At 28.7% G+C, this 41,560-nt stretch carries 34 protein-coding genes and 1 riboswitch; of the genes, 8 read left to right on the top strand and 26 right to left on the bottom strand.

Annotated features, from left to right (window positions below):
• Window positions 1-1,117, bottom strand: a 1,117-nt coding sequence (locus tag NNC19_RS09350; protein ID WP_310938373.1) for an IS1182 family transposase, incomplete at its 3' end; no start/stop codon positions are given.
• 33 nt (window positions 1,118-1,150) lie between these two features.
• A complete protein-coding gene (locus NNC19_RS23505) occupies window positions 1,151-1,228 on the bottom strand; it encodes a hypothetical protein (protein WP_396136407.1) in 78 nt (25 codons plus the stop codon).
• Window positions 1,229-1,279: 51 nt separating this feature from the next.
• Here NNC19_RS23505 and NNC19_RS09345 point away from each other — a divergent pair, with 51 nt between their 5' ends.
• Together NNC19_RS09345 and NNC19_RS09340 are read left to right on the top strand one after the other, a co-directional pair.
• The gene (locus NNC19_RS09345; protein WP_310938371.1) at window positions 1,280-1,600 is read left to right on the top strand and encodes a hypothetical protein; all 321 of its coding nucleotides are present in this window, start codon (window positions 1,280-1,282) and stop codon (window positions 1,598-1,600) included.
• Between the two features lie 69 nt (window positions 1,601-1,669).
• Window positions 1,670-1,972: a bacteriocin immunity protein gene (locus tag NNC19_RS09340; RefSeq protein ID WP_396136406.1), complete on the top strand. Its 303-nt coding sequence runs from the start codon at window positions 1,670-1,672 to the stop codon at window positions 1,970-1,972.
• Window positions 1,973-2,091: 119 nt separating this feature from the next.
• Here NNC19_RS09340 and NNC19_RS09335 read toward each other — a convergent pair whose 3' ends face one another.
• The 5 genes from NNC19_RS09335 to NNC19_RS09315 all read right to left on the bottom strand — a co-directional run bounded on the left by NNC19_RS09335 (window position 2,092) and on the right by NNC19_RS09315 (window position 8,802).
• A complete protein-coding gene (locus NNC19_RS09335) occupies window positions 2,092-4,641 on the bottom strand; it encodes a LuxR C-terminal-related transcriptional regulator (RefSeq protein WP_310938370.1) in 2,550 nt (849 codons plus the stop codon).
• Between the two features lie 49 nt (window positions 4,642-4,690).
• Window positions 4,691-5,650 carry an ABC transporter permease gene (locus NNC19_RS09330; RefSeq protein ID WP_310938369.1) on the bottom strand — a complete coding sequence of 320 codons (960 nt, stop codon included), beginning with the start codon at window positions 5,648-5,650 and terminating at the stop codon, window positions 4,691-4,693.
• A gap of 12 nt (window positions 5,651-5,662) precedes the next feature.
• Window positions 5,663-6,406: an ABC transporter permease gene (locus tag NNC19_RS09325; RefSeq protein WP_310938368.1), complete on the bottom strand. Its 744-nt coding sequence runs from the start codon at window positions 6,404-6,406 to the stop codon at window positions 5,663-5,665.
• Window positions 6,407-6,418: 12 nt separating this feature from the next.
• Window positions 6,419-7,363 carry an ABC transporter ATP-binding protein gene (locus tag NNC19_RS09320; RefSeq protein ID WP_310938367.1) on the bottom strand — a complete coding sequence of 315 codons (945 nt, stop codon included), beginning with the start codon at window positions 7,361-7,363 and terminating at the stop codon, window positions 6,419-6,421.
• A gap of 173 nt (window positions 7,364-7,536) precedes the next feature.
• The gene (locus NNC19_RS09315) at window positions 7,537-8,802 is read right to left on the bottom strand and encodes a cation:dicarboxylate symporter family transporter (protein ID WP_310938366.1); all 1,266 of its coding nucleotides are present in this window, start codon (window positions 8,800-8,802) and stop codon (window positions 7,537-7,539) included.
• Window positions 8,803-9,487: 685 nt separating this feature from the next.
• Here NNC19_RS09315 and NNC19_RS09310 point away from each other — a divergent pair.
• The 3 genes from NNC19_RS09310 to NNC19_RS09300 all read left to right on the top strand — a co-directional run bounded on the left by NNC19_RS09310 (window position 9,488) and on the right by NNC19_RS09300 (window position 13,625).
• Window positions 9,488-10,693 carry an SGNH/GDSL hydrolase family protein gene (locus NNC19_RS09310; protein ID WP_310938365.1) on the top strand — a complete coding sequence of 402 codons (1,206 nt, stop codon included), beginning with the start codon at window positions 9,488-9,490 and terminating at the stop codon, window positions 10,691-10,693.
• A complete protein-coding gene (locus tag NNC19_RS09305) occupies window positions 10,690-11,874 on the top strand; it encodes a GDSL-type esterase/lipase family protein (protein WP_310938364.1) in 1,185 nt (394 codons plus the stop codon). Before NNC19_RS09310 ends, NNC19_RS09305 begins: the two co-directional genes overlap by 4 nt.
• A gap of 353 nt (window positions 11,875-12,227) precedes the next feature.
• Entirely contained in the window at window positions 12,228-13,625 is a 1,398-nt protein-coding gene (locus tag NNC19_RS09300; protein WP_310938363.1) for a cellulase family glycosylhydrolase, read from the top strand.
• Window positions 13,626-13,817: 192 nt separating this feature from the next.
• Here the strand turns inward: NNC19_RS09300 and NNC19_RS09295 are convergent, their stop codons facing one another.
• From NNC19_RS09295 to NNC19_RS09240, 12 genes are all read right to left on the bottom strand, one after another.
• Window positions 13,818-14,495: a hypothetical protein gene (locus tag NNC19_RS09295; RefSeq protein ID WP_310938362.1), complete on the bottom strand. Its 678-nt coding sequence runs from the start codon at window positions 14,493-14,495 to the stop codon at window positions 13,818-13,820.
• Window positions 14,496-14,851: 356 nt separating this feature from the next.
• Window positions 14,852-15,286, bottom strand: coding sequence for an MOSC domain-containing protein (locus NNC19_RS09290; protein WP_310938361.1), 435 nt, complete (start codon window positions 15,284-15,286; stop codon window positions 14,852-14,854).
• A 2-nt stretch (window positions 15,287-15,288) separates the two neighbouring features.
• A complete protein-coding gene (gene moaC / locus NNC19_RS09285) occupies window positions 15,289-15,759 on the bottom strand; it encodes a cyclic pyranopterin monophosphate synthase MoaC (protein ID WP_310938360.1) in 471 nt (156 codons plus the stop codon).
• A 4-nt stretch (window positions 15,760-15,763) separates the two neighbouring features.
• The gene (gene moaA, locus NNC19_RS09280; RefSeq protein WP_310938359.1) at window positions 15,764-16,720 is read right to left on the bottom strand and encodes a GTP 3',8-cyclase MoaA; all 957 of its coding nucleotides are present in this window, start codon (window positions 16,718-16,720) and stop codon (window positions 15,764-15,766) included.
• On the bottom strand, window positions 16,713-17,333 hold the full coding sequence (locus NNC19_RS09275) for a molybdenum cofactor guanylyltransferase (RefSeq protein WP_310938358.1): 621 nt from the start codon (window positions 17,331-17,333) through the stop codon (window positions 16,713-16,715). The genes moaA and NNC19_RS09275 overlap by 8 nt, the downstream gene beginning before the upstream one ends.
• A gap of 3 nt (window positions 17,334-17,336) precedes the next feature.
• A complete protein-coding gene (locus NNC19_RS09270; protein WP_310938357.1) occupies window positions 17,337-17,906 on the bottom strand; it encodes a 4Fe-4S dicluster domain-containing protein in 570 nt (189 codons plus the stop codon).
• Window positions 17,907-19,292, bottom strand: a complete 1,386-nt coding sequence (locus tag NNC19_RS09265) for a [FeFe] hydrogenase, group A (RefSeq protein ID WP_310938356.1) — start codon at window positions 19,290-19,292, stop codon at window positions 17,907-17,909. It abuts the gene before it with no gap.
• A gap of 17 nt (window positions 19,293-19,309) precedes the next feature.
• Window positions 19,310-19,831 (bottom strand): 4Fe-4S dicluster domain-containing protein, encoded by a 522-nt coding sequence (locus NNC19_RS09260; RefSeq protein WP_310938355.1) that lies wholly within the window; start codon window positions 19,829-19,831, stop codon window positions 19,310-19,312.
• Between the two features lie 18 nt (window positions 19,832-19,849).
• Window positions 19,850-21,175 carry a formate dehydrogenase accessory sulfurtransferase FdhD gene (fdhD, locus tag NNC19_RS09255; RefSeq protein WP_310938354.1) on the bottom strand — a complete coding sequence of 442 codons (1,326 nt, stop codon included), beginning with the start codon at window positions 21,173-21,175 and terminating at the stop codon, window positions 19,850-19,852.
• On the bottom strand, window positions 21,153-22,361 hold the full coding sequence (gene glp / locus NNC19_RS09250) for a gephyrin-like molybdotransferase Glp (protein ID WP_310938353.1): 1,209 nt from the start codon (window positions 22,359-22,361) through the stop codon (window positions 21,153-21,155). Before glp ends, fdhD begins: the two co-directional genes overlap by 23 nt.
• 27 nt (window positions 22,362-22,388) lie before the next feature.
• Window positions 22,389-24,524 carry a formate dehydrogenase subunit alpha gene (fdhF, locus tag NNC19_RS09245; RefSeq protein WP_310938352.1) on the bottom strand — a complete coding sequence of 712 codons (2,136 nt, stop codon included), beginning with the start codon at window positions 24,522-24,524 and terminating at the stop codon, window positions 22,389-22,391.
• A gap of 151 nt (window positions 24,525-24,675) precedes the next feature.
• Window positions 24,676-25,026: a Na-translocating system protein MpsC family protein gene (locus NNC19_RS09240; RefSeq protein WP_310938351.1), complete on the bottom strand. Its 351-nt coding sequence runs from the start codon at window positions 25,024-25,026 to the stop codon at window positions 24,676-24,678.
• A gap of 259 nt (window positions 25,027-25,285) precedes the next feature.
• Here NNC19_RS09240 and NNC19_RS09235 point away from each other — a divergent pair, with 259 nt between their 5' ends.
• Together NNC19_RS09235 and NNC19_RS09230 are read left to right on the top strand one after the other, a co-directional pair.
• On the top strand, window positions 25,286-25,774 hold the full coding sequence (locus NNC19_RS09235; protein ID WP_310938350.1) for a MogA/MoaB family molybdenum cofactor biosynthesis protein: 489 nt from the start codon (window positions 25,286-25,288) through the stop codon (window positions 25,772-25,774).
• A 136-nt stretch (window positions 25,775-25,910) separates the two neighbouring features.
• Window positions 25,911-26,666 carry a SagB/ThcOx family dehydrogenase gene (locus NNC19_RS09230; protein WP_310938349.1) on the top strand — a complete coding sequence of 252 codons (756 nt, stop codon included), beginning with the start codon at window positions 25,911-25,913 and terminating at the stop codon, window positions 26,664-26,666.
• Window positions 26,667-26,757: 91 nt separating this feature from the next.
• Here the strand turns inward: NNC19_RS09230 and lon are convergent, their stop codons facing one another.
• The 7 genes from lon to NNC19_RS09195 form a co-directional block, all read right to left on the bottom strand.
• Window positions 26,758-29,145, bottom strand: coding sequence for an endopeptidase La (gene lon / locus NNC19_RS09225; RefSeq protein ID WP_310938348.1), 2,388 nt, complete (start codon window positions 29,143-29,145; stop codon window positions 26,758-26,760).
• Window positions 29,146-29,279: 134 nt separating this feature from the next.
• Window positions 29,280-29,846 carry a TetR/AcrR family transcriptional regulator gene (locus NNC19_RS09220; RefSeq protein ID WP_310938347.1) on the bottom strand — a complete coding sequence of 189 codons (567 nt, stop codon included), beginning with the start codon at window positions 29,844-29,846 and terminating at the stop codon, window positions 29,280-29,282.
• Window positions 29,847-29,990: 144 nt separating this feature from the next.
• On the bottom strand, window positions 29,991-31,100 hold the full coding sequence (locus NNC19_RS09215) for an alginate O-acetyltransferase AlgX-related protein (protein WP_310938346.1): 1,110 nt from the start codon (window positions 31,098-31,100) through the stop codon (window positions 29,991-29,993).
• 11 nt (window positions 31,101-31,111) lie between these two features.
• Window positions 31,112-32,368, bottom strand: a complete 1,257-nt coding sequence (locus NNC19_RS09210; protein ID WP_310938345.1) for an MBOAT family O-acyltransferase — start codon at window positions 32,366-32,368, stop codon at window positions 31,112-31,114.
• Between the two features lie 338 nt (window positions 32,369-32,706).
• A complete protein-coding gene (locus NNC19_RS09205) occupies window positions 32,707-33,375 on the bottom strand; it encodes a DUF4272 domain-containing protein (RefSeq protein WP_310938344.1) in 669 nt (222 codons plus the stop codon).
• Window positions 33,376-33,518: 143 nt separating this feature from the next.
• Window positions 33,519-34,484, bottom strand: coding sequence for a tRNA-dihydrouridine synthase family protein (locus NNC19_RS09200; RefSeq protein WP_310938343.1), 966 nt, complete (start codon window positions 34,482-34,484; stop codon window positions 33,519-33,521).
• A 305-nt stretch (window positions 34,485-34,789) separates the two neighbouring features.
• Window positions 34,790-36,160: an amino acid permease gene (locus tag NNC19_RS09195; protein WP_310938342.1), complete on the bottom strand. Its 1,371-nt coding sequence runs from the start codon at window positions 36,158-36,160 to the stop codon at window positions 34,790-34,792.
• Window positions 36,161-36,300: 140 nt separating this feature from the next.
• Window positions 36,301-36,401, bottom strand: a riboswitch (glycine riboswitch).
• Between the two features lie 350 nt (window positions 36,402-36,751).
• Between NNC19_RS09195 and NNC19_RS09190 the strand changes: the two genes are divergently transcribed.
• Window positions 36,752-41,560, top strand: a 4,809-nt coding sequence (locus NNC19_RS09190) for an OmpL47-type beta-barrel domain-containing protein (protein WP_310938341.1), incomplete at its 3' end; no start/stop codon positions are given.

Raw genomic sequence — 41,560 nt, 5'->3', positions numbered from 1 at the left:
TTGTCTTTACTTTATAAAAACATATAAATTTGATTAAATCCAAAGAATTTCTGTGGATAAAAGGAGTTTTATTTCTCCTTTTCCACAGCCTATTTGCTAATTTCTTTAAATTCATGCATGAAAAAGTTAACGTGACTGCCATTTTTACTTGAGCCAAGCCTCTTAAGTTAGTATATCTCATTCCGTGTTTTTCCTTTGCATCTGCAAAGATACGTTCACTTGTTTCTTTTCTTCTCTTATAAACACATTTTACATAGTTATCATGTCTTAAATATTCTGCTTCTTCAAGAAAGTGTTCCCAAACATGTCTGCTTATAACTTTTTGTTTATTCTTACTGTTTGTAAATTTTAATATATTAGGACAATTACTACAATCGTTTGGATTTGATTTATATTGTTTATAACCATCTTTGCTAGTTGTTGAATACTTTAGTACTTTTTCATTGGGACATATATAAATATCATTTAACTCATCATAAACATAGTCATATTTTTTGAAAAATCCATCTTTAGTCATAGGACGTTTATAAGGCATTGATGGCAATACATTTGATTCAAGAATAAGTTTTGCAATATATGGTGTTTTATACCCAGCATCAATCGCAGTTATCATTAATTCATCTTCATATCTTTTATTTACCTTTTCAAACACATCTTCAAAAGCTGCGCTGTCGTGAATATTGCCAGATGTTACTCCAAATTCTAAAATAAAATTAGCGTCATCACACACAGTGTGTGCCAAATATGCAAAACACTTTTCTTTTTCATTCTTATAAAACATACCACTATTTTTATCAGTAGTGCTTTGAACTGTTGTTTTTACTTCAGTTTTTGAATTTTCTTTTGGTGGTTTCTTATTATGTTTTTTTCTATCTTCTTCAATTTCTTTATCCAATGAAGTTTTATACTTTTTAGCTTCAACTTCTACATCTACCTTAACAAACTTTTTCTTGTTTGCTGATGCTTTTATATGAGTTGAGTCTATATAAATTTGTTCTGCAGCTATAAAACCTTCTTTCTCTGCTATTTCTAATATTTTAATAAATATCTTTGAGAATAAATCTGTATCTTTAAATCTTCTTTCATAATTTTTACTGAATGTAGAGAAATGAGGGATAGACTCACTGATAGAGTACCCAATAAACCATCTTTAAGCTATATTCACCTGAATTTCAGATATAGTTTGTCTCATAGATGGAATTCCGAATAAGTATTGAATCAATACTATTTTTATAAAAATAACATGTTTAGAAAATACTTATAACAAGAGGTGAATTATATGCAAACAAAGAAATTTTTAATTTTTCTATTTATTTTTCTATTTATGTTTGGTGAAGTTTCTAAAGCAAATCAAGTACCAATAGCAAATACTTTTAAACAAGGTATTTATGCCGTTTCGCCTGAACATGAAGGGGTTTATCGTAATATTAAACTTGTGACACCAAATAAATCTGCTACTGTTACAATACTTGATTCTACTAATACTCAAATATTGTTTGTAAAACTTAATAATATAAATGAGTATTTAAAAGTTGGACCTATAAAAAAAGGAGAAACTTTAATTATAGGTGGTGAAGGAGAAGTATCTATAACACATTAAAATTAAGGAGTTGTTGCAATACGCAATAGCTCCTTTTAGAACTTCGTAAAAATACCATTTATTAAATTAATGAACTTATCTAAAGATTTAGTACATTCTTTATATAATAGTATTTCACAATCAAAAAAAAATAATTTTGATGATATTGAAGAAGTATTATTAAAAGTTTATGTAAAGCTAGATTTATCTGATGAAAAAAATATTTCTTTGATAAATAGATTAATTAACTATATATATTTTACAGCTTATACAGAAAAGCTAAATTTTTCATCTAATGAAGAGAATATTATAAAGGAGTTATCAAAAATAGGTAAATATGCTGGTTTAAATGGTGTATATTGCTCAGATTATGGAGATAAATCTCAATTTTAAATGAACTTGGTGATAATGAAATATTACTCTATAAAAACGAAATGTAAAAAAGGAAGTAAAAAAACATCATAACAATAAGTTATGGTGTTCTTTCCAACCATTTTTTAATAAGATTTTTTTTATAGTTTAAGTATTTTCATACCTTCATTTACCGCTTCTACTCTATTTTTAACCCCAAGTTTAGAATATATATTAATTATATGAGTTTTAACAGTTGAAACAGATATATAAAGACGCTCTCCAATTTCCTTATTAGTTAACCCGCCTACTAAAGCATTAAGCACTTCCATCTCTCTTGGACTTAATATGCTATTATCCTCATCAGACATTATCTCATATAATTTTTTTATAAACTCTTTATTATCTTTATCTACTAATAACTGTGACTCAAATTTTTTTATTATTTCTTTTAAATACTTTCTATTCATATAATACGGAAATAAAATTTCCTCGTCCCTTGAATAAAATATAGCTTCTTTTATACTATTTACACATTCTCTTAAATCTTGAACATTTAACTCTTCTAACACTATAGCTTTCCATAATAAAGAATATATTAAATTATATCCAGCTCCATTTTTTCTGCTAACAAAGACCACTTTATTAAAAACTTCTAAACTCTCATCTAGTTTACCAAGTTTAAAAAGAGCTATTCCATAAGGTATTCTTATAATACCTGTATAAATTGAATTCTTATACACTTCTTCACAAACAGATATAAAGTCCTCATACTCTTCCTTTTCCACTCTATCTTCTGAAGATAATAATCGAATTCTAAGTGCTGACATTTGAAGATATGCATAGCTTCCTTTATCATCTTTATCAAAATGATCTAATAAATTTTCACATTCATCTATATCCCCTTGAATATATTTCACTTCAGCTAAATTATATTCAATACTTTGCACTAATGAACTGAAGACAGCCTTTCCTGATAAATCATTAGCCATATCTTGAGCCTCTACTAAAAGAGCTTCAGCCTCTTTAACCCTAAGCTCCTTTATATAAACTCCAGGTAGACCAACATTATAAAAAATAGAAAAGCAAGTTTTATAGTTTTTAGAATTAATAACCTCATTCAATTCTTTATAACCCAATTCACTTTCCTTTAATTTTCCAACCTCTTCTAACATAGAAATTTTATTATATCTACAAATAATATCAATATAACTATTTTTTAAATTCTTATTGTTTTCTTTAGTTAATTCAATCATTTCTAAAGCTTTAGTAAGCTCTCCCCAAAAACCTAATATCCATGATGCTAAAACATAATAAATAGTTCTAGTTAAAACATTTAAATTTTCATCAATCTTTTTAGGCAGTTGAAAATAAATATTCTCAATAGATGCATTGTCCATTATTATTTTGAACACTTTCATGCACTTTAAAACTTCTTCATTTATATCTCCATTTATTGAATTAATTATTGTAATACACTTCTCATAGTCTAAGTTTAAATAATTGAAGAACATAGTAACTAAAGCTAAATCAATACTTTTACTATAATACTCTAAAGGAAAATCATTTAAAATTTTTGTAGCTATAATATTTTGAGCATTCCTCTCTATTATTTCTAGTGCCTCATCATACCTATTCCAATTTACAAAGATGCTTATTGCTTCATCATAATTTTCATCTCTAATTAAATATGATGTAATACTATCTATTGTTTGATTTTTTATTTTCTCTTCATTCCTATTAAAAAGTTGTAATAGATATTGCCTTAAAATATTATGATATCTAAATACCTTTTTTTCCTCATCTATTGTAATAATCATCATATTTTTTTCTATTAACTTTTCTATTATTTCAAAACCATCATTATTCCCTATTTCTTTATACACTTCAGGATTTACATAGCTTAATGGAGAAGTTTTAACTAAAAAATCTATTTCCTCTTCAGATAAACTATTAATTATCTCATTATGCATATAGTCTATAAAAAGCTTATTATTTTTAGGTATATTTCTTATATTTTTATTACTATTTGTCACTGTTAGAAATAGTTTAATTGCCCCTATCCATCCTTCGGAATTTAAATATATATCTTCAATTAATTCATCACTAACATTTCCGCTATTTTTTATAAATTCCTCTGTTTCTTGTAATGTAAGATATAAATCTTCTGCCTTAATCTCCATTACTCCACATTTCATAAGAATATTTCCTAGGTAAATTGGAATATCTCGTCTTGAAATTATAATGAAATGTATATTTTCTGACGAGTTAACTATAAAATATTCAACAGTTTCTAATAGGAATTTGTCTTCTAAATAATGAAAGTCGTCTAATACAATAAACAGTTCTTCATTTCTAAGAAGCTCATTTATTAAGGATGCTATTAATTCAAAAATCTCCTCTTTTTTCACTAATGGATTTAACATATCTATATAAAATTTGAAATCTTCCACATTTTCTTTTAACCCATATAATACATAAGTCCAAAAATAAGATAAGTCATCACTATTTTCATCTAATGAAAGCCACATATATTGTTTTTTTTGTACATACTCAGAAATAAGAGTACTTTTCCCAACGGCAGCTCCACCACTAATTATTGTTAATTTATTTTCTGATATTTCATTTATTTTATCCTGTAACTTTTCATTTCTAGAAATTGAATTCTTATTTTTTGGCCTTATTAATCTTGTATAAAGAATATTTTTCATAAATATCACCCTTAACTTTTACTTCTTTCAATAGTATTTTACCATACTTTTACATGTAACTATATTTTCTCATTTTAAATCTATTTATTAAAAATGAACCAACTATCATTATGAATGCAACCAATATGACACAGAATAAATTTCCATAACTTATAACTCCATGATTCTCTAATGAAACTGTAAAATTTAAAATATGCTTTTGTGGCAAAAGATCTCCTATTCTATTTATTAAATTATTGTTAGTCATAGTAAAAAAACTTCCTGCTATTAATGCAGTTATAATATTTATCATAGTACCTAACATACTGGCACTTTCCTCTCCCTTTACTAGTGAAGATATTAATAATCCAAAAGCAGATGATACTAATGATAAAATTAATACTATAAAACTCAACTCTAATACATTTACTGTTGTATTTAGATTAAATATTAGTTTACATAATATTGTTATTATAACTGTTGGAGTAAAAATCATAATAAATACTGAAATAAAATGACTAGTTACATACTGTCCATAGGATATATTGCTACTTATAATTCTTTTTGACATTCCCTTCTTATCATCAAAGAAGAATTTATACAGCATAACTCCATTCATCATTACAAACATGGTTAGAAATCCTATTATATTTGCTGCTACGCCTCTCTTTTCTCCATCTTTAATAGTAACTTTTTCACCATTTAACATCCTTTCTAACTTTTCTTTATATTCAGCCCCTTTAATAGTATCCACATTAGCTTTTCCATCTTGAAAACTTATAACAGCATCATATTTATTCTTTACAAGTTCTGAAATAGGTACTTCATTTTCAAGCTTAATAATATTAATTTCATCATTCTTTAAATCAATACTTTTATCTCCTACTACTCCAATATTAAACTTAGTAGCAAAACTACTTGAAAAATAAATTGCTACTAATATAACTATAGGAGTTATAACGCAAGGCATTATAAGATAAGTCTTGCTATTTATCATTCTATATAATATTCCCTTTATAAGTCTTAACATCTTTTTACCTCCTTAAATATAGTCTTCTGGTTTGTATTTAACTTGCATAACCATTAATAATAATGCAGAAAGTGCTATTAACACTAAAACTATTACACTATAATTCTGAAAATTGTTATCATATATAACATTAAAAGTTGTATCTAGCATCCACTTTAATGGGGATAAATTTGCAATTTTACTTACCACTTTCCCTAAACTATCCACTGGAAAAAACATACCTGAAAGCAATGCAAAAACACTTGTTACAGCAGAAAGAATTGTATTAGTTAACTCTTCTTCTTTTATAATTACACAAACTGCCCCACCAAGTGTAACTGTAAATAGTAAAAATGCTCCAAATAGCACAAGTACATATATGAAATTTCCTCCACCAAAATTAACCCATTTGAAATAGTTCATTAATATCATATCTATTAAAAAACTAATTTCCATAAAAAGATATGAGGCTATTATTTTAGACATATAAATTGAAATTTTAGAAACTGGAGCATATGCTATTCTCATATTCCCCTGTTTTAGTTTTTTTTCCATAAATGTGTTAGGTGCTATAGTTACTGATGCAATTATCATATACATCATCATAGTTACACCATAATAATCATAGGATGAAACCCCATCTCCTCCATATAGACTTGAAAATATAAAACCAAAGACCCCAATTAAAAGCCATGGGAAAAAAACACAGGATGTAACTACAACCGGTGTAGTAATTAAGTTTTTAAAATCTTGCTTTATAAGTTTCCACAAAACCATATTCCTTCACCTCTAATCCCTTAATTTCTTTCCAGTAAGTTTTAGAAATACCATCTCTAGATTTCCTTCTTCACTGGTTATATGATTTATTTTTATATTTCTATCTATCAATCTCAAAATTATCTTATCTAGATTTTCTATTTCTTTAATTGTAGTTATACTTAAACCTCTTTCATCAACTTCAACCTTTTGAATTCCTTCAATCTCATATAAAAAATCATATTTGAACTTCTCTTTATAACTACAGTCTATAGATATTTTATATACTCTAGTATTTTTATAATTCTCCATAAGCTCAGCTATTGTTCCCTCCGCTATCTTGGTCCCACTATCCATTATTATTACCCTATCTGCTATCTCTTCAACTTCTTCCATATAATGAGTTGTATATATAATTGTTGTTCCATTTTTTCTTAACAATCTAATTGACTCAAGTATATGATTTCTGGATTGTGGATCTATCCCAACTGTAGGTTCATCTAATATTAAAATTTTAGGTTTATGAGCTATTGCACAGGCTATATTAAGTCTTCTCTTCATCCCTCCTGAAAAAGTTACTGGCTTATTATCCTTTTTATCTTCTAATCCTACTAATTTTAATGCTTCTAATACAGAATTTTTTAATTCTTTACCCTTTAATCCATATAGAGATGTAAAAAATTCAACATTCCTATATGCAGATATTTCTTCAAATATGGCAAGTTCTTGAGGCACTATCCCAAGTTGTGCTTTAATCCACTTCTTATTATCTTTTATATCTTTATCAAAAAATTTAATTTTACCTTCATCATGCTTTAATATAGTTGAAAGTATATTTATTGTAGTGCTTTTTCCAGCTCCATTAGGACCTAAAAAGCCTAATATTTCTCCTTTGTATAAATTAAAGCTTAGTCCATTTACAGCTTTATTTTCTTTGTAATACTTTTTTAAATCTTTAACTTCTATTATTGATTTCATAATCATCACCTCTGATACCAATAATACTCTCTAGTCCTAATCACTGTAATCAACCAAAAGGTTGATTTAATAGATTATTATTGCTAAATTATAAAACTAACATAACAAAAAAGCTCATAAGTAACATAGTTACCTACAAGCTTTTTTACGTTTATATTAATTTTCTATGTAATTTATGCTGCTTTTTGTATAGATTCAAAATATTCATTTCCTGCTTCAGCATCATATTTACCTTCCCATTTTGAAATAACTATAACAGCTAGAGAGTTTCCAACTACATTAACAGCAGTTCTTATCATATCAAGAATACGATCAATTCCAGCAATAAATGCTACTCCTTCTACAGGAATTCCTACTGAGCCTAATGTAGCTAATAATACAACGAAAGATACCCCAGGTACTCCTGCAATACCTTTTGAAGTAACCATTAATACAAGTACTAAATTAATTTGTGTCATAAGAGGTAAATCAATTCCATATATTTGTGCAATAAATAATGCTGCAATGGCTTGATATAAAGTGGATCCATCTAAATTAAATGAATACCCAGTAGGTATAACAAATGATGTAATGGCCTTTGGACATCCAAACTTCTCCATCTTCTCCATAAGTTTTGGTAAAACAGCTTCAGAACTTGCTGTAGTATAAGCAAGTATAAGTTCATCTCTTAAAATCTTTATAAGTTTTAAGATACTTGTATTACACATTTTAGCTATAGATCCCAATACAACAAATATAAATAAAATCATAGCACCATGAACAGTGATAACTAACTTTCCTAATGGAATCAAGGAAGCTAGTCCAAATTTAGAAACTGTTACCCCTATTAATCCAAATACTCCAAGTGGTGCAACTTTCATAATTTGATTAGTAACCCAAAACATGGCATCAGCTGTACCTTGACAAATTGCAAGGACAGGTTTTCCTTTCTCTCCAATTGCAGCAACACCTAATCCAAACATAACTGAAAAGAATATAATTGGAAGTAAATCACCCTTAGCTAAAGACTCAACAATATTTGTAGGTACAATATTTAAAATTGTGTCTGCAAAACCATGGTGAGTTGTAGTTTCAGCTGTAGCCATATAGCTATCAATACTAGTTGTTGAAAGTTCATTAATGTTTACTCCAGTTCCCGGATGAAATAAATTACCAAATAAAAGACCTATTACAATGGCAACTGTAGTTACCATTTCAAAATAAAGTAATGTTTTCCCTCCTATTTTACCTAATTGCTTAATGTCCCCTACTCCAGCAACCCCAACAACAAGTGATGAAAATACAATTGGAATAACTATCATTTTAATTAATCTTATAAATATATCTCCTAATGGCTGCAAATATGTTACAGCTGTTGGATTTCCATAAAAAATAGCTCCTACAATAATTCCTAATACAAGTCCAATAAGAATTTGAACTGCTAATCCTATTTTTTTCATATAATAGCCCCTTTCTGTAAGTAAATTTAATATAAAAAATAAACATATTTTTCTATTGAATAAGATTATTTTCTGGAACATGCCTAAATTGCATAAGTATCATTGTATACTTGCAAAATCACATATAAAATTCCTATTCTTAGCATGTATTATAACATTAAATTTTACCGTTTATGCTTTTGTTTTAAAATTCTGAATAATTAGACTTTTTTGCCATATTTTCCATAAGATATTATTAAGATATATCCTCTACCAATTATTTTATAATCTTAAAATGTAAAGTAACAAATTTTACTAAATATACCTTACAATTTAGAAATTAATATTGTAAATTTCACCATATTAACATAAAATGTTAATATAGTAACATATAGTACAAATATGCATATTATAAAATCCATAATTAAACATAGAATATTCCCACCAATTAACACAAAAATAGTATAATCTCCAAATTGTAAAATCATAATATTAAATTTATCAACTTAATAAAATGCTATAAAAGTAGTCTTTATCATTTTTTGAAATCGACTACATTAAATATTCTCATCATGTCTTGCATAATAGATTAACTAATCTATATCTATGTAAAGGAATCTTTTTACTGGAAAGGAAGTGAATTATATAAATAAAATTTAACCTATTCAATAGTTCAATTTTTAAAGTAAAAAAGGGGGATACTACTATGAAAAAATTTAAATCACTTTGCTTTTTTTTGTGTTTTGCTTTTATATTTACTCTTACTAATATCATGTTACCATCCAATACTGTAAAGGCTATGGCAGCTTCTAAATCTTATTGGATTTTTGATTTTGGCTCTGATTCAAGCTCTGTAGGAAATAATTACACTAAGGTAACTCCAAATACACTATACGATCCTTCTACAGGGTATGGCTTTGAGGAAACTTCTGGATTGCAAGCTGTAGATCGTGGTGCTCCTGACTATATTCGTGAAGACTTTATAACCAGCAATAAAAAGGCTACCTTTAAAGCAGATGTACCTAATGGACGTTATACAGTAAGAATAATTTCTGGTGATAATGAATCTGCAACAACTCTAAAGAAAGTTAAAGCAGAAAATATTACAGCTATTACAAATGCTAAAACTAAAGCTGGAGAATTTATTGAGAAACTCTTTACTGTTAACGTTTGTGATAATCAATTAACTCTAAATTTTTCATCTGATTTGATTCACATTAATGCAATTGAAATTAATTCTGCTGCTAATACCTCTACTCCAACTGTATATATTGCTGGTGATTCAACAGTTATGAGCTATAAAGACAGCTATGCTCCTCAACAAGGTTGGGGAAAATCAATTTCTCAATATTTTAATACAAATAATATTAATTTTATAAATAAAGCTATTGGTGGAAGAAGTTCCAAATCTTTTGCGGTCCAAGGACGTTTAGATGAAATTATTTCTATGCTTCATCCTAAAGACTATTTATTTATCCAAATGGGACATAATGATTCTGATTCAAGTCATCCTGATAGATATACTAATATAGACACTTATAAAATGTACCTCAAAAAGTATATAGATGGAGCTCACGCTAAAGGTGCAACACCTATTTTAATAACTCCTGTAGCTAGACTTCATTATTCTGATGGTAAATTCATAAATGATTTTCCAACATATTGCAATGCTATGAAAGAAGTTGCTAAGAAAACTAATACAAAATGTATTGATTTAATGTCAAAGTCTCTTGCTTGCTGGACTTCTTTAGGATATGATTCAGTCTATCCATTCTATTTGGTTTCTTCAAATGGAACTGATTACACTCATTTTACTGAAGCTGGTGCAAATAAAGTTGCAGGATTAATAACTCAAGGAATTAAAGAACTTAAACTTCCAATTTCTAAATACTTAAAGGAGGATATCCAATGAAAAGAAGTGTATTTTCAAAAATATTAGCATCTATTTGCTTAACAACTATGTTATTATGTAATATACCAAGTATGTCCACACAAGCAAAAGAATACAATTGTATAAAATCACATAACAATGAATATAAGTTTGATTTTGGAAATGGAGAAACTATAAAAGGATATACTAAAGTAAGTGCATCAACTTCATATAATAAGAAAGCAGGTTATGGTTTTAATACTCCTGAAAATATGAAAGATGTAGCTGCCTCTGGTACTGGTGTTTCAAGTGATGCAGTTCAATTTTTAACTTATGGCACAAAAAGTTCAAATACATTTAATGTAGACCTTCCTAATGGACTTTATGAAGTTAAAGTAACTTTAGGCGATACATTTAGAGCAAGTGTAGCTGCTGAAGGTGTTTATCAAATAATGAATATGACAGGTAATTGTGCTACTGATTCTTTCCAAGTTCCTATTACTGATGGGCAACTAAATCTTCTTATAACCGAAGGTAAACCCGACACTCCTTTTACATTAAGTTCATTAGAGATAAAACAAATATCAAAAAAGCCAAAAACAAATAGAACAATATATATAGGTGGTGACTCTACAGTATGCAATTACTATCCTTTAGATAGTAGTGTACAAGCTGGATGGGGACAGATGCTCTCTTCATTTGTTAATACAAAAAAATTTCAAGTTAGAAACATGGCTACTGGTGGTCAGTTTGCAAGAGGATTTCGCAATGATGGACAATTTGAAGCTATAATGAAATACATTAAACCAGGAGATTATTTCATTGTTCAATTTGGTATAAACGATACCAATGCGAAAAATTCAGAAACTGAAACAGAATATAAAGAAATAATGCGTGATATGATTAAACAAGTTAAAGCTAAAGGTGCTGAAGTTATATTATCTGCTCCACAAGGTAGAGCTACAGATTTTAATTCTGAAAATATACACACTTGCCAAGGTAGATGGTACAGGGCCTCAACTCTTGCTTTAGCTAAAGAAGAAAATGTACCACTTGTTGATCTTAATGTATTAAGTTCTGAATATTTTACTTCTATAGGTAAAGATGCTACTCTTGCACTATATATGACTGGAGATACATTACATCCTAATAGACAAGGTGCTACTATACTTGCTCAGCTCGTAGCTAAAGACTTAAAACGTCAAAAAATTAAAGTTTTCTAATCCATATGTCTTAAACACACTTTAAATTGTATGATAAAAAAGCTCTCCAATAACAATATAAAAAATGTTGTTATTGGAGATAGTTTTTTTTATTAATATAAACACTTCTTTTCTGTAAACCACCAATATTTAATCGCAAATTTCACAAAATATAAATCACGCCAGTTTTATTGAATTTTGTCCAATATTAACATAAAATATTAATATTGGTAGCTACATTATATTTTATTTATTTTTATTAGAAAAGAATTTCAAATAAAGTGCTTTAAGCAAATGTAATCGAATACAAAGCTAGATATTCTTAAACTTTACATAATTACTTTAAATCTCTAATACGAAAGGATGTTTTTTTAATGTCAAAATTTAAATTATCTAAGTTTTTAAAGTTATCTGTATTAACTACCTCTTTACTATTTACAACTGCTATTACAGGTTTAGGACAAGCGTCTGCAGCAACTACACCTTCATCTGATTTTACTCAACTTAATTATTCACAAATACTTCCATCTATGGGGGCTGGGTGGAACTTAGGTAACCAACTTGAAGCTTCTAACAATGGTGTTCCAAGTGAAACTGCTTGGGGAAATCCTACTATTACAAAAGCTTTGATTCAACAAGTTAAAGCTGCTGGATTTAAAACTATTCGTATTCCTGTTTCATATTTGAATAAAATAGGTAGTGCCCCAAATTATACTATTGACTCTTCTTGGCTTACAAGAATTAAAGAAGTTGTTGATTATGCATATAGTGAAGGGTTATTTGTAATCATCAATATGCATGGAGATGGATATAAATCAGTTAATAGCTCATGGTTATTATGTGACTCAAATGACCAAACAACTATTAAGACAAAATATCAAAAAGCATGGCAACAAATAGCAAATACCTTTGCTGACTATGATGAGCATTTAATTTTTGAATCAATGAATGAAGAATTTGATGGTAGTTATAGTGCTCCAAATAGAACTTATTATTCTAACATAAATGCTTATAATCAAATATTCGTTGATACTGTAAGACAAACAGGTAGTAATAATAGTGCAAGATGGCTTCTAATTCCTGGTTGGAATACCAATATAGATTATACAACAGGAGATTATGGTTTTGCTCTTCCTACAGATAACTATAGATCAAGTGCAATTCCAAGTTCTGAAAAAAGAATAATGATATCAGCTCACTACTACTCTCCTTGGGATTTCTGCGGAGAAGAATCTGGAACAATAACTCAATGGGGGGCAACAGCTACAAGTACTTCAAGAAAATCAACTTGGGGCCAAGAAGACTATTTAACTTCTCAAATTAAAGCTATGTATGATAAATTTGGAACACAAGGATATCCAGTTGTAATAGGAGAATTCGGTTCTGTTGATAAAACAAGTGCTGATTCAACAAACAATACTTATCGTGCTATATTTGCAAAAACTTTATGTTCCACAGCTAAACAATATGGTGCTGTACCTGTAATTTGGGATAATGGATATAACGGTGCATATGGCTTTGGATTATTTGATAGAGCAAAATGCACAATAACACAACAAGGAATTATTGATTCTATAATGGATGTTATGAATAAAGTTGACATACTTAAGGGTGATGTAAATGATGATGGTAAAATAACTCTTGCAGATTCTCTTGCATTGAAGAAGTATATAACAAACCCTAAATATAAGATAAATCTAAAAAATGCAGATCTTAATGATGATGGACAAATAAATATTATGGATTTATTACAACTTCAATCTTTAATATAGGTATTTATATATCAACTAAAAACTAAATTTTAAAACAAGAAAACTGGCATTAAATTCTCTATTAATGCCAGTTTTTATATATAAATTCTTTAGTTTTAATGCATCTATTTTTTTGACAATAAAAATCCACAATATTTCTATCATGGATTCAATAGATTGTTTATAAATCTTTAGTATCTATATTTCCCTTAATTATTTAGAAACCTCAGGAATTACTATATCAAATTCTTTATTAAAGTTAGAATATTCACTCTTTGATTCTGCTTCTATGGAACCACTTGTCAGTTTTATATTTACACTCTTAATATACTCATCATCGCCTATAGCAAATTCAACTTTAAAACTATCTAAACTTTGAGGTGCATTTTTGCCAGCTACCTTGGAATATATTCCATCAGCCTTTTCTTTTGGTACATTCAATTCATATGTATTATCACCTGTTTTTTTAATCATATCTGGATTATTTTTTATAACCTCAATATAAGCATTAAAGCTTTTTTCAGCGTCCATTCCATAGACTTGAGAAGAGTCTAGTGAAGATGCATTGTATTTCCCTGACATATCCTTAGCATACATCTTTATATCATTATTAGACTTTGCTAAGTAAAACTCCTGCTTTTGACCTGATTTTTCTACTTCGACTTTAGTTTTTATATTCTCTTTAAGATCTTCAGTCTTCATATTCATTTTTGTTTCAAATGTTTGTCCATTCGATTTTGAACTACTAGTAAGATTTATTTCCACACTATTTACAACTTTTGTTTTATCTAAGCTATCAACAAGAACCTTATCTGCTGACTTTGAACAACCAGTTATAATTCCACTAGCCAAAATTAATGTAGTAACTAACAAACTTACATATTTTTTCATTTTATCCCCCTATTTTTCATATGTATTTTTTATTTTCCCCCTATATAGCACATTTCTACTCCAACAATTTTACATTTTATATGCGCAATGCTTTTCTGCAAACGTTTTATCTGCATTTAATTTTAAATCCATTTAATTTTTCTATACAAATGCAGTTGTATTTAAATAATATCACAGCATTTCGACAATGTAAAACCTTTATTCCATATATGATTATAGATTATAATATTAATATAAAACCATGATGTATATTAATATTTTAATAACTGAAAAAGATAAAATTCACTTCTATAGATAACAAAGGGATTATTTTTAACAAAAAATAATCCCTTTATAGTAGCAATTTTATTTTTTTATTAAAGCAAAATTTCTATCAAATCATCTGGTTTTACTATTCCGCCTTTAATTACCCTAGTAAAAATCCCTTCAGTTGGCATGATGCAGCTTCCAACTTGATTTTTTATAGCACAACCTTTATGACACTCTTTACCTATTTGTGTCACTTCTTGAATAGTATCACCTATTTTTAATCTTGTGCCTATTGGAAGTTTATGAAGTATAATTCCCTCAGTTGTTATGTTTTCAGCAAATTTACCAGCTTCCAAATCTGATATTCCCATTTCTATCATCTTATCTATACTTTCTTGAGCTAACAAACTTACTTGTCTATGCCATTTTCCTGCATGAGCATCATTTTCTAACCCATACTCTTCTATAAAAACACCTTCTTCTATAGGAGTTTTTATAATACCTTTTTTTTCACTAATATTAATTGATACTACTTTAGACATATTTAACTCTCCCTTATGTATTCTCCACTTTTTCCACCAGTTTTTCTTACCAAATGCACATTTTCTATTACCATATCCTTATCAACAGCTTTACACATATCATATATAGTAAGTGCAGCAGTTGTTACAGCTGTTAATGCTTCCATTTCTACTCCTGTTTTTCCTACTGTTGATACCGTTGCTTCAATTTCTACTTCATTTTCTCTTATATTAAAATTTATATCTGAACCTGTTATAAATATATTATGGCACATAGGAATTATATCAGAAGTTTTTTTCACACCCATTATCCCACCAATTTGAGCAACTGATAAAACATCTCCTTTTTTAATAAGTCCTTCTTTTATTAAACTTACAGTTTCTTTTTTCATTTTAATTGTTCCTCTTGCAATAGCAACTCTTTTTGTATCTTCTTTTTCACTCACATTTACCATATGAGCTCTTCCCTTTTCATTAAAATGTGTAAATCCCATAAATTTAACCTCCAATTGCAGTCATTTCTCTGCTAATATAATGTCCTTCCTCTAATTCATGCTCTTTAGGTTTATTGTTAATAGTTTCAAGTATTACTTTTCTTATATCTTTACCTTCCCTTATCAAAGTTTTTAAATCTACTTCTTTATTGGAATGTAAGCATGGCTTTATTTTTCCATCAGCAGTAAGCCTAATTCTATTACAATTTTCACAAAACTTACATGATATAGGGTTAATTAGTCCTATCTTTCCTTTTCCATCTGGTATCTTATAATATTTTGCTGGAGAAGATATATCATCTGATTTCATTTGAATTAATTCTGGTATTTTCTCTAAAACTATATTGTTTGAAACATATCTATTCATGGACCAATGTTTTAAATCTCCTATTGGCATAAGTTCTATAAATCTTATATCTATATCCTCATATCTTGTTAAATTCACAAAATCTTCTATTTCATTTTCATTAAAATCTTTTATTAAAACTACATTCAACTTAATTGGGGTTAATCCAACTCTCTTAGCTTCTTCTATTCCTTTAAGCACATCTTTAAGCTTACCTACTTTGGTAATTTGAGAATACTTCTCTTCATTTAATGTGTCTAAACTTATATTTACTCTAGTAAGACCTGCTTGTTTTAAATTTTTTGCATATTTTTTTAGGAAAATTCCATTAGTGGTCATAGCAAAATCTTTAATTCCATCCAATTTTCCTATACCTTCGATTAACTTTAAAATACCTTTTCTAACTAAAGGTTCCCCACCTGTTATCCTAATTTTATCTACACCTGTTTCAACAAAGCTTTTTGTTATGTGTTGTATTTCTTCCAATGTCAAAATTTCATTGTGGAGCATCTTTTCTATTCCTTTTTCTGGCATACAATATTTACACCTTAAATTACATAAATCAGTAACTGATATTCTCAAGTAATTTATTTTTCTGCCATAACTATCAAACATTTTTCTCCTCCAACCTATTTCTTTTATTGTACATCTCAAGATCTTCTTTTGAATTTAGATTTATGAACATATCAAAATCATAATTGTATTTTTCCAAAATATTTTTTTCTATAAAAAGTGTTTCTATAATATTTATAAGCCCAAACATAGATCTCTTATCTTTATTTATAAGACTTTCTATTTTAGGCAAAATGTCTTTAGAGTAAAAAGAATTAAATGGTTCCACTTTATCATCTATTTTTGCAACACAAGCATCGTATTTATTCTCTAAAAGCACTTTTTTCATATACCTAATATATTTTAAACTTATATTTGGCATATCACAAGCTATAAAATATGTATATTTACTTTTACTTTCTTTAAGTCCAATATGTATTCCTGATAAAGGGCCAACTCCCTTTATTTCATCACTAATTACCCTAAATCCATCTTCTTCATATTCTCTTTTCTTATTAGTAACAACCACTATATCATCAAATTCTTTTCTAAGCTCTTGAATGAGTTTTTCCATAATTCTAACTTCACCAATTTCCAGAAATTGTTTATCAAACCCCATTCTTGAACTTTTCCCACCTGCAAGAATTACTGCTGTTTTAAAATTCTCTTTACACATATACTATAATATATTCACTAAATTAGATGCAGCATTTTTTCTTTTTTCTAAAATATCTTTATCTACACCTTCAGATTCAATTAATCTTAATGCTTCTGTAGGACATACTTCTACGCATGCTGGTCCATTTTCTCTTCCTATACATAAATCACATTTGTTTGCTACTATTCTTTCTTTGTGCTCAACTTTACCATCTTTTTCACTTATTAATCCTTTTTGAACAACTTTTTCTCCATCTTTATATTCAACAATTAAATCTATAGCTCCAAAAGGACAAACAATTGCACATGATTTACAGCCAATACATGTTTCTTTATTTATCAATACAACACCATCTCTATTTGTAATAGAGCCGTTAGGACATGCATTTGCACATGGTGCATTTTCACAGTGCCTACATTGAATTGGTGCACTTACATCTGCTGTTTTTATCACTTTTAAACAAGGGTTAAAATTAACTTTTTCTTTTCTTTGTATAAATATATTTTCTTCAGAATGTGCAACAACACAAGCTGCCTCACAAGTTCTACAACCAATGCATCTTTTTGGATTTGCTATAACAAAATTATTCATTTAAATTTCCTCCTTTTTTCTTGAAACAAACTTTGTATGAAGTAAATGATGAGATTTTTTCCCTAAAGGTTCCTTTAGAAAATCCTTATATAACTTTTTAATATAAGGATTTTCATGAGACTTTCTTATCTCAAGCTCAGAATCATGTTTATAAAGTCCTTGTTTTCTAGTTATAAATGTGTTTTTTCTATCTTCATCTAATATAAATTTAGGTTGTCCACCACCACTTACACATCCTTCTGGACATGTCATAACTTCAATAAAGTCAAATTTACATTGTCCATTTTTTATATCTTCAAGTATCTGAATTACATTTTTCAATCCTGATACTACAGCTACCTTTAATATTTTTTTAGGTAATTTTACTTCTGCTACCCTAACTCCTTCTCCACCTCTTATAAAATCAAGGTCAATATTTGGTATAGACTCTTTTGTAAGCATTTCATAACCACTTCTTAATGCAGCTTCCATTACCCCACCAGTTGCTCCAAAAATATTGCCAGCTCCTGTATAACTGCCTAAAGGTAAGTCAAATTCTCCATCTTCTAAATTTTTAAAATCAATTCCTTTATCTCTAATAAGTTGTGCAAACTCTCTTGTTGTAATTACTATATCAACATCTTTAAATCCACTATCATACATCTCTTCTCTGTCACATTCAAATTGCTTACAAGTACAAGGCATTATAGCAACATTAAATATCTTTTTTGGGTCTACATTATCTATTTTAGCTCCATATGTTTTAAAAATAGTTCCAGCCATTTGTTGAGGCGATTTACAACTTGAAAGATGTTTTAAAAGCTCAGGATAACTTTGTTCCACAAATTTCACCCATGCAGGACAACATGAAGTAAACATAGGTAAATTCTTACCTTCTGTTATTCTTTTTATAAGTTCACTTCCTTCCTCTATTATGGTTAAATCAGCTCCAAAATTAGTATCATATACTTTATCAAAACCAAGTATATGTAATGCTTTAGCCATTTTCCCTGGTGTTAAGCTTCCTGGTTTTAGCCCAAATTCTTCTCCAAGTGAGACCCTAACTGCTGGTGCACATTGAACTATAGTAAATGCCTCATTTTTATCTAATACTTCTTTTACTTTATTTAAATTGCTATTATTAAAAGCTGAAAACATTGGTTCTTGCACACTTTCTAAAAGTCCACGTTCTATTCTCTTCTTTTTAATTAATTTTTCATTTTCTTTATTTTCATACACATATGAATTACATATTTGTACACATTGTCCACAAGAAATGCACTTATCATAATTAATCTTTTGTGGATATCCACGTTTTCCTTCTATTGCATTCACAGGACATACTTCTGTACATTGCTTACAACCAGTACATAACTCTTCATCTATATTAACTAAACCCATCAACATAAATAAAATTCCTTTCTTTATAAATTCAAATTACTTACAGCCCTTATATTTCTTAATCTTTTTTCCTCTTCAACATTAAATAATTTTAATGCATCTTTTGGACATACTTTTATACAAGCTGGTTCATCATGTTCTCTACAAAGATCGCATTTATAAGCAACCATCTTTTCTTTTTCATCTATAGATTCATTTTCATAATCATATTTCATCCCAATTTCTATAGCTCCAAAAGGACATGCCAAAACACATTCTTTACACCCTATACAAATCTTTTCATCAATCATTATTCCATTGTCTTCACTTTTAATAGCACCTTTAGGACATACCTTTGCACATGGAGCATCTTCACAATGTCTACATTGTACTGGTACTGAATATGCTCCATTCTTCACTACATGAATTCTAGATACTACCGATCTTCTTATATTTCCAACTGTAACTACTTTATTATGAGCTTTAAAACAAGCCATTTCACAAGCCTTACATCCAACACATTTACTAGCATCTCCTAAAACAAATAAATTGCAATCTGTCTTCATATTCTTTCAACTCCCTTTTTAATGATTAACTCTATATCCATTAGCATAAATATTCATCTTATTTCCTCTAACAAATCCAACTAAAGTAATGTTTAACTTTTTAGCAAGGGCAACAGAAAGACTAGTAGGTGCGGATTTTGAAATAATTATTGGAATCTCTAACTTAGCAGCCTTTAATATCATTTCGAGTGATACTCTTCCACTAAGTATAACAACTTTATCCTTGAAAAATATTCCCCTCATAAGAGATTCTCCAATAACTTTATCTAATGCATTATGTCTAGCAACGTCTTCATATACCACTAACATTTCTCTGTTATCACATAATGCTACACAGTGAACTCCTCCAGTATTTTTAAAAACATCCGAATAATCTAAGTTTTTTCTCATAAATTCAAATATTTTATTTATGTTAATTTTGGCATCACTTAAAACAGGTTTACAATTTAATGCTTCTAAAAAGCTGTTAATTCCATCATCAGATTGATCTTTTATACTGTCTAAATCAATTTTTTTAGAAAAGAACCCTTCTCTAACAGAATCTTTATTTTTAGTGATAACCTCTGTAATTCCTTTTTCTTCATTTAAGTTAAACGACTCTATATCTTCATTTGTAGTTATTAATCCTTCTGTTCTTAAAAATCCTATAGTTAATGCTTTTAAATTTTCTGGTGAACACAAAAGTGTAGCCAATTTTTTACCATTAAGAAAAATCGTTAAAGGATATTCTCTAACCAAAAGCTCAGCCACTTCTTCATTAAATATGTCATCTTCTATTTTTGAAACTGTACAATCTAATGTTTTATTCATAATCTGTTCCTCCTTTATGATTTTTCTTTCAATAAATTCTGCTATCCCATTCACATCATTAATATGTAATTGTTGTATATCTACATTTAAAATTTCATCTGTTGCTATAGCTAAAAATTTACTTCTATCATATTTCTCATCTTCTATTAACAATTTGGAATCTACTTCTTTTCTGTGTACTTCTATCTTAGGATAATTGTTATTTTTATATCCCTCTATTATTATTAAATCTACTCCTACAAATAGTTTTAAAATTTCTTCTATATCTTTTTCTTCTTGAATTTTTTCCACCATGGCTATTTTTTCTTTTGAAGAAATAACCATCTTATCAGCTCCAGCTTGCGCAAACCTATAACTATCCTTGCCTTCTTTATCTATTTCAAATTTATGAGCATCATGTTTTAAAACTCCTACCTTATATTTCATTTTCTTAAATATAGGTATTAGAGCTTCTATTAAAGTAGTTTTTCCTGTATTAGACTTAGTTGCAACAATAGATATTATTTTAGCTTTATTTAAAGATGAATTTTCCATTCAAAACTTCTCCTACCTTTTTATGTCCTATTCCATCTGGCATAATTAGAATTCCATTTGCTTTACTCATAGTCATTAACTTATTAGAACTTTGGGAACCTATCTTGTAAGCATATAATTTTCCATCCACCTCTTTAATATGTACATATATATATTTACATCTATCCTTTTTGGCCTTAAACTCATCTCCTAAAATAACAGGAAAAGTTCTGTCAGTAATAGCTTTTCCTTGCATTTTTTCACAGGCTGGTTTTATAAATTCTTCAAATGTGGTCATAGCTGATAAAGGATTTCCTGGTAAGCTAAAAAATAATTTTTTATTAATAGTTGCTAAACTAATTGGTTTCCCTGGCTTTATAGCAACAGATTTAAATTTTATATCTGCATTTATTTCATTTAATACATCCTCTACAAAATCATAATCACCTACTGAGGCTCCTCCTGAAGTTATGACTATATCTGATTTTTCTAAAGCTTCTTCTATTTTACTTTTTAATGCATCTTTTTTATCTTCAACTATTGATGAAGATAATGCTTCAAATCCTAAATTCCTTACTAATGCCTTTAATGAATATTCATTGCTATTTCTTATTTGTCCAAACTTAGGATTCTCATTTATCCCTACAAGCTCATCTCCTGTTGTAAGTATTGTTATTCTAGGATCTCTATAAACTTTTACTTTACTCCATCCCAAAGATGCTAAAACCCCAATTTCAGTTGGTCTAATTAGTGTTCCTTTTGTTAAAGCTATATCTCCTATTCTAATTTCTTCACCTAACTTTATAACATTAGTACCACTCTTAACTTTTTCAAAAATATAGAGATTTTTTTCATTTGTTTTTACTTTTTCAATCTGTATTACTGCATTTGCACCTTTAGGTAAAGGTGCACCTGTCATTATCTTCATCGCTTGTCCATTTAATAATTCTTTTTTACTAAATTCTCCAGCTTTAATAAAGTCAACTATCTCAAATTCTATTGAACTTCCATCTTCATATAAATTAGTATCTTCACTTTTTATGGCATACCCATCCATTGCTGATTTATCAAAGGGTGGAAGATTATCCTTTGAGTATATATCCTCTGCTAATACCTTATTTAAGCACTCTAAAATTTCTTTCTCTTCCCCTTCTAAAACATAGGCTTCTTCTTTTACTATTTTTAAAGCTTCTTCTATACTAATCATTAATTTTTCCTCCCTAACGTTCTATTTTTAAACCTCTATTCTCATTTTCTTTCTGATATTCTCATATTCACTTACTATATATTCTTCTGCTGCTTTTTGATCTTCAATCTTTTCAAGCTTAATAGCACAGTACTTAAATTCAGGTGTTTTTGAAATAGGGTCTAAACTATCATTTGTAAGTTCATTACATGCACCAATCCACCATTGATATGTCATAAATGTTGATCCTTTTTTAACTCTTTCTGTAACAAGGGCTCTCGATATAACACTACCTCTCCTAGATGTTATTCTTGCAAGTTCTTGATCATTTATATTTAATTCTTTTGCATCTTCAACACTCATTTGAATATATCCTGGTTCATCAGCTAATTTTTGAAGAGCACGACAATTTCCTGTCATAGTTCGTACAGAATAATGTCCAACTTCCCTTACAGTTGATAAACTTAACGGATATTCTTCATCTGGAAGCTCATATGGAGGTCTCCATTCACAGGCAAATAATCTCCCTTTTCCATTAGCTGTTGAAAATTTATTTCCTTCATAAAGATAAGGAGTCCCTTGATGTTCTTCTGTTGGACATGGCCATCTTATTATTCCTTGTTCCTCCATCTTTTTATAGCTTGCTCCTGCAAAACTTGGGGTAAGACTTCTCATTTCATCCCATATTTCTTCTGTATTTTTATATTTCATCGGATATCCCATAGCTGTTGATACTTCACTAATTATTTGCCAGTCAGGCTTTACATCCCCTAAAGGTTCTACAGCTTTTCTTATTCTTTGGAATCCTCTGTCTGCTGAACTGTAAACTCCATCATGTTCTCCCCATGAAGTTGAAGGTAAAATAACATCTGCATGTAGTGCTGTTTTATTCATAAATATATCTTGCACAATTACAAATTCTAATTTATCTAAAGCTTCCCTAAGTTCTGCTGCATTTGGATCACTTTGAACTGGATCTTCACCAAATATGTAATAAGCTTTTAATTTATTTTCCTTAAGAACTAGTTCAGGTACTTGTGTTAAGAAATATCCATTCTTATCTGAAAGCTTAACTTTCCAAGCTTTTTCAAATTTTTCTTTGGCTTTTCTATCCACTACTGGTTGATATCCTGGATAATTGTTAGGTATAGTTCCCATATCGCAAGTCCCTTGAACATTATTTTGTCCACGAACTGGGCCAATTCCTACATTAGGTCTTCCAAAATTACCTGTTAAAAGAGCAATTGATGCAAGTCCTCTTACTACATCAACAGCTTGCGAAAACTGGCAAACACCCATTCCATATAATATAGTTGCATTTTTAGCCTTTGCATATGTTCTCATAGCTTTTCTTATATAGTCAGCTTTTACTCCTGTTATCTTTTCTGCATATTCTGGAGTATATTTTTCTACTTCTTTTTTATACTTTTCAAAGTCTTCAGTATATTTCTCTACATATTCTTTGTTATATAAATTTTCATTAATTAATACATTACCAAAGGCATTAACTAATGCCATATTTGTTCCACCTTTTAATTGAAGCCATAAATCTGAGAACCTTACTATTTCTGTTTTTCTAGGGTCCGTAACAATTATCTTTGCTCCCTTTTCTTTTGCTTTTACTACTCTTCTAGCTACAATAGGATGAGTTTCTGCTGGATTATATCCAAAAATAAATAGAACATCTGAATTCTCTATTTCTGGAATAGAATTAGACATAGCTCCATCACCTAATGAATATGTAAGACCAGCAACAGATGGCCCATGACAAACCCTTGCACAATGGTCTATATTATTAGTTCCTATAACAGCTCTCATAAATTTTTGCATTACATAATTTGATTCATTTCCTGGACCTCTTGCTGATCCTGTTCCCATAATTGCATCTGCACCATATTTAGCTTTTATTTTCATAAGATTTTCAGCTGTAAATTTTATAGCTTCATCCCATGAAACTTCTTCTAAATTTCCATTTTTTCTTATCATAGGTTTTTTAATTCTAGCAGTTAATATTTGTGGATCATTTAAAAAATCCCAACCATAGTGCCCTTTTAAACATAATTTACCTTCATTATTATCACCATCTGCAGCTTCAGCTCTTATTATCTTTCCCTCTTTTACAACAAGATATAAATTACATCCACTTCCACAGTAAGGACATACCGTTAATACTTTTTCTTCCATTTGTTTATTCACTCCTTTTAAACACTTATAAAATATTATCTAAAAATAAAAAAACCAGCACAAAGCATGTCTACATTTATTGTAACATTTTTTTGTACCGGTTTATTTCAAAGCTAAAATATTATTTAATACTTTTCTTTCCAATCTAACCTTAATCTATTAAATTTATTGTTATAACAACTATTCTATCATCACTTTTAATATCACAAACTTCCCAGTCATAAGTAAAATTTTTCTCTAATATATCTTTCACTTCTTCAAGATAAGTTTTTTCAAGATGAGGCTTCATTACTTTCCAATAATCTACGACTATATCAAGAGCACCTTCATTGACTAAAATTTCACTAAGATTTGAAAGTATGCCTTTTATTTTTACAGTTATAACCTTCGGGGAGTCTATATTAACTTTTACATATTCTGGTCCTCTACCTCTATAATGCTTTATGATTTTAACTGCGACTTTTTTAATTTTTTCTTGCAATTCAAGATTTATATTATCCATCTCCCATTTAAGTCTCCTATTTAATATTACAAAACATTAAAATTTAAAAAAACCTTTCTAGATATTTTACCTTTTTAGAAAATTTTAGTCAACTTATATTAAGGAGTAAATCTGTCATTTAAAGCTTTATTCTGACATTATTATAGATTCAAATTACTTTCTTTTAGTTTTTCACTTATTTTCTACAAAAGATACTTATATTTTTATCTTTTGTTTCACTCTATAATAGTATATATATTTTATTTAAGGAGGATATCTAATGATAAGTACAGCTATATTAACCATAAGTGACAAAGGCTCACAAAATCTTCGTGAAGATCTTACTGGACCTGCTATTGAAAATATTTTACCTAAAGATACCTTTTCTATTGTTTATTATAAAATAATCCCTGACGAAATAGAAATTATAAAAAATGAATTAATATACCTTTCAGATTCATTGAATGTTAATCTTATTTTGACAAATGGAGGAACAGGTTTTTCCAAAAGAGATGTTACTCCCGAAGCAACACTATCTATTATAGAAAAGAATGTACCTGGACTTCCTGAAGCTATGAGAAATGCATCTCTAAAAATAACACCTAAAGCCATGCTTTCTAGAGCTGTTAGTGGAATTAGGAAAAATACTTTAATAGTAAATTTACCTGGCAGTCCAAAAGGAGCTGTTGAAAATTTAGAAATTGTATTGCCTGCACTTCCACATGGAATAGATATTTTAATAGGAGCAGCTTCTGAATGTTCTAGATAAATCTAAAATAACTTATTGCAAGCCTAATAGTTTAGATAAAAGCAATATTATGCAATAAAGGTATGTAACATATGTTACATACCTTTATTGCATCTTTTGCTATCATGTAAGTTAAAGGTAAGAAAGGGGAATTTTTATGCAACCATATGAAAAGCAAAGAAAATTTTTAAAATCGAATTTTGATGAATTTAAAAATGCAAAAACTGATAAGATGAAAGGAGTACCTCAACCTCCTATTGTTAAGAACTATGATGAAAATTCTATAATTATTGAACTCCCAAAAGCAAGTAAAGATATTTTGAAAAATTCTAATCTTTATAATTGTATCAAGGTAAGAAGAAGTACAAGATTCTATACTGATGAATCAATTAGTATTCAAGAATTATCTTATTTATTATGGGCTACACAAGGGGTCACTGGAACTAATAAAGCTGGACTCATGCTTAGAACAGTACCTTGTAGTGGTGCAACACATTCTTTTGAAACATATCTATTTATTATGAATGTAGAAAATATGCAGAGAGGATTATACAGATACCTTCCACTTGAACATAAACTTTTATTTATTTCAGAACTAGATGAAATAGAAAATAAAATAGATAAAATAACTTTAGATCAACCTTTTGTACCTAATTTTGCGAAAAAGGCTGCCGTTTTATTTGCATGGAGTACAATCCCTTATCGCTCAGAATGGAAATTTGATAATACAGCACATAAAAAGATTTTAATAGATGTTGGGCATGTTTGTCAGAATCTTTATTTAGCAAGTGAGTCTATTGATGCTGGTACTTGTGCAATAGGAATATATGATCAAAAGATGGTAGATGACATTTTAGGTATTGATGGAGATGAAGAATTTGTTATATATCTTGCTGCCATTGGAAAAAAATAAATTTGATATTTTATATGTACATAATTCAGAAAACACCTAATACTAAATACTTTCCCTAAATTTAGTATTAGGTTTCTTCATTTATTTCTTGTTATATTTCACTTACATGAAAAGCACTTTCTATAAATTTTTCAGGATTACATACACGTTCCACTCTAGGTAATGATATTCCTAAGGTCTCTTTAAGAACATCTTCCACAGTTTCAACAGGAATTATTGTTATTTGTTCTTTAACTTCTTGTGGTACATCCTTTAAATCAATAACATTATCCTTTGGAATTAAAGCTTTTGTTATTCCAGCTCTTTGTGCTGCTATTAATTTTTCTTTAAGTCCACCTATTGGAAGCACTGCTCCTCTTAAAGTAATTTCTCCTGTCATTGCAAGTTTTGAATCTACTTTTATTCCTGTAACAAGAGATGCTAATGCTGTAAATAATGTTATTCCAGCTGATGGTCCATCCTTTGGCACAGATCCTGATGGAACATGTATATGAAGATCTCTCTCTTTAAAGTTCATTGCATTTATTGGTAATCTTGATTTTAATAAACTCAATGAAATTCTTGCTGATTCCTTCATAACATCTCCTAATTGTCCTGTTAAAATAACTTGTCCGCTTCCTAACATATCAGTAGCTTCAATAAATAATATTTCTCCCCCTACTGCTGTCCATGCAAGTCCTGTTACAACTCCTGGTGAATTTTCTTGTTGAGCTTTATCATGACTTGAAACCTTTCTTCCAAGTATATCTTCTAAATCATCTTTTGATACTTTAAATGGTAATTCAACTTTTTTAGATACAATCTTTTCTGATGCCACTCTTGCAATTGCAGCTAACTGCTTCTTAAGTCCTCTTACTCCTGCTTCTAATGTATAATCACTAATAATTCTTTGAAGAGCTTCATCCTCTATAACAACTTGAGTATCATTTAATCCATGCTCCTCAAGAACCGCTTGTATCAAATAATTTTTACCAATATGGAATTTTTCATTCATAGTATAACTAGATATTTGAATAACTTCCATTCTATCCAATAATGGTCTAGGAATTGTATCTAAAGAATTAGCTGTTGCTATAAAAAATACATCTGATAAATCATATGGTAAATCTAAATAATGATCAGTAAATGTATCATTTTGTTCTGGATCTAATACTTCTAATAAAGCACTAGCCGGATCTCCATTATAACTTGATGATAACTTGTCTATTTCGTCTAAAATCATAACCGGATTTGTTACTCCTGATTTCTTAATACTTTGAATGATTCTACCTGGCATTGCCCCTACATAAGTTCTTCTATGTCCTCTTATTTCAGCTTCATCTCTTACTCCTCCAAGGCTTAGTCTTATATATTCTCTATTTAATGCTTCTGCAATACTCTTACCTAAACTTGTTTTTCCTGTTCCTGGAGGCCCTACTAATAATAATATAGATCCTTTTTTATCTTTCTTAAGTTGCATCACTGCTAGATGTTGAATTATTCTATCCTTTACTTTTTCAAGGCCATAATGTTGATCATTTAATATACTCCTTGCTTTATCTAATTCAACTGTGTTCCCCTCATTCTTTCTCCAAGGCAATTGTATTAGTAACTCTAAATAGTTGCGTATTACATTATATTCAGAACTATTTGGGCTTTGACTTTCCAACTTTCCTAATTCATCTAATGCTGTTTCATAGACTTCATCTGGCATTTCGGCTTCTTTAATCTTATTGTAGTAATCTTTATCTTTCTTAGCACTTGTACTTTTGCCTTCATTTAATTCATTTTGAATTGCTTTTAATTGCTCTCTTAATACTGATTCTCTATAATTTTTATTTGCTTTCTCCGTAAATCTTTGGGTCATTTCTACTTGTAACTTTATATATTCTTTTTGCTTTAATAGATAATCCATAAACTTAAGTCCTCTATCTTTTAAAGATTGAGTATCTATTAGCTCATATTTTTCTTCATTTGAAAGTGGCATAAAAGGAGTTAATAATCCAATTATTTTATTTAAATTATCTTGTTCCTCCACATTTAACACAAAATCTTCTGACCCTTTAAAATTATGGCTGATTTCCTTAGTTACTTCCTTTATATATCCTACCATCTCTTCTTGACTTTTTTCTGTAATATCAACTATATCTGATGCAAATTGAAATTCTGTATAAAGAAGCTTATCCTCAAAATTAATTGATTTTATCTCAACTCTATCTAACACATTAATTCTAATTTGGTATCCACTTTCTTTCTTTTGAATTTCATCTATTTCAAATGAAACACCAATGCGATAAAAATCTTCTTCTTTTAAATTACTTTGATCAAAGTTTTGTTTTAAAAGCAATGCAATCTTAACCTTTTCTTCATCAGCTAAATGCTTCACTTCTCTTTCAGTGAAACTATTTAATTTTAAAGTGTGTGACATTCCTGGCAACAATATTGCCTCTGATACTGGAATTGCAACTCCTTGATTATATTTGTTATCTATAGTCATCATTATTAATCATCCTTTCTATTTAGGCATTTAAATAAATGAGCATTCATTTATACTGTGTTTAAATAATAGCGAAATATTTATGAAAAAGACATTCACAAAGTTTTTCGCTTATAACTTTAGTTGTATTCTAACTTCTATTTTATTAATAATGTATCTTGTATAATTTCAATTAATTCATTTAATAATTGAACCTTTTCATCATTATCAATGCATGAATTCATTACAATTGATTTTGTTGGATAAAAAATTATTGCTCTTAAATTATCATTTTTATAATTTTTAAATTGACCATTTTTTTTCATTTTCTCAAATAAATTATTTAAAATAGATATCCCATTTCTAGCCAGACACTGATTTGCTAATGCTGGACAACTTGAAAATTGATCTACAAAATGAAAAATCTCACTATTATCTTTAATATAAAAATAATATTCTCTTACAAGTATTTCAATAATTTCTTTACCTTCGCTACACTTATTAATTTTATCTAGTAAGTAGTAAAAAACATCTTCAGAATACTCACGATATATATCCTGTAACATTACTTCTTTGTTTTCATAATAAATATATACTGTAGCTGGTGAAACCCCTGCTTCTTTAGCTATCTTTGAAATAGATGTACCATGGAAACCTTCTTGAAGTATTAACTTAATAACAGCTTCTTTTATACTGTTTTTCTTTTCATCATCTTTCTTTCTCATCTAAACACCTCTATTGTTATATTCTATAATAAATGAACGTTCTTTTATAGTCAAGAGTTTTTATCAGTTAATATTTATATTTTAATCCAAAAATAATGAGGAGCTTATTTTAAAAAACTCCTCTTCTAATAAATTATTTTCTATTTACTTATTAAGTTCATTTATTTGATCAAGAAGTAAATAACTAAACCGTTCTACTACTTGATATACAACAATATCAGGATTTTCTTTCCTTAAAAATTCATTTTTAAAATCAGCTTTATTTATAAAAACTGTATTTTGAAACTCTCTAGGAATATATGGATACATAGCTAAGGAAAATGAATCTCTAATAATCATTATTTTACGTGTATCTTCTGCATTAGACTGAAACTTATTAATCCTACTTCCTACTTTGTCACTACTATATATTTGTTTTACATTTATGTTTGGATTATATCCAGATATAGTTTGTGTGTTATCTTCTTTTAAGTAATTTTTTAAACTAATCATAAATGCTAGATCATTTTTTTGAACCCCATTTAATGTAACCTGTATATCTTCAATATATTTTCTCTTACCTGTTAATTTCTCGTTTAACTGTTGTGATCCTATAAATGCTCCTATATCATTCCAATGTGTATCATATTTATGATATACTTGATATTTTTCTTTAACATTTAATAACTCTTCTTTTGGATAAATAACTTTAATATCAGTGTTATTTATAATATAATCCACCATCTCATCAATACTTTTATATTCATTGACTACTCTTATAGATGATGGCATAAATTCAGAGTAAATCTCTTCTTTATTTGGAGCAACAAATAATATAAATTCTTTATTTTCCTTATTCAATTTATTTTTTATTTCAACCAAATTATTCTTAATTGTTTCTAATTCTTTTGATGTATATCTATTAATTCCCTGATAACTTCCTATTGGATCCCCTTCATTCTTATATTTATAAAATAACCACTGATTTTTTCCTACTAACACCTTTTCAGATGATGTTGTATTAAACAACTTAAAATCTATGAAGTTATTTAATTTTACAAATTGATTTTTGAAAGCTGCATGATCATCTATATAAGCATCAAAGGCCTTAGGATATTTTCCCCAATTGTTTCTTAAAAAAATAGGTTTCCCTGCTAGTATTCTATTCTCATAATTTGTATTATCAACTTTATTCCCCACTAACCAAAAAATTAATGTTGGAGAAATTAAAAATATTATAAAAACTATACTTACTATTTTTTCTTTTATCTTCATTGTAAGTCACCTCAAAATTTAAAATATACAAATGACTTATATGTACTTGCTACCACCAACATTGTACATATAAAAAATAACCCAAATTGAAATACGGTTTCTATTGTATAGACTTTCTCCTCATTAAAAATCATTGTTTTTATCCATTTTATATTACTTTGAAGTAATCCACATAATAAAACTCCTATAAGTGTAATACATGCAACTTTTATATTCACAAATTGTCCAACCATATAAAGGCTCTTTGTAGGTATAAACATCAACTTAAACATATCTTTAATTTGTGATAACTGCTCAACTCTAAACATCATCCACCCTAACATTACAACCATCATTGTATAAATGTGATTTAAAAACTTAAACTTATTATTTTTTAGCCAATCTCCTAAAAATAATCTCTCAATTATCATAAAAAATCCATGAAACATTCCCCATATTATAAAATTGAAACTTGCTCCATGCCATAATCCCGTTATAAAGAAAACTATAAATAGGTTCAAATATGTTCTAAACTTACTCTTTCGATTTCCTCCTAATGGTATATACAAATATTCCTTAAACCAGGTAGAAAGTGATATATGCCACCTTCTCCAAAATTCTTGAACTGAAGATGATAAATATGGATAATTGAAATTTTCCTTAAAATCAAAACCAAACATTTTTCCTAATCCAATAGCCATATCTGAATAACCTGAAAAATCATAGTAAATCTGAAACGTATATAAAATTACAGCCATCCAAGCTAAAGATGTTCCAATTTGATCTAAAGGAATCTTTAAAATACTATCAACACAACTTGCTAAAGTATTTGCTATTATCATCTTTTTTGCAAGACCATAGATAAACCTTTTTATGCCATAGGCTGTTTTACTCCATTTCAATTTTCTATTACTAATTTGATTATCTATATCATGATACTTTATTATTGGTCCTGATAGTAATTCAGGAAAAAATGATATATAAAGTGCCAGTTTAATTGGATTCTTTTGTACTTTAGCAGTTTTACGATAAATATCTACTATATATGAAATTGCTTGAAACGTGTAAAAGGAAATACCTATTGGTAAAATTATATCTTTATAGTTTATTACTTCACTACCTAATATTGAATTAATAGTCTTTATAAAGAAGTTATAATATTTAAAGTATCCAAGTAATGCTAAATTAATTGCAATACATAGAGATAACCATACCCTACAAATACTTTTTTCATATGTTTTAGCTATAATAATAGCAAATAAATAATTTATAATAATAGAACATAACAATAAAAATATGTACTTAGACTCTCCCCAAAAATAAAAAATTAAACTTGTTAAAACAAGAAATATATTTTGAAATCTATTATCTAATACTCTATATATTACAAATACTAGTGGAAAAAAAATCCACATAAATGATAATGAGCTAAAAACCATTTTATACACCCACAATCTAATTATTTTATCTAAAGTAAATCAAACTTAAAATTTCCTCTTTTTGATTGTCCCTCAGTTTATATTCTAACTAATTAATATATATAATATGCGTACTCAAACATATATACATAAAAAAGAGACTAGACTCAAAAATGCTAATCTCTTTAAATAATTTCATATTTTATTTGTTAAGTATCTGTTGAAACACTATCCCAATTATCATTATATTTACTTTTTCCAATAAGCCAGTTTAATCCCCAATGACGTTCAAATATAACACCTGCATCTATACCAGCTGGTGGATTTTCTCCATTTATTCTAGACTCTACACAAGCCCAATGATAACGATAAATCAAATCTGCTTCATCTAATATTTCATCTGCACTTCTTAACTTAGTTGTTTTCATAAAATCATTAAAGCTTTCATGATTTGCTACTACATGAATTGCAAAATTACAATCACAAATTTGTGAAGGATATTCTAGTTTATCTACAATTCCTAGTGCCCAAATAAGTGTCCAATAAGCTTCATATTTCCATGCCATATTGATTATATCTTGTTCTTCTGGATTACCATAGATGATTTCTCTTTCATTATTAGTTAATTCTTCCTTTATATCATATTTATCTAAAAGCAATTTAAAAAACTCTCTTGATTTTTCAATATCTCTTTTTTCAGTAATATCACAGGCTACTTGAATTGATATTAAACATGCAATAGCACGTTTTGCTATTTCTTCTGCACTTCTCATCTCTATTTCATTTGCAGCCTCAATAGCTGGAAGTCCTTCCATATATGGAATTTTATTTGCTTTTAATATTTCTATAGATTTCTGTTTTCTTTCTAATGAATTCATAAACTTTCCTCCTAATCTCTACACAGGTTCTTCCTTAGTATCTGAATTTAATAATCCTCAGTTTTCCATACTGAATTATTTTATATTTTTTACTAATACTTGTCCATAAAAAAACATGATACTAGTATAAAATTTGCCATTATCTAATTTTCATTATAAAATAATCCTGCTCCTTCTATAATTTCCTGCTCTATAAACAAACTTGAAACAGCTTCATTATAATCAATTAACTTTTGTGCCTTCTTTATTTTTTTAGCATATTTCTTGTTATCTGAAAATATGTAAATCATATAGGCCCATAGTTCTTTCATTCTAAACATTGCATTTCTATTTTCATTAAATATTTCAATGTATTTATTAAAAATCTCATCATGAAATTCTTTTAATACATTTTTATCTAAATTAATATTATTTTCTATTAAATTAATTAATCCTGGATTAGCTAATATCCCTCTTCCTAACATTACTGCTTTTATCTCTGGGAAGGTTTTTATTAATTCATTATAATTATCTAAAGTAAAAATATCACCATTGTAACATACTGAATTAGTACTTGATAATAATGCATACTTAAATACTTCTAAATTGGGTTTATTCCCATAAAAATCTTTTTGTGTTCTTGGATGAATAATTAATTCTTCTATAGGATATTTATTATAGATTTTAATTAGTTCATAAAATTCCTCAGGATTATCTTTTCCTATTCTAGTTTTTATAGAAATTTTCATATCATCTATTTTAAAAACTTCATCTAAAAATTTGTCCAATTCTTCTCTTTTTGCTAAAAATCCTGATCCTCTATTTTTTGAAACAACTGTTCCTGAAGGACACCCCAAATTTAAATTGACTTCATTATAGCCTAATTTTTGTAATTTTCTAGCTGTAATAATAAAACCTTTTGAATTATTAGTAAGTATTTGAGGAACTAAGTTCATTCCTATATTATTTTCAGGTAAAATATCTCTTAATTCTTTAGTTTTAAGGCTTCTACTTTCATTTGGAACAATAAAAGGTGCAAAGTATTTATCTATATTATTAAAGAATTTGTTATATGAATTTCTATATATGTATCCAGTAATACCTTCCATAGGCGCTAAGTAATATTTCATTTATTGACTCCTTCTATTTATATAAATAATATTTTGTAGATTCCTAATTTATTATAAATAAAAATCCACGACATTTCTATCGTGGATTAAAATTGAGCTAATTAAAAGTAGCTACATTTTAATTTTAGCTTAAATATTTATTATAACTAAAATAAGTCTATATTCTTATGTATTATTAAGGTTTGATCACACTAATTTTTGTAACTAGTTGAAGCATATTATTTATACAAAAATCCACCATAATATAACTCTATATTATGGTGGTAACAATTATTATAAATCCTATATATTCATTATTAATTTTCTTATGATTTTGATTTCCTTGATTTAATAATCTTATAAATAGCAGCAAGTATTATAAACCATACAGGTGTCACAAATAGAGCTACACGAGTTTCATTATTAAGTGCCAATGTAACTATAACAAAAGCAAAAAATGCTAGAATTATATAGTTTATAATTGGATAAAGTGGCATTTTAAATTTACTCTTAGCCGCAAGTTCAGGCTTAGTTTTACGATATTTTACATGGCAAACAACTATAATCGCCCAAATAAAGATAAAACAAAACGTTGATATACTTGTAATAAGTACAAATACACCTTCTGGCATAATATAGTTCAAAATAACTGAAATCAAGATTACCATAGCTGAAAATATTGTTGCATTAGACGGTACTTGATTTGAAGTTAACTTTTTCATTGATTTAGGTGCATTATTTTCTTTTGCAAGAGAATATACCATACGGCTTGTACTAAAAATACCACTGTTACAAGCAGATGCAGCTGATGTTAGCACTACAAAATTTACAATACTTGCTGCTGCTGCTATTCCTACTGCAGCAAACACTTGTACAAATGGACTTTTTTCTGGATTAATTGAATTCCATGGATATATACTCATAATAACAATAAGTGCACCAACATAAAAAATAATAATTCTAATTGGAATATTATTAATAGCCTTTGGAATTACATACTCTGGATTTTCAGTTTCACCAGCTGTTAATCCAACTAATTCAATTCCAGTAAAAGCAAATACAACCATTTGAAAAGAAAGTATAAACCCACTTGCTCCATTTGGAAACCATCCTCCATGATTCCAAAGATTTGCAAATGTAGACACACCAGCATCTGTAGAAAATCCTTTAATAATCATAAATGTTCCAATTATAATTAAGGCTAAAATTGCAACAACTTTAATTAATGCAAACCAAAATTCCATTTCACCAAATAACTTTACTGCAGTAAGATTCATAATTAATAAAATTACAAGAACTAAAAGACTTGGAACCCATTGAGCTATGCTTGGAAACCAGTATTGTATATAAAGTCCAGCAGCAGTTACATCTGCCATAGCAAGGGAAATCCAGCAAAACCAATAGGTCCATCCAGTTATAAATGCTGCTCTTTCTCCTAGATAATCATATACAAAATCTACAAAAGAATGATAATTTAAATTTGAAAGCAATAATTCCCCAAGTGCACGCATAACAAAAAAACATATTATCCCTGTTATCATATATGCAAATAAAATAGACGGACCAGCCAAATGAATAGATCTGCCTGAACCAAGAAATAATCCTGTCCCAATTGCCCCTCCAATTGCAAGCAATTGAACATGCCGATTTTTTAATCCCCTTGATAAATTTTGATTTTCTGTTGTTAATTGATCCATTTTATCCCTCCATCTTAGTTAAAAGGCATGTACTAAAAACTGCCTTTTCCTATGTAAGTATTTTATGATTGGAGATACAAATAGGAATAGATAAGATCCAATTGAAGTAATTTATACTATATTACTTTTATAAGATATGTTACCTGTCCCCTGTCCTTTTACCTGAGAGTTTCACCATATGATTTTTGTCATATGACTTTCTCCTTCGGTGCTCATTTCGAGTCTCTCCAAGGGTTCATCCAATAACGGTCATCTCTAATTAAATAGGTACCTGAAAGATTTACTTCTTCGGTGAATGGTATAACCATAACTCTCCCGCTATCTTCATCTGAACTTTTAATTTTTACCACTTCATATTAATACAAATTTAATAAATATTCAACAGTTTCTTTATATCTATTGAAAAATAGAAGATATTTAGTCGCATCAAACTTTCTTAATAATGTATTTTAATCAATAACCTTTTATTATTGTTTATTTATACCAAACATAGTAATATTGTCTATGTAATACATTAATGCACAAAAACCACAAGCGAAAAGGAGGGAATTTTAAAAAACTATATATCAAAAAGAAAGGTAGGATAATATTATGAAAAAAATTTTTCTAAGCAAGATATCATTTATGGTATCACTGCTATTTACGTTAACCTTAATATTACCATCAGGAAACTCTATAAACGTATTAGCAGCAACATCTTCTAGCACATCAAGAAATCAACTAGTTACTAATAATACTTTATTGCCACCAAGCAATCTAGCAGCCAGTCTTCCATCTCCAAATTCAGTAAAGCTAACTTGGAGTTCAGTATATGGTGCTACTGGATATAATATTTACCAAATTACAGAAGGACAGTTAAATTTAATTAGTAAAACAACTTCTACTAACTACTCTATTAACAGTCTTTCAGAAGGTTCATATAGTTATGTTGTATCAACATTAAGTAGTGATGGTGAATCAGGTCCATGTGCACCAGTTTCTGTTAATATTGTATATCCTAATATGACAGCACCTACAACATTAACTAATACAATAAGAAATGGAAATGATATTGTTTTAAACTGGACAAGCACTTCCTATGCTCAAAGTTATAATATATATTCAATTGGAGAAAATGATGAAAAAACATTATTAATGTCAACACCATCACAAACTTATACTATTACAAATGCACCTGAAGGTACTTACAAATATGCAGTTTCTGCTGTAAATAGTGTATATGGAGAATCTTCAATTTCAACTCCTCTACAAGTTGATGTGGCTTTTCCTAAAATTAATGCTCCTGCTAACCTTATATACAGAATTAACAATGGGAGTAATGTGCTACTTAACTGGTCTTCAGTTTCATATGCTAATAGTTATGAAGTTTATGAACTAATTGATGGTCAAGAAATACTTAAATCTACAGTTACTACAACTACAGCTACTCTATCTAATGAAAAAGTTGGTAATCATGAATATGTAGTTTATGCTGTAAATACTCATTTTGGTAAATCTGCAGGAAGTAAGCTTTCAGCAGTAGTATCTGCTCAAACTATGCAAGCACCAACAAATTTTACTTATACAATTAGTAATAGTACTAACATTGCTTTAAGATGGTCATCTGTTACTTATGCAACTGGTTACAATATCTATCAAGTTTCAAATGGAAATAAAGTTTTAGTTAGCCAGGTGCCTGGAACATCTGTCTCATATACTAACCTTCCAGCTGGAGATTATGTATATGAAATTCATTCTTATAGTGATATTTTTGGAGAATCACCAGAAGGAAGTCAAGTTACAACTTCTTTAGGTGTAAAAATGCAAGCCCCAAGCAACTTAGCTCATAAAATAAATAATGGAAATGACATTATATTGACTTGGGATAGCATACCAAATGCAACGCAATACAAAGTTTATATTATTAAAAATGGAACAAAAACTTTGCAAAGTACAATTACAAGTACAACTATAACTTATTCAAATATGGTAGCTGGAGATTATAGTTATGAAGTCGATTCTTATTCACCCAGCTATGGTGAATCTCCAGAAGGAAGTCAGATTTCTTTTACATTGGCATATCCTAAAATGCAAGCACCAGAAAATTTAAAGCAAACACTTGTAAATGCAACAAGTTTTACTTTAAACTGGGATCCAGTAGATTATGCAACAAGTTATAAAGTTTATCAAATTGTTAATGGAACAAAAATTTTGAAAAATACACTATCAGGAACAAGTACTGCCTTCACCAACATTGCTCCTGGAGACTATAGCTATGAAGTCCATTCTTATTCAAATAAATTTGGAGAATCAACAGAAGGCAGTAGCATAACATTTACACTAGCTGGTGAAGAAGTCAAAGCTCCAACAAATTTAACATACAGCATAGATAACATAAATAATGTTACATTGAAATGGACAGCTGCAACATATGCTACATGTTATAACGTTTATCAGGTTGTTAATGGGGAAAAAAATCTAGTAAAAATGGTAACAGGTACATCAGTAACTTTTACAAATATGCTAGAGGGAGATTATAACTATATTGTTACTTCTGTATCAGGACTTTTAGGTGAATCTCCAAGTGGATCAGAAGTTAATTTTTCTATAGATTACCCAACCATAGCACCTCCGAGCAATTTAACTTATACAACCAGAAATGGAAATTCAGTGGCATTATCTTGGACTGCAGCAAATTATGCTACAAGTTACAACGTTTATGAATTAGTTGATGGTCAAGAAGTACTAAAAGCTACAGTATCATCAGTATATACAACATTAACTAATGTAACCCCTGGGAATCATATTTATGTTGTTCATTCAGTAAGCAACCGCTTTGGAGAATCAAAAACTGGAAGTCAAATATCAACTAACTTAGCTGAAACAATTATGTCACCACCAGATAATCTCACATACAATATCACTAATAGAAATGACATAACATTGAAATGGTCACCATCAACTTATGCTACAAGTTACAACATCTATCAAATTGTTGATGGTCAAAGAACTCTAATAAAAACAGTAACAGGTACTTATGTGATTTTTACAAATATGCCTGCTGGAAATTATGATTATATGGTTACTGCAGTAAGCACAGCATTTGGTGAATCTCCAAGTGCTAGCGAAATCTCATTTGATTTGCAACAAACCATTATGGAATCACCAGCAAATCCCGCATACAGCATAACAAATGGAAATGATATAACTTTAAAATGGTCACCATCAACTTATGCTACAAGTTACAATATCTATCAAATTGTTGATGGCCAAAAAAATCTAATAAAAACAGTAAATGGTACTTCTATAACTTTTGCAAATATGGCAGCTGCAGATTATGATTATATAATTACCTCAGTAAGTACTCGTTTTGGAGAAGCTCCAAGTGGTAGTGAAATATCATTTAATCTACCTAAAGTAATTATGGAATCACCAACAAATCTTGCATATAGCATAACAAACGGGAATGATATAACTTTAAAATGGTCACCTTCAACTTATGCTACAAGTTACAATATCTATCAAGTTGTTGATGGTCAAAAAAATCTAGTTAAAACAGTAACAAGTACCTCTGTGACTTTTGCAAATATGCCAGCTACAGATTATCATTACATTGTTACATCAGTAAGTACTCGCTTTGGGGAAGCTCCAAATGGTAGTGAAATATCATTTAATTTACCTCAAGTAATTATGCAAGCTCCAGAAAACCTTGCATATAACATAACAAATGGGAATGATATAACATTGAAATGGTCACCTTCAACTTATGCTGCAAGTTACAATATCTATCAAGTTGTTAATGGTCAAAAAAATCTAGTTAAAACAGTAACAAGTACCTCTGTGACTTTTACAAATATGCCAGCTACAGATTACAATTATATTATTACATCAGTAGGCCCTCGTTTTGGAGAAGCTCCTGTTGGCAGTGAAATATCATTTAATTTACCTCAAGTAATTATGCAAGCTCCACAAAATCTTGCATATAACATAACAAACGGAAATGATATAACATTGAGATGGTCACCTTCAACTTATGCTACAAGTTACAATATCTATCAAGTTGTTGATGGTCAAAAAAATCTAGTTAAAACACTAACAAGTACCTCTGTGACTTTCACAAATATGCCAGCTACAGATTACAATTATGTTGTTACATCAGTAGGTCCTCGTTTTGGAGAAGCTCCTGTTGGCAATGAAATATCATTTAATTTACCCCAAGTAACTATGCAATCTCCACAAAATCTTGCATATAACATAACAAACGGAAATGATATAACATTAAGATGGTCACCTTCAACTTATGCTACAAGTTACAATATCTATCAAGTTGTTGATGGTCAAAAAAATCTAGTTAAAACACTAACAAATACCTCTGTGACTTTTACAAATATGCCAGCCACAGATTATGATTATATCGTTACATCAGTGAGCACACGTTTTGGAGAATCAAATGAAGGAAGCCATGCAACATTTACACTAAATTGGCCAGTTGTACAAGCTCCTATATTAAAAGACACAATCACTAATATCAACAATATAAATTTATCTTGGCAGCCAGTTACTTGGGCAAATAAATATCGTGTATATGAAGTAGTTGGTGATACAAGAAATTTACTTTATGAAGGTACAGGTTTAAGTTATCAAATGTACAATATATCTCAAGACACTCATAATTATGAAGTTACTGCATATAACACACGCTTTGGAGAATCAACTCCATCAAATAGAATAACTGAAACAATTGTTTTTCCACCAATGAATGCTCCAATTGCTAATATAAGACTTCTTGATAAAACTAGTGCATTGATATATTGGAACTTTGTAAATTATGCAAATGGTTATAATGTATATGAAATAGTTAATGGCACTCCTGTGTTATTAACAAAAAACTTGAATAATCTTTCTTACAAATTAACAAATTTATCCTATAAGGATCATGAATATTATGTTACTTCAGTAAGTAATTCATTTGGTGAATCAGAAAAATCTAATACTGTTATAGCAAAACTAATTGTAGATACTAAAGCTCCAACAACAGTATGTGATGCTCCTGAAAACTGGATAAATAAAACGCCACTAGTTGTTAATTTATCTTCAACTGATGATATAACTGGTGTTGAAAAGACATACTATTCTATAAATGATAGTGATTTTGTAGAAGGTACTTCTATTGTGATAAATAAAGAAGGTGTTAATAAAATTTCATTTTACTCTGTTGATAAAGTAGGAAATCGTGAATTAACAAAAACTACTTATGTAAAAGTAGATAAAACAGCTCCAGTAACTACTTCTAATGTATCTGAAGGATGGACTAAAGATGATGTAACTGTTAATTTAACTGCTACTGATAATGGAAGTGGTGTTGCTAAGACTTTCTACTCTATTGATGGTTCTGAATACACTGAAGGTACTTCTTTCTCT

The organism is Clostridium sp. SHJSY1 (assembly GCF_031626875.1).
Classification (GTDB): Bacteria; Bacillota; Clostridia; order Clostridiales; family Clostridiaceae; genus Clostridium.
This window is presented reverse-complemented; position numbering and strand designations above follow the sequence as displayed.

Coding starts and splice junctions, on each gene's coding strand:
- NNC19_RS09345 (WP_310938371.1), top strand. CDS start 1,280: ATGCAAACAAAGAAATTTTTAATTTTTCTATTTATTTTTCTATTTATG.
- NNC19_RS09340 (WP_396136406.1), top strand. CDS start 1,670: ATGAACTTATCTAAAGATTTAGTACATTCTTTATATAATAGTATTTCA.
- NNC19_RS09335 (WP_310938370.1), bottom strand. CDS start 4,641: ATGAAAAATATTCTTTATACAAGATTAATAAGGCCAAAAAATAAGAAT.
- NNC19_RS09330 (WP_310938369.1), bottom strand. CDS start 5,650: ATGTTAAGACTTATAAAGGGAATATTATATAGAATGATAAATAGCAAG.
- NNC19_RS09325 (WP_310938368.1), bottom strand. CDS start 6,406: ATGGTTTTGTGGAAACTTATAAAGCAAGATTTTAAAAACTTAATTACT.
- NNC19_RS09320 (WP_310938367.1), bottom strand. CDS start 7,363: ATGAAATCAATAATAGAAGTTAAAGATTTAAAAAAGTATTACAAAGAA.
- NNC19_RS09315 (WP_310938366.1), bottom strand. CDS start 8,802: ATGAAAAAAATAGGATTAGCAGTTCAAATTCTTATTGGACTTGTATTA.
- NNC19_RS09310 (WP_310938365.1), top strand. CDS start 9,488: ATGAAAAAATTTAAATCACTTTGCTTTTTTTTGTGTTTTGCTTTTATA.
- NNC19_RS09305 (WP_310938364.1), top strand. CDS start 10,690: ATGAAAAGAAGTGTATTTTCAAAAATATTAGCATCTATTTGCTTAACA.
- NNC19_RS09300 (WP_310938363.1), top strand. CDS start 12,228: ATGTCAAAATTTAAATTATCTAAGTTTTTAAAGTTATCTGTATTAACT.
- NNC19_RS09295 (WP_310938362.1), bottom strand. CDS start 14,495: ATGAAAAAATATGTAAGTTTGTTAGTTACTACATTAATTTTGGCTAGT.
- NNC19_RS09290 (WP_310938361.1), bottom strand. CDS start 15,286: ATGTCTAAAGTAGTATCAATTAATATTAGTGAAAAAAAAGGTATTATA.
- moaC (WP_310938360.1), bottom strand. CDS start 15,759: ATGGGATTTACACATTTTAATGAAAAGGGAAGAGCTCATATGGTAAAT.
- moaA (WP_310938359.1), bottom strand. CDS start 16,720: ATGTTTGATAGTTATGGCAGAAAAATAAATTACTTGAGAATATCAGTT.
- NNC19_RS09275 (WP_310938358.1), bottom strand. CDS start 17,333: ATGTGTAAAGAGAATTTTAAAACAGCAGTAATTCTTGCAGGTGGGAAA.
- NNC19_RS09270 (WP_310938357.1), bottom strand. CDS start 17,906: ATGAATAATTTTGTTATAGCAAATCCAAAAAGATGCATTGGTTGTAGA.
- NNC19_RS09265 (WP_310938356.1), bottom strand. CDS start 19,292: ATGTTGATGGGTTTAGTTAATATAGATGAAGAGTTATGTACTGGTTGT.
- NNC19_RS09260 (WP_310938355.1), bottom strand. CDS start 19,831: ATGAAGACAGATTGCAATTTATTTGTTTTAGGAGATGCTAGTAAATGT.
- fdhD (WP_310938354.1), bottom strand. CDS start 21,175: ATGGAAAATTCATCTTTAAATAAAGCTAAAATAATATCTATTGTTGCA.
- glp (WP_310938353.1), bottom strand. CDS start 22,361: ATGATTAGTATAGAAGAAGCTTTAAAAATAGTAAAAGAAGAAGCCTAT.
- fdhF (WP_310938352.1), bottom strand. CDS start 24,524: ATGGAAGAAAAAGTATTAACGGTATGTCCTTACTGTGGAAGTGGATGT.
- NNC19_RS09240 (WP_310938351.1), bottom strand. CDS start 25,026: ATGGATAATATAAATCTTGAATTGCAAGAAAAAATTAAAAAAGTCGCA.
- NNC19_RS09235 (WP_310938350.1), top strand. CDS start 25,286: ATGATAAGTACAGCTATATTAACCATAAGTGACAAAGGCTCACAAAAT.
- NNC19_RS09230 (WP_310938349.1), top strand. CDS start 25,911: ATGCAACCATATGAAAAGCAAAGAAAATTTTTAAAATCGAATTTTGAT.
- lon (WP_310938348.1), bottom strand. CDS start 29,145: ATGATGACTATAGATAACAAATATAATCAAGGAGTTGCAATTCCAGTA.
- NNC19_RS09220 (WP_310938347.1), bottom strand. CDS start 29,846: ATGAGAAAGAAAGATGATGAAAAGAAAAACAGTATAAAAGAAGCTGTT.
- NNC19_RS09215 (WP_310938346.1), bottom strand. CDS start 31,100: ATGAAGATAAAAGAAAAAATAGTAAGTATAGTTTTTATAATATTTTTA.
- NNC19_RS09205 (WP_310938344.1), bottom strand. CDS start 33,375: ATGAATTCATTAGAAAGAAAACAGAAATCTATAGAAATATTAAAAGCA.
- NNC19_RS09200 (WP_310938343.1), bottom strand. CDS start 34,484: ATGAAATATTACTTAGCGCCTATGGAAGGTATTACTGGATACATATAT.
- NNC19_RS09195 (WP_310938342.1), bottom strand. CDS start 36,160: ATGGATCAATTAACAACAGAAAATCAAAATTTATCAAGGGGATTAAAA.